This is a genomic window from Umezakia ovalisporum Ak1311 (assembly GCF_029891685.1).
Taxonomy (GTDB): Bacteria; Cyanobacteriota; Cyanobacteriia; order Cyanobacteriales; family Nostocaceae; genus Umezakia; species Umezakia ovalisporum.
This window is the reverse complement of sequence record NZ_JANQDJ010000033.1, coordinates 1-57,107: the sequence shown is the minus strand read 5'-3', so window position 1 is coordinate 57,107 and position 57,107 is coordinate 1. Positions and strand designations below refer to the sequence as shown.

General features: G+C 40.6%; 42 protein-coding genes, 1 tRNA gene, 3 pseudogenes and 1 CRISPR repeat array. Of the genes and pseudogenes, 11 read left to right on the top strand and 35 right to left on the bottom strand.

Features of this window, described 5'->3' with window-relative positions:
- Positions 1–354: 354 nt before the first annotated feature.
- A pseudogene (locus NWP25_RS04845) lies at positions 355–471 on the bottom strand (IS5/IS1182 family transposase); the annotation flags it as partial.
- Between the two features lie 483 nt (positions 472–954).
- Here NWP25_RS04845 and NWP25_RS04840 point away from each other — a divergent pair.
- Positions 955–1,830, top strand: a complete 876-nt coding sequence (locus NWP25_RS04840) for a hypothetical protein (protein WP_280698952.1) — start codon at positions 955–957, stop codon at positions 1,828–1,830.
- 879 nt (positions 1,831–2,709) lie between these two features.
- Here NWP25_RS04840 and aroF read toward each other — a convergent pair.
- The 22 genes from aroF to scyA form a co-directional block, all read right to left on the bottom strand.
- Positions 2,710–3,774, bottom strand: coding sequence for a 3-deoxy-7-phosphoheptulonate synthase (aroF, locus tag NWP25_RS04835; RefSeq protein WP_280649993.1), 1,065 nt, complete (start codon positions 3,772–3,774; stop codon positions 2,710–2,712).
- A gap of 78 nt (positions 3,775–3,852) precedes the next feature.
- Positions 3,853–4,944: an anthranilate phosphoribosyltransferase gene (gene trpD, locus NWP25_RS04830; RefSeq protein ID WP_280698951.1), complete on the bottom strand. Its 1,092-nt coding sequence runs from the start codon at positions 4,942–4,944 to the stop codon at positions 3,853–3,855.
- Between the two features lie 132 nt (positions 4,945–5,076).
- A complete protein-coding gene (gene trpB, locus NWP25_RS04825; protein WP_280649995.1) occupies positions 5,077–6,300 on the bottom strand; it encodes a tryptophan synthase subunit beta in 1,224 nt (407 codons plus the stop codon).
- 47 nt (positions 6,301–6,347) lie between these two features.
- On the bottom strand, positions 6,348–7,175 hold the full coding sequence (gene trpA, locus NWP25_RS04820) for a tryptophan synthase subunit alpha (protein ID WP_280657172.1): 828 nt from the start codon (positions 7,173–7,175) through the stop codon (positions 6,348–6,350).
- 59 nt (positions 7,176–7,234) lie between these two features.
- The gene (locus NWP25_RS04815) at positions 7,235–7,363 is read right to left on the bottom strand and encodes a hypothetical protein (protein WP_280649997.1); all 129 of its coding nucleotides are present in this window, start codon (positions 7,361–7,363) and stop codon (positions 7,235–7,237) included.
- A 47-nt stretch (positions 7,364–7,410) separates the two neighbouring features.
- Positions 7,411–8,229 carry an indole-3-glycerol phosphate synthase TrpC gene (trpC, locus tag NWP25_RS04810; RefSeq protein WP_280649998.1) on the bottom strand — a complete coding sequence of 273 codons (819 nt, stop codon included), beginning with the start codon at positions 8,227–8,229 and terminating at the stop codon, positions 7,411–7,413.
- 7 nt (positions 8,230–8,236) lie between these two features.
- On the bottom strand, positions 8,237–10,435 hold the full coding sequence (locus NWP25_RS04805; protein WP_280698950.1) for an anthranilate synthase: 2,199 nt from the start codon (positions 10,433–10,435) through the stop codon (positions 8,237–8,239).
- A 332-nt stretch (positions 10,436–10,767) separates the two neighbouring features.
- Positions 10,768–12,150, bottom strand: a complete 1,383-nt coding sequence (locus NWP25_RS04800) for an alkaline phosphatase family protein (protein ID WP_280650000.1) — start codon at positions 12,148–12,150, stop codon at positions 10,768–10,770.
- 105 nt (positions 12,151–12,255) lie between these two features.
- The gene (gene eboE / locus NWP25_RS04795; protein WP_280698949.1) at positions 12,256–13,473 is read right to left on the bottom strand and encodes a metabolite traffic protein EboE; all 1,218 of its coding nucleotides are present in this window, start codon (positions 13,471–13,473) and stop codon (positions 12,256–12,258) included.
- A 132-nt stretch (positions 13,474–13,605) separates the two neighbouring features.
- Positions 13,606–14,883, bottom strand: a complete 1,278-nt coding sequence (locus tag NWP25_RS04790) for a 3-dehydroquinate synthase (RefSeq protein WP_280650002.1) — start codon at positions 14,881–14,883, stop codon at positions 13,606–13,608.
- Entirely contained in the window at positions 14,877–15,524 is a 648-nt protein-coding gene (locus NWP25_RS04785; protein ID WP_280698948.1) for a DsbA family oxidoreductase, read from the bottom strand. The genes NWP25_RS04790 and NWP25_RS04785 overlap by 7 nt, the downstream gene beginning before the upstream one ends.
- A gap of 162 nt (positions 15,525–15,686) precedes the next feature.
- On the bottom strand, positions 15,687–16,583 hold the full coding sequence (gene tyrA, locus NWP25_RS04780; RefSeq protein ID WP_280698947.1) for a bifunctional chorismate mutase/prephenate dehydrogenase: 897 nt from the start codon (positions 16,581–16,583) through the stop codon (positions 15,687–15,689).
- A gap of 38 nt (positions 16,584–16,621) precedes the next feature.
- Positions 16,622–17,947, bottom strand: a complete 1,326-nt coding sequence (locus tag NWP25_RS04775) for a glycosyltransferase family 4 protein (protein ID WP_280650005.1) — start codon at positions 17,945–17,947, stop codon at positions 16,622–16,624.
- Between the two features lie 161 nt (positions 17,948–18,108).
- Positions 18,109–19,032: a UbiA-like protein EboC gene (gene eboC, locus NWP25_RS04770; RefSeq protein ID WP_280650006.1), complete on the bottom strand. Its 924-nt coding sequence runs from the start codon at positions 19,030–19,032 to the stop codon at positions 18,109–18,111.
- Positions 19,033–19,116: 84 nt separating this feature from the next.
- Positions 19,117–20,022, bottom strand: a complete 906-nt coding sequence (locus NWP25_RS04765) for a TatD family hydrolase (protein WP_280650007.1) — start codon at positions 20,020–20,022, stop codon at positions 19,117–19,119.
- A gap of 54 nt (positions 20,023–20,076) precedes the next feature.
- The gene (locus NWP25_RS04760; protein ID WP_280698946.1) at positions 20,077–20,826 is read right to left on the bottom strand and encodes an EboA family metabolite traffic protein; all 750 of its coding nucleotides are present in this window, start codon (positions 20,824–20,826) and stop codon (positions 20,077–20,079) included.
- A 44-nt stretch (positions 20,827–20,870) separates the two neighbouring features.
- Entirely contained in the window at positions 20,871–22,049 is a 1,179-nt protein-coding gene (gene scyF / locus NWP25_RS04755) for a scytonemin biosynthesis PEP-CTERM protein ScyF (protein WP_280657169.1), read from the bottom strand.
- A 64-nt stretch (positions 22,050–22,113) separates the two neighbouring features.
- Positions 22,114–23,445 carry a ScyD/ScyE family protein gene (locus NWP25_RS04750; RefSeq protein ID WP_280657168.1) on the bottom strand — a complete coding sequence of 444 codons (1,332 nt, stop codon included), beginning with the start codon at positions 23,443–23,445 and terminating at the stop codon, positions 22,114–22,116.
- 76 nt (positions 23,446–23,521) lie between these two features.
- Entirely contained in the window at positions 23,522–24,826 is a 1,305-nt protein-coding gene (locus NWP25_RS04745) for a ScyD/ScyE family protein (protein ID WP_280698945.1), read from the bottom strand.
- 202 nt (positions 24,827–25,028) lie between these two features.
- Positions 25,029–26,000 carry a scytonemin biosynthesis cyclase/decarboxylase ScyC gene (scyC, locus tag NWP25_RS04740; protein ID WP_280688030.1) on the bottom strand — a complete coding sequence of 324 codons (972 nt, stop codon included), beginning with the start codon at positions 25,998–26,000 and terminating at the stop codon, positions 25,029–25,031.
- A 29-nt stretch (positions 26,001–26,029) separates the two neighbouring features.
- Positions 26,030–27,091, bottom strand: a complete 1,062-nt coding sequence (gene scyB / locus NWP25_RS04735) for a tryptophan dehydrogenase ScyB (RefSeq protein ID WP_280650013.1) — start codon at positions 27,089–27,091, stop codon at positions 26,030–26,032.
- A 62-nt stretch (positions 27,092–27,153) separates the two neighbouring features.
- Positions 27,154–29,040 (bottom strand): scytonemin biosynthesis protein ScyA, encoded by a 1,887-nt coding sequence (gene scyA / locus NWP25_RS04730; protein WP_280698944.1) that lies wholly within the window; start codon positions 29,038–29,040, stop codon positions 27,154–27,156.
- Positions 29,041–30,372: 1,332 nt separating this feature from the next.
- Between scyA and NWP25_RS04725 the strand changes: the two genes are divergently transcribed.
- Positions 30,373–31,758, top strand: a complete 1,386-nt coding sequence (locus tag NWP25_RS04725) for a sensor histidine kinase (RefSeq protein WP_280698943.1) — start codon at positions 30,373–30,375, stop codon at positions 31,756–31,758.
- A gap of 65 nt (positions 31,759–31,823) precedes the next feature.
- Positions 31,824–32,657 (top strand): response regulator transcription factor, encoded by an 834-nt coding sequence (locus NWP25_RS04720; protein WP_280650267.1) that lies wholly within the window; start codon positions 31,824–31,826, stop codon positions 32,655–32,657.
- Positions 32,658–32,847: 190 nt separating this feature from the next.
- Here NWP25_RS04720 and ftsH3 read toward each other — a convergent pair whose 3' ends face one another.
- The 3 genes from ftsH3 to NWP25_RS04705 all read right to left on the bottom strand — a co-directional run bounded on the left by ftsH3 (position 32,848) and on the right by NWP25_RS04705 (position 36,163).
- Positions 32,848–34,686 carry an ATP-dependent zinc metalloprotease FtsH3 gene (ftsH3, locus tag NWP25_RS04715; RefSeq protein WP_280650268.1) on the bottom strand — a complete coding sequence of 613 codons (1,839 nt, stop codon included), beginning with the start codon at positions 34,684–34,686 and terminating at the stop codon, positions 32,848–32,850.
- Between the two features lie 112 nt (positions 34,687–34,798).
- Positions 34,799–35,578 carry an aminotransferase class IV gene (locus NWP25_RS04710; protein WP_280650280.1) on the bottom strand — a complete coding sequence of 260 codons (780 nt, stop codon included), beginning with the start codon at positions 35,576–35,578 and terminating at the stop codon, positions 34,799–34,801.
- Positions 35,579–35,863: 285 nt separating this feature from the next.
- On the bottom strand, positions 35,864–36,163 hold the full coding sequence (locus NWP25_RS04705; RefSeq protein ID WP_280650269.1) for a 30S ribosomal protein PSRP-3: 300 nt from the start codon (positions 36,161–36,163) through the stop codon (positions 35,864–35,866).
- A gap of 189 nt (positions 36,164–36,352) precedes the next feature.
- On the opposite strand from NWP25_RS04705, the gene NWP25_RS04700 reads away from it, so the two are divergent.
- The 3 genes from NWP25_RS04700 (at position 36,353) to NWP25_RS04690 (ending at position 39,069) form a co-directional block, all read left to right on the top strand.
- On the top strand, positions 36,353–37,168 hold the full coding sequence (locus NWP25_RS04700) for a TIGR01548 family HAD-type hydrolase (protein ID WP_280650270.1): 816 nt from the start codon (positions 36,353–36,355) through the stop codon (positions 37,166–37,168).
- 104 nt (positions 37,169–37,272) lie between these two features.
- Entirely contained in the window at positions 37,273–38,655 is a 1,383-nt protein-coding gene (locus NWP25_RS04695; protein WP_280650271.1) for a cytochrome P450, read from the top strand.
- 273 nt (positions 38,656–38,928) lie between these two features.
- Entirely contained in the window at positions 38,929–39,069 is a 141-nt protein-coding gene (locus NWP25_RS04690; RefSeq protein ID WP_280650272.1) for a hypothetical protein, read from the top strand.
- A gap of 124 nt (positions 39,070–39,193) precedes the next feature.
- On the opposite strand, the gene NWP25_RS04685 is transcribed toward NWP25_RS04690, so the two are convergent.
- From NWP25_RS04685 to ruvB, 3 genes are all read right to left on the bottom strand, one after another.
- A complete protein-coding gene (locus NWP25_RS04685; RefSeq protein ID WP_280698942.1) occupies positions 39,194–40,465 on the bottom strand; it encodes a glycosyltransferase in 1,272 nt (423 codons plus the stop codon).
- 113 nt (positions 40,466–40,578) lie between these two features.
- The gene (locus NWP25_RS04680; RefSeq protein ID WP_280650274.1) at positions 40,579–41,385 is read right to left on the bottom strand and encodes a tetratricopeptide repeat protein; all 807 of its coding nucleotides are present in this window, start codon (positions 41,383–41,385) and stop codon (positions 40,579–40,581) included.
- Between the two features lie 68 nt (positions 41,386–41,453).
- Positions 41,454–42,554: a Holliday junction branch migration DNA helicase RuvB gene (gene ruvB / locus NWP25_RS04675; protein ID WP_280650275.1), complete on the bottom strand. Its 1,101-nt coding sequence runs from the start codon at positions 42,552–42,554 to the stop codon at positions 41,454–41,456.
- A gap of 154 nt (positions 42,555–42,708) precedes the next feature.
- On the opposite strand from ruvB, the gene hisF reads away from it, so the two are divergent.
- The 3 genes from hisF to NWP25_RS04660 all read left to right on the top strand — a co-directional run bounded on the left by hisF (position 42,709) and on the right by NWP25_RS04660 (position 43,948).
- Positions 42,709–43,476 (top strand): imidazole glycerol phosphate synthase subunit HisF, encoded by a 768-nt coding sequence (gene hisF / locus NWP25_RS04670; RefSeq protein WP_280698941.1) that lies wholly within the window; start codon positions 42,709–42,711, stop codon positions 43,474–43,476.
- Positions 43,477–43,590: 114 nt separating this feature from the next.
- Positions 43,591–43,782, top strand: coding sequence for a hypothetical protein (locus tag NWP25_RS04665; protein ID WP_280650277.1), 192 nt, complete (start codon positions 43,591–43,593; stop codon positions 43,780–43,782).
- A 93-nt stretch (positions 43,783–43,875) separates the two neighbouring features.
- A tRNA-Ala gene (locus NWP25_RS04660) sits at positions 43,876–43,948 on the top strand.
- 90 nt (positions 43,949–44,038) lie between these two features.
- Here the strand turns inward: NWP25_RS04660 and NWP25_RS04655 are convergent.
- The 4 genes and pseudogenes from NWP25_RS04655 to NWP25_RS04645 form a co-directional block, all read right to left on the bottom strand.
- The gene (locus tag NWP25_RS04655) at positions 44,039–47,185 is read right to left on the bottom strand and encodes an Hsp70 family protein (protein WP_280650278.1); all 3,147 of its coding nucleotides are present in this window, start codon (positions 47,183–47,185) and stop codon (positions 44,039–44,041) included.
- Between the two features lie 33 nt (positions 47,186–47,218).
- Positions 47,219–48,427 carry a nucleotide exchange factor GrpE gene (gene grpE, locus NWP25_RS04650; RefSeq protein WP_280698940.1) on the bottom strand — a complete coding sequence of 403 codons (1,209 nt, stop codon included), beginning with the start codon at positions 48,425–48,427 and terminating at the stop codon, positions 47,219–47,221.
- A 1,023-nt stretch (positions 48,428–49,450) separates the two neighbouring features.
- Positions 49,451–51,674: a CRISPR direct-repeat array (repeat unit 36 nt; unit sequence GTCCCCACTCGCTGGGGACATTAATTGAATGGAAAC).
- A 47-nt stretch (positions 51,675–51,721) separates the two neighbouring features.
- Positions 51,722–51,796 (bottom strand): annotated as a pseudogene (locus NWP25_RS18635) (hypothetical protein); the annotation flags it as partial.
- Between the two features lie 3 nt (positions 51,797–51,799).
- Positions 51,800–54,118: a fimbria/pilus outer membrane usher protein gene (locus NWP25_RS04645; RefSeq protein WP_280698939.1), complete on the bottom strand. Its 2,319-nt coding sequence runs from the start codon at positions 54,116–54,118 to the stop codon at positions 51,800–51,802.
- A gap of 30 nt (positions 54,119–54,148) precedes the next feature.
- On the opposite strand from NWP25_RS04645, the gene NWP25_RS04640 reads away from it, so the two are divergent.
- Positions 54,149–54,661: a Csu type fimbrial protein gene (locus NWP25_RS04640; protein ID WP_280698938.1), complete on the top strand. Its 513-nt coding sequence runs from the start codon at positions 54,149–54,151 to the stop codon at positions 54,659–54,661.
- Positions 54,662–54,848: 187 nt separating this feature from the next.
- Here NWP25_RS04640 and NWP25_RS04635 read toward each other — a convergent pair whose 3' ends face one another.
- Positions 54,849–55,631: a fimbrial biogenesis chaperone gene (locus NWP25_RS04635; protein ID WP_280698937.1), complete on the bottom strand. Its 783-nt coding sequence runs from the start codon at positions 55,629–55,631 to the stop codon at positions 54,849–54,851.
- Between the two features lie 126 nt (positions 55,632–55,757).
- A complete protein-coding gene (locus NWP25_RS04630) occupies positions 55,758–56,270 on the bottom strand; it encodes a Csu type fimbrial protein (protein ID WP_280698936.1) in 513 nt (170 codons plus the stop codon).
- 471 nt (positions 56,271–56,741) lie between these two features.
- On the opposite strand from NWP25_RS04630, the pseudogene NWP25_RS18795 reads away from it, so the two are divergent.
- Positions 56,742–57,107, top strand: a pseudogene (locus NWP25_RS18795) (DUF4351 domain-containing protein); the annotation flags it as partial.

Here is a 57,107-nt window from a genome sequence, read left to right as displayed (position 1 = left end):
GGCAACGGTCTGAGGATGTCTTTGACAATCTTGGGAAATGAATTTATAATCATTATCAATTATTTTTTTTAATCCTTCGCCCAGAATTTACCATATTTTGGGCTATTTTTATCACCTCTTTCTTAACATTCAACACTTGTGATTACATTGTTTCAGGTATCAATTTTTAAGAATTAAACAGACTAAACAGTAATAAACACTTTAGTCTACGAAAAGATTAAAGTGTTTACCCTGAAAGCATTTGTCGCTTATTCCAAGTGCTTTATATCTCACTAAAACAAGCTTGTTTGTGCTGATGATATTTTACTCTTGATTTTCTTTATACGCCACTTTTCGCCTTTTTCTTAGCTTTCACACTTCACGCATATCAGTTGTGGGAGGATGACCTCCAGATTTAGCTGGTGGAATTGAGGAAGGGAGAATTTCCCATTCTGAGTCCCTAAGGTCCGTAGAATAAGCTTTCCGAGCCATTTCTTAATGAGTAGTTATACTGCTTTAAACCTATCCTATCTTTGCAATTTCTCAAAGCAAACCATTTTTAGATTTACTTTATAAATAGCCTCTTACTGCACCTCATTTACTCACGATATGCTGTATACAGGGGATAACAGAAAAAATACAGTGTTAAGCTATTTATATTTAGTTATTAAAGTTGAAATATTAAAAATATTAACATATCTAAATTTTTACAATTTCAAGAAAATATTTTTCATTGTGGTTCATTTCAAAACCAACTAAATTAATAGTGAGAGCGGGCTAATTAAAGCTTATATGTGTTGTCAATCTTGGAATTTTGTTTAATGGAAAAACCATTAATATCAAGATGATAATAGCTAATAAAAAGCCGTAACAGAATCTTAACACAAACATAAATTCAGGAAGCTGGGTAACTTTTATAGTCAATATTCCAGCCGTAATGAAATTTTTATGGGCAAAATTGGAGCTTTTTTTCTAATGGAAGATACCACAGTTATCACGGAAGATTCAATTGATAATAGTGTCGAAAATACCGACTCTAATAGTAGAGATGACATGACTGATTTGCTACTGCAATCACCCTTTGCACCATTATTACAAATTGATGGTGTAACTCCAGAAAGCTTAATAAACTCCTTTGCTAGCGCTTTTGGAGACTCGGATACGAGTATTGATGATAGTTTGTTTGCTGACGGTAGCGTCCTGGGTACTGACCCTTTTGCTGGGTTTGGCGACCCCACGGCCGAAGGTAGTCCATTAACTGGTGGTGTCAACCCTTGGACTCAAATTCCCTCCTCCACTGGTGGCGAGATGAGCAATTCCACTGTTGACGAAGTACCTACTTCCGGTGAGGATAACTCCACTGCTAGGATGGAAGACTCAATTGATAATGGTGGCGAAAACAATGCTACTGATATTGATGATAATAGTGGGCTGACTGAGGGTAGTACCCCAACTGGTGATCTTTTTTCTAGCTTTGGCGACCGGACGGCGGAAGGTAGTCCATTGACTGGTGGTGTCAACCCTTGGACTCAAATTCCCTCCTCTACTGGTGGCGACTCCTTAACTGGCGAAATAAGTAATTCTACTGGTATTGCTGACTCCTTAACTGGCAGTAGTGATTCCAGTGGCGGCGGTATGCCTAGCTTTGGTAGGGGTATGCCTAGCTTCGGTGACAGTAGCAGTGATTCCAGTGGCGGCGGTATGCCTAGCTTCAGTCTCGGTAGCAATGATTCCAGTGGCGGCGATATGTTTAGCTTTGGTAGGGATATGCCCAGCTTCGGTGACAGTAGCAATGATTCCAGTGGCGGCGGTATGTTTAGCTTCGGTGGCGGCGGTATGGCTGGCCGTTAGTAATCATTTTTTAACTGATGGCGGTAACTCGTTTGTTGATCACGTCGCCAACCTGTTTATTGTTTAAATTTTTGTCAAATACCCCAACTTTGTAGATAAGGTTGGGGTTATTCGTTTGAAAAATTTCGTCAGTGTAATTGGGTTTCCATTGGAAGTTTGAGAAAATTAAATTGAATCTCCGACCTTAGATAACATTGTGCTATGGCATCCAGGTGATTGTGGTTTTCTGCCTGAGGGAAAATGTCTGCGAGGGGATGAACTTTGTTATGTAAAACCTACTCAAATCTGCTTTGAGTTTTGTTTACTTCTTGCTTCATCTTGAAAGTGTCGTAACTACCCAATCCACAGGCTAATACTGCCTAACTTACAGCTTTTGAATTCGTAATACCTCTTTCAGAGGACAGCTTCTCGCTAACGTAATTCGTAATTCGTAATTTAGAGGTTTTTCAATGTAATTACTAATTGGTAATTAGGGTTTGCTGAATAAAGGTCAAACTTCCCAATTCCCCATTCCCTTTTCCCTGTCCTCACTAATAACTTTTTCAGCAAACCCTAAGATATTAATTGATTCTATGTGCCCCTAATAAGTATTGTGTAAAAAATCAGACTAGTATTTTTGCGAGGATGAGATAAATAAATTAATTATATTTTGATAATAAGTTCTTGTTTCATAAGATATGAAAATATTTAAATAGATATTTAACTTTAGTTAATAGCACTCAATATAAGTTAAATTGACAACTCAATATATACTCTAAATACTGGGGTTTGTGCCCTCACTAATAAGCAGATACCCGACTTATTTAAAAAAGTCGAGTATCTATATATATCTTCTATATCGTCTATATCTTCCTCATGGTTTTGTCAGTGGAATAGCTGTTAAACAGAAGTTAATACAGGAGGCATAGACCAGCGATTAACTACTTTGCCGAGGATAGACATTTCCTGAGTTAAGCGGTTAAATTTCTCAGGGGTAAGGGACTGAGGCCCATCAGATAAGGCTCTAGCAGGATTGGGGTGAACTTCAATCATTAAAGCATCTGCACCGGCTGCGATGGCGGCTAAAGCCATAGGGGGGACATAATCAGAATTACCAGTGCCATGACTGGGGTCAATCATGATGGGCAGATGCGTAAGATGTCGCAATACAGGAATTACCGATAAATCTAAGGTGTTCCGGGCATATTTGGTATCAAAGGTTCTAATGCCTCGCTCACACAAGATGACGTTGGGATTTCCTGATGCGAGAATGTATTCTGCTGCCATTAACCATTCGTCAATGGTGGCAGACATGCCGCGTTTGAGTAGCACTGGTTTATCTTGAGCGCCGACTTTTTTCAACAACGAGAAGTTGTGCATATTCCGCGCTCCGATTTGGATGATGTCCGCAACTTTGGCTACGGCTGGTAAATCTGCTGCATCCATGAGCTCAGTGATAATGCCTAAACCAGTGGCTTCACGGGCTACTGCTAATAAATCTAATGCGCTTTCACCATAGCCTTGAAAAGCATAAGGTGAAGTACGGGGTTTGTAGGCTCCTCCCCGGAGAAACTGAGCTCCTGCCCTCTTGACACCCTTGGCGGTTTCCACAATCATGGCTTCATTTTCAACGGAACAAGGGCCAGCTACCACGACAATGGGATGACATTCTCCGAAAGGTACACAACCGTTAGGAGTGGAAACAATCACCTCGCTGGCTTCTCCATGTCGAAATTCTCGACTAGCTCGCTTGAAAGGTTGTTGTACTCGTAATACTTGTTGAATCCAAGGACTTAACTCCTGCACTTGCAATGTATCGATGATAGATGTATCACCAATGATTCCCAAAATAGCTTTTTGTTTGCCGAAGCTTTTTTCAACAGTAACTTGCCAATTTTCTGTTAATTCTTGGCAAATTCGGTTAATTTCGCTATCAGGTGTACTGTTTTTAAGTACTACAATCATTTTCGTTACCTATACTGAAATTGACAAAAGCACGGAGAATAACATCAAGGTTGTTAACTCCCCGTTGTGTAGAAATTGTTATTGCAAAAACGCAGCTAATTGTGTTAACTTTGCCCAAGCCGCACCACTTTCAAGAACTTCTTGAGCTAAGGCCAGACAGTTAGCGCAACCTGCCATCACATCTGTTACTGGATTACTAACTTCACCCGCTTGCAGTGCTAAGGCTGTATTCAAAGCCACTACATCTTTTTGAGCTTGAGTGCCACGACCTTGAAGAACCGCTTGTAAAATTTCTGCGTTTTTTTGCACATTTCCACCGCGTAACGCTGTAGTTGGTGCGTAACTCAAACCGAGTTCTTGAGGATTGAGAACGAGACGACGTACTTTATGGTCTTGAAGTACAGCCAGGTCTGTTACATCTGCTAATCCGGCTTCATCTAATTTTTCCCGTCCGTAAATTGAAATCCCCTGCCGACATCCCAATTTTGATAAGGCTTGAGCGATGGTTTCTAATAAACCTGGGTTGTTGACACCAATAATTTGTCCTGTGGGTTCCATGGGATTAACCAACGGCCCGAGCAAGTTAAAAATAGTTCGGATTTTCAAGGTTTTGCGTATGGGTGCAACTGCTTTCAGTGCGGGATGCCAACCAGGAGCAAATAAAAAGGTGATACCCACCTCATCCACAGCAGCTTGTACTTTCTCCCAACTAGCATTGAGATTAATACCCAACGCTTCTAAGACATCAGCAGAACCAGTTTTGCTTGATGCAGAACGATTACCATGTTTGGCAACCTTTACACCGGCGGCGGCGGCGACAAATGCCACAGCAGTGGAAATATTGAAGGTTGCAGCGCCATCTCCACCAGTTCCACAGGTGTCAATAAGGGGAGTGGTGCGGGGGGTGTGGGAAGTGGCAAAAGCAGATTGTGATTGTAATACTCTAGCCATACCCACTAGCTCCTCTGCGGATACGCCTTGGGCTTGAATGGCGGCTAAAATTGCTCCTGAAAGCACAGGCGGAATGGCATCAATTAGCCAACCCTGCATCAACTCACTTGCTTGGACAACTGTTAAAGATTGTTTATCAAGTAACTGTTGTAATAAAGTTGACCAATGCTCAAAGTCAGAATTGATGATGTTTGGTGGAGTTTGGGTGATAACTGTCATGTTATTCCAAGTGAATATAGCGGGTATTGCCAAAATTGAGGACTGAGGCAATAACTCTGGGTAACTGACTTTACTTACTGTCCTGGGGTGTTATTTGCCTAGTCCTCAAAGCAACAAATTTTGCTTGATGTTTTATTTGAGGATTTTGGCTACAGTTTGTACATCTTTGTCGCCTCTGCCAGAACAATTAATTACCAAGCGGGGACTACCATGCAGTTGGGGACAAAGAATTTCTAAGTAAGCAATGGCATGAGCTGTTTCCAAAGCAGGAATAATGCCTTCAAGTTGAGATAATCTTTGGAAAGCAGCTAAAGCTTGTTGGTCAGTGACGCTGTAATATTCAGCACGACCAATGTCTTTTAAATAACTATGCTCAGGTCCCACACCGGGATAATCAAGTCCGGCGCTAATAGAATGTGCTTCTATGACTTGACCATCATGGTCTTGCAGTAAATAACTCATTGCGCCGTGGAGAACTCCCACTTTTCCTTGTGTTAAAGTTGCTGCGTGTTTGTCTGTATCTATGCCTTCACCGGCTGCTTCTACTCCCACGAGGCGCACGCTAAGTTCATCGACAAATTCATCAAATAATCCCATAGCATTAGAACCGCCGCCAACACAAGCCAAGAGAATATTTGGTAATCCCCCCCACTTTTCTTGACATTGCAAGCGAGTTTCTTTACCAATGACAGAGTGAAAATCACGCACCATCATTGGGTAGGGATGGGGGCCAGCAACGGAACCGAGGATGTAATGGGTGGTTTCTACGTTAGTTACCCAATCTCGGATTGCTTCGGAAGTGGCATCTTTAAGGGTTCCGGTTCCGGCTGCTACAGGACGGACTTCCGCTCCCATGAGTTTCATGCGAAACACATTCAAAGCTTGACGTTGCATGTCGTGAATACCCATGTAAATCACACATTGCAAACCAAAGCGGGCGCAAACAGTAGCGGTAGCCACTCCGTGTTGACCGGCACCAGTTTCGGCGATGATGCGTTGCTTACCCATGCGTTTGGCTAGTAAGGCTTGAGCTAAAGCATTATTAATTTTATGTGCCCCTGTATGATTTAAGTCTTCGCGCTTTAAATAAATTTGCGCTCCTGTGCCATGGAGTCGTGCATAATGTTCTGTGAGACGTTCCGCAAAATATAAGGGGCTGGGTCGTCCCACGTAATCCCGCAGTAAATTTTGCAGTTCGGTTTGAAACCTCAGATCATGGCGATATTGTTGAAATGCCGTTTCTAATTCACTTAATGCCGGCATTAAAGTTTCTGGGACGTACTTACCACCGAATTTGCCAAATCTGCCAGCAGCGTCAGGTCGTGTGGTGGTGTTGATGTTTTGTATATTGACCATAGGTTGAAATCCTGTAATTTTGATCAAATTGCCCGAAAAATTGTTTTCTAACCCACAGCAGCCGTTTTGGGCGCAGATGTAGGAGTAATTGCTGCTTTGAGTTGCTGAGAAAGTTGTTCTATGGCTTGCAGTCCTTCAGATGGGGTACCTTCGGCTAATCGTTGCACAAAGGCACTGCCGACAATGACTGCATCTGCACCCCATTGTTTGACTTGTAGTGCTTGTGCTGTTGTCGAGATGCCAAAGCCTACGCCAATGGGTTTATCAGTTATGTTACGCATGTCTGTGAGTAAACCTTGCACACGCTGTTGCATTTGAGAGCGCATTCCTGTGACACCTGTGACACTAACAAGGTAAATAAAACCACGAGATTTTTGAGCAATGGCAGCTATTCTTTGTTTGGAACTAGTAGGAGCTACGAGCAAAATTACCTCGACTCCAAAGGCGGATGCTATTTTTATTAATTGTTCTGCTTCTTCTAGGGGTAAATCTGGTACTACCAAGCCGCGCACGCCAGCGGCGACAATGGCGCCGAAAAATGCTTGAATACCTCGATGAAGAATCGGATTGTAATAAGTAAATAAAATTAACGGTGCTTGCAGTTGAGGAGTTAAATCTCGCAACATTTCTAACACTTGGTCTAATTTAATTCCCGTTTGTAAAGCGCGAGTTGCGGCTGCTTGAATGACGGGACCATCGGCTAGGGGGTCAGAGTAGGGAACGCCTAACTCGATGAAGTCTGCACCGTTGCGGTCTAAAACTTGTAGGGCTTGAGCAGTGGTGGTTAAATCAGGGTCACCGGCTGTGATAAACGGAATTAAAGCACATTGTTGGCGATTCCGTAATGCTTGAAAGCAATGAGAAATAGTAACCATGGTGATATTTCACCTCAAAATGGGTAATTGATAATGGCTAATTGATGATTGTTTGGAGGTTATGGAACTTGAACCACAATTTTGCGGCCTACACCTTCCCCACCGGACTCTAGCCTTTGATGTGCTGCAATTTCATCCAAAAGCAAAATCATGCTGACAATGGGTTTAATTTGAAGGTGTTCTATCAAAGTTCTTAAAGCATCTAATTTGAGGCATTGCTTTGATCATGCAGTGGTTAAAAATTCAATAAACTACGTACAGCTTGTTCTGGGTCATTTTGTTTGACTAAAGATTCCCCGACTAAAACTGCACGCGCACCAGCATGAGCGACAAAAGATAAATCAGCAGGTTTATACAATCCAGATTCACTGACAACCGTAATATTTAACTTCTGGATTTGTTGCTGACATTGTGTTAGAAGTTGCTGAGTTATTTGTAAATCAACTCTAAAATCTTCTAAGTTGCGATTATTGATTCCCAGCAACCGTAAATTTTTGAGTTTCAGCACCCGATGTAATTCAGCTAAGGTATGAACTTCCATTAGGGCATTCATACCCAAAGCGTGAATAATGTCCATGAATTCTTGGATTTGGCTGTCTGTAAGAATGGCGGCGATTAATAAAATCGCATCTGCACCTGCTGTGCGTGCTAAGTAAATTTGGTAGGGGTCAATGATGAATTCTTTGCACAGTAAGGGTAAGGTGACAGCAGCGCGCACAGTCCGCAAATTCTCAAAACTGCCTTGAAAAAACTTTTCATCGGTGAGGACGGATAAACAAGCTGCACCGCCTCGTTCATAACCTTGGGCAATGGCTACTGGGTCAAAGTCAGTCCGGATAATACCCCTACTGGGGGAGGCTTTTTTCACTTCTGCAATTAAACTCGGTGCGGGATGCTGATGTAAAGCAGTGAGGAAATTTCGCACAGTCACAGCAGCAGGTAATTGTTGTTGCAATGCGGTGAACGTCAGTTTTTGTTGCATTTGGGCAACTTCTTGTTGTTTATGCCTGACAATTTCTGCAAGAATGTGACGCTCAGTAGCGGAAATATTCATGAATTGCTCAATGGCTAACGACTATCGTCTTTTGGGTGTATGCCAGGATGACGTTTTTGATAATTGCCAAACCCACTTCTTGGGATAAAGTCATGATTGACTCTGGATGAAATTGCACCGCAGCAATGGGTAGGGTTTGATGTTCAATACCCATAATTACGTTATCGTCGGCAATTGCTGTGACCTTGAGTTCTGGGGGTAAATTTGGTTGTAAGGCAAACAATGAATGATATCTACCGACGGTAAAGGATGTGGGTAAATTTTTGAAGGTGACACAGTTGCTATCAGTGACAAAAATCCGGGAAGATTTACCATGTTGGGGATAGTTTAGCACTCCTAGTTTGCCGCCAAAGGCTTCGATAATGCCTTGTAATCCCAGACAAACTCCAAAAATCGGCAGTTGACGACGAATACAGGCTAAGACTGTTTCAGGAACGTGAAAATCACTTGGTCTACCAGGTCCGGGAGATAAGACTACTAAATCTGGGCGTTGTGTATCAAATAGTGACTCGGAAAAACCGTGGCGCAGTGTGGTGACCCTGGCACCGCTTTGGCGGATGTAGTTGGCTAATGTGTGAACAAATGAATCTTCGTAGTCAATTAATAAGATACGTTTGCCTGGTTCGACATCAGGGATAGATTTGCTTAAATTCATAGCACTGCATTCGTCGGTTTTTGGTTGTGTTTGTCTAGCGAGACGGATGGTTTCAAATAAAGCCGCGGCTTTGGTGATTGTTTCTTGTTCTTCCGCCGGGGGAATTGAATCATAAAGAACAGTGGCACCAACTCGCACTTCGGCGATGCAGTCTTGTAAGCGAATTGTTCGCAGAATTAATCCCGTGTTTAAGTTGCCATTGAAGTTTAAATAACCAACTGCTCCGCCATACCAACGTCGGGGACTACGTTCATGCTGTTCAATAAATTGAATTGCGGCTCTTTTGGGTGCGCCTGTGACTGTGACTGCCCATGTGTGCGTTAAAAAGGCATCTAAGGCATCAAATTCTGGTCTGAGTATGCCTTCGACGTGATCTACGGTATGAATTAAATGGCTGTATAGTTCGATTTGACGACGACCGATGACTTGTACTGAGCCTGGTTCGCAAATTCGCGATTTGTCGTTACGGTCTACGTCTGTACACATTGTCAACTCAGCTTCATCTTTGTGTGAGTTGAGTAATTGACGAATTTGAGCTGCATCGTCAAGAGCATCTTGTCCACGGGTGATAGTACCACTAATGGGGCAGGTTTCTATACGTCTGCCTTCTACACGGACAAACATTTCTGGAGATGCACCAATTATATATTCTCCACCAAGATTAAAAATGAATCCATAAGGACTGGGATTGATTTGTTTTAAGATGGAGAATAATGTGCTAGGAAGAGCTTCGCAGGGTTCAAAAAAGTTTTGACCGGGAACGACTTCAAATAAGTCACCGCGGCGAAAGTAGTCGAGTGCAAGTTCAACTTGTTTGGCGTATTCGCCTTTTTGATGGTCGGCACTTTGGGTGGGGGTGAGATGTTGACCTCGATAATCTATAGATTCTCCTGTGCGGGGAAGATGATGGGTGAGACCGTGGGGTGTTTCAAATTCATATTGCAAGCGAAAGGCGCGTTGTTGATAATAATCAACAATGATTAGTTCATCCGGTAGGTAAAGGACTAAATCCCGTTGGTCTGGGGGACGTTTTATAGTTTGGGGTATTGGCTCGAATTGGAAAACTAAGTCGTAACCAAATGCGCCATATAGTCCTAAATGTTCATCTTCTTGGCTGGAAAAGGTGTGGAGTATTTCGCGGATAACTGTAAATGCGGAAGGTTGTTTGCTACGCTCTTCTTCAGCAAAAAATTCCTGTGCTGGTTTAATTAAACCGGAGATGTGGTTATTTGTTTGTTTTAATTCTCGAAATTTTTCTGCTTGGCAAAGTCGTTCTAAAAGTAACGGTAATAGTATTTGACCGCGCTCATTCAAGGCTGTCAAATTAAAAGCATTTTTCCGTGTTGTTAATTCTATTGGTGGATTAACAAATCCGATTGCCCATCTTTTGTATCTGCCAGGGTATTCATAGCTGCTAGCAAGCAAGCCTCCACGTTGAGAATTGAGGTAGAACAAAATTTCTTCTAGGGCAGTTTCGATATTCACTTCTGAAGAAGATCTAGAAACAATTACACCACCAATAGTTCTGTAGGATTGGGAGTCAAAAATCATGGATATTTTCTCTGGAATACTTATTAATCAAAAGCTGTTCATGATAGTAGGTTGATTTGGCATCAGGTAAATTTTTGACAGTTTATTTATTCTCTTGAAAATTGGCTGATTTCAACCTAGGCGTTTGGTTTCTCTGGTTCTATTTAACTTTTGTGATGGCTCTTAATTTAGCTTAATAGACATTAACTATTTGTTGCATGTATATTTTTTAGATTGAAATATTAATTTATTTGCTTTTAGGTCTTTTTGTATAAATTTGCATTCAATATCTTGGCTTTTAACTGTTCGCAAATCCTATGTAAGCAAGAGAAGTGTGTTAAAAAGGGCGATGTTTAATTATTGTTATTTTTGAGATGTTTGAGGATTAATTGGCAAACATCAATGGCTTTGATTGATGAAGCGTCAAGTAGGTGAGTTTGTTTAGTAATTAATAATGGCCCTTGGTCTGGGGAAGGGGGAATACAACCATGAGATCCACCTACTAGGTCGGCATTTAAGGGAATAATATCCATTAAGTGGCGAAAACCAAGTTGTTTTTTTAAGAGTTTTAGTGAAATTCTTAATGGTAGTAGTTTAATTTGCGGATCAAAGAACAGTTCTACAGGGTCGTAACCTGGTTTGCGGTGAATATCCACAGTTCTGGCAAAGTCCGGGGCGCGGTGATCATCGAGCCAGTAATAATAAGTAAACCAGGTTTCTGGTTGTGCTACTGCTATTAATTCTCCTGATCTGGAATGATTGAGATACTCAGATGGCTTAGTGGTATGGTCTAAAACGTAGGCGATACCTTCAGTTTCTTGTAGTAGCGATCGCACTTTGGGAATATCAAAGAAATCGTTAACATAAATATGAGCAATCTGATGGTCAGCTACTGCGAAGGCTTTACTTGCACCGGGGTCAAGAATTTCTCTTCCTAGTTCTTCACGCACGGTCAACAAACCTTTTTGTCGTAGGATGCGATTTAAATGAATGGGTTTTGTAACTGATGTTATTCCATATTCTGACAAAACTATGACTTGAGTGCCACGATTTTGATAAAATTGAATCAAATCGCCACAAACTGCATCAATTTCTTGTAAATCTTGTGCCACTTTGTTCAGGTGGGGACCATATTTTTGTAGGCAGTAATCCAGATGTGGTAGATAGACGAGTGTTAGTGTGGGGTTGCAGTTTGTTTCTATCCACTTTGCTGATTCTGCAATCCATTGAGTTGCACGAATGGATGTGTTAGGCCCCCAAAAGTTAAATAAAGGAAACTGACCTAAGTCTTTTTGTAGTGGCCATCGCAACTTTGCGGGTTGTGTGTAAATATCAGGGATTTTTCTGCCATCGGCGGTATACATCGGTCGGGGGGTGATGGCATAATCCACTGTAGAGTGCATATTGTACCACCAAAATAAGTTGGCGCAGGTAAAGTTCGGATCTACTTCTTTTGCTATTTGCCAAATTTTTGGGGCTTCAATGAGTCGGTTGGACTGTCGCCAAAATTTCACTTCACACTCATCTCTGAAGTACCAACCATTACCAACAATTCCATGGTCATTAGGTAATTTTCCTGTGAGATAGGTTGCTTGCACTGTACAAGTAACGGCAGGTAATACAGGGGCGATGGGTACTATTTGTCCTTGTTCTGACCAATTGTAAAGAAAAGGGGTATGCTCACCTATAAGTTTAGATGTTAATCCTACTACGTTAAGAACTACAGTTTTCTGCATAAGAATTTATAAACCGTTAAGTCGTTAAGAGAAAAGATATAAAAAAAAGGATGTAATAGATTCAATTTTGATTGAATCTGTTACAAACTACGAATTACCAACTATTTAAAGTTTTGTTTGTACCCATTCGTACTCGCGTTCAATTGATGCGAGTAAATCTAATTTCATTTGTGCGGGAAGTATTTCCCAAGTGTAGGTTTCAATTTCTAGATGGGTGCAAGTGTAGCCATGGCGCAGTAATTCTAGTGTGGTAGCAATGTGATCTTGAGTGGACTGCAACAGATGATAATCACGGATAAAAATGGGTACATGGAAATGAATCCGCCACTGGTTAGCAGTGGTATTTTGTAGCTCTGGTAAAGCTGTTTCTAGGTCTAGATAGTGAAGAATTTTGTGATTCTTTTCACGTGCAATTACCTGGTGTAAGTATGTAGATTCAGCGAAGGGAAGTAATCTTTCTAAGATTAGACGACGTTGTTCTGTATTTTCGGATAAATTTACCTGCAAGGCGGCACTAATCTGAATTTTACCAATTTGAATCCCCGCAGCTTGAAATTGGTGAAAAACTGAAATGGGATTTTCATACTCAACTGCAAAATGGCAGGTGTCATAACAAATACGTACATGATCTAATAAGTATTTTTCGGCAAGGGTTTGTGAAATTCCTAGATGCTTGACTAAATAAGTACCACCAATGGGTAGTAAATGCTTGTGAAAATAATTAATAACTTCAGTAGCATTTTCAATTAATCCATCCGGTTCTGGTTCTAAATCTAGGTGCAGTAGTTTTCCGTGGTGATGACGGATATGTACCATTTGAACTACTACTTGAGCTATGTAGAGACTAGCAGTATCCATTACTGATGCTTGGATCAGCTGATTTGCCTCATACCAAGGCTTGTAAGATAATGGTAGTGTGGAAATGCTACCCTCTGTATCAGTGGGTAATAATTCTGCTAAGATGTTCGTGAGTTGTAATGTATATTCCAAGCGTTGCCGCTGAGTCCAATTCGGTGCATAAACTTGGTCTTTTACTACTTCCCCATGGAATTTCCCATAAGGAAAGCCATTTAAGGTAAACACATATAGTCCTTGTTCGGTTAACCAAGACTGAAACTCAGTTAAGGCTTTTCCTTGCAGTATTTCTTTGGCTGCTACTGCTCCTAAACGTAAGCCAATACCAAAGGGTTTGTTTGGTGCTAATCTGGCTTTGAGAGGTGGAATATATTTGTGTAAGTTAGCAAAAACCTTGTCCCACTCTTCCCCAGGGTGAATGTTAGTGCAATAAGTTAAATGAAGGTTTTGATGAGTTCCTATTTTCATTTTTTCATCCAAAGAACTAAGTAAAGAATTGAATTGAATCAACCTGATTCAGTGGGTTACTTTGGAGTTAATGGCGGGTTTATGGGCGGTTAATTGTTTATTGCTCACTTTTATACGTATTTTTGTGGGATCCTAAATTACGCCGCTAGCTTGTCTAGGTTGATTTATGTCCATGATTTCTGGCAAATCTGATACTTGCATTTGTTGATTTTCTGCAAACTCCTGTAAATGCAAAATTGCTTGTTTGTATAAAGATAAATCTACCTGATGAACTTCTATACCCTTGCCAATAGCTCGGAGCAGCGTCAAAGTCAATTTACCACCCAAATGTTCCCGGAACTCGGCTAAACCACGGAATAAACAACGGGGATGTTCTTGATGTGATGATTGTTCGGCTAGTTCTGGGACATACAATGTGAAACCGAGTGCGTTGAGTGTATTGAGTATTTTTTTCCACTCTGATAAACAGAGCATTCCTAAGAGATGGGAATAAGTGCTATCTAAGGCAATACCAATGGCTACAGCTTCGCCATGACGTAAACTATAGTTGGTCAATTGCTCTAGTTTATGAGCTGCCCAATGTCCAAAATCTAAGGGGCGTGATGAACCCATTTCAAAAGGATCACCACTGTTAGCAATATGGTCTAGATGTAACTGAGCGCAGTTATAGATTAGCTGTTCCATACTGTCCATTTCTCGATGGAGGAGTGCAGTGCTGTGGATGTGAATATAATCAAAGAAATCAGCATCTTTAATAAGTGCTACCTTCAGAGCTTCTGCAATTCCAGAACGCCAATCGCGATCGCTTAAACTTGTTAAGAAAGCAGAATCATTGATGACTGCATAAGGTGGGGCAAATGTACCGAGAAAGTTCTTTTTACCAAAGGCATTAATACCATTTTTGACACCGACACCTGAATCGTTTTGTGCTAAGACTGTGGTGGGAATGCGAATTAAGCGAATTCCCCGATGGGCGGTTGCAGCTGCATACCCTACTAAATCCAACACAGCACCACCGCCCATGGCCAATAAGTACGAGTGACGACATAGGCCCACCACATCCACCATCTGATGAATTTGTTCTACCAAACCGCGATTATTCTTAGCAGTTTCGCCACCAGGAACTATAATGGGTTCTACAGCAAGGTTTAATGTTTCTGCATAAAACTTTGTGTACGTTTCTAACTCCTGAAGTAATGCAGGTTGAAATTTTAATAATCCTTCATCCACAACTGCTATTAATTTCTTTGGATTTGTCTCTCCATGGGCGCTAACCACTTGGGCTAATATGGGATTTTTTAAATCAAATAAATTTTTGGTGAAGTAAACCTGATAGGTGAAGCTAACGGCAATATGTTGATTAATTGATTGCGGAGAAAATCCTGTTTTTTCGTAAAAATTGATTACCATTGTTTTGCTAATACCTCTATAAATGCAGCGCGATTTAAAGCCCGCAGCAATACATTAACTGATTGAGAACCATCTACTTTAACTTTGTTATTGAAGATGAAAGATGGGACGCTATTAATGCCATTTAACCGAGGAAATATTGATGCAGTCACAGCTGCATCAATGGCATTAATATCAGTCAATTGCAGCCGCAATGTGTTCTCATCCATTTGGTGATTTTTCCCGATAGCAACCAGTACTTCAATATCACCGATATTCAAACCGTCTTCAAAATAAGCTTGATAAATTTCTTCCACAATATTGTTTCTGATTTTTACTGGGGCGATGGCAATTAGTTGGTGAGAAAGCTGAGTATTAACAGCCAAACTGATTTTGTCGAAATTGAGCTTAACTCCAGCTAGCTCACCCACCTGTCGCACATGAGCGAACATTCGTTGCAGTTCTGCTATACTCAACCCTTTTCGTTTTTGCATGAAGCTGATATATTCATATCCCTCTGGAGGGACAGCGTGATAAAGTATAAAAGGATGCCAGCGAATATTAACTGTTTCTCCTTTCCATTGTGCTAGTGCATCAAAGAGGTGCTTTTTCCCAATTCTGCACCAGGGACAAACAGTATCGTGAAAGATGTCAATCAGCATAATTTTTGTTAATTAAAACTAGGTATTGCTAATTGAAAACATGAGTTTTGAGGATATAGAGGCACAGAGAGTCATATATTTTGTAGTTAAGAGCAACGCTGCTATTTTTTCTTTCTGTTCCTTGGGGTTCGTTTTAAAAAAGACAGTGAACCGTATGAAAGACTATAGACTTTGTGTAGCGGCTTGATGATCCTGGGAAGAAGAACTATGTAAAGACTTTACTAAATAGTTGTTTTTTACACCCATAAATTCTTGAGCATTTTCAAATTCTTGGATTAATGCAGTTCGGTCTTTTTTGGCTACGAGCATTGCCAAGCGGTTGTAGGTATTAGCTAAAGCCTGAATTGCCTGACATCGCTCTTCTGTGGCGAGGATGATATCAACGCATAAATTAGGATTTTGGGCGAACAAATGCTTAACAATTTGAATTTCTTGACGATAGCTAGGTGTTGACATAGATAAACTATGTTCTATATCAATGTTGGCTTGTGTCAAGAAAACACCAAGACTAAATCGACAAAAGTGCTGAGTTGCTTGAACAATGACCATCATTTGGTCATGTTCCTCAGCAGTGCAGGTGATGAGTTCTCCGCCCTGATTTTGAATTAAATCTAATAACCATTGAAATGAATTATCATTCCTACCTGGACATACCACCACTTTTTGTCCCCAGAATGATTTAATATTTGGCCCAAACATGGGATGTAGTCCCATTACTGGGCCTGAATGGTATTCGAGCATTGCTTGACTAGACTGAGTTTTGATGCTCGTTACATCACACAAGGCTGTAGTTGGAGAAAGGTATTCAGCCGCACGCTTAATAACCTCAACAGTTCGTTGAATGGGAACACTGACTAAGACTAATTCTGCCTGACTTAATAATTGGTCTGCATGTATCCAATCTTCTTGTTCGAGAATACTAACGTTGTGACCTACAGCCGAAAGTCGCTCTCTAAATAATCTTCCCATTCTGCCAAGTCCACCGATAATAGTAATATTTCGGGTTTTGGCATGGTTTACTGATGTTTGGTTGCCTTGTTTAAGCTGATCTGGGGTCATATGCCTAATCTTTGGTTGTACCAATGAAAATTTTCTGGTCAGTAATCATCTGATCTGGATATGAACTTCCAACTTTCCATTTGCAAAAGTGATTTTTTAGAATTCAATTTTGGTAGGATATCCAAAGTTGACTTTCGCTTTGATGTTACATCAAAAAATAAATTTTCATAGGAATATAGAGCTTGGTCAAAGGAGTAATTTTCTAGGGCAAACTTTCTGCCTTTTAATCCTAATTGCGCTGCTAAAGTTGGATTTTTGTATAACTTATGCACTGCATCTGCCAAAGCATCAGGTGATTCTGGGTCTACAACTAAGCCACCCCCACTGAGTTGAATTGCTTGAGCAGCAGTGCCATTTTTGGGGACTGAACCTACTATTGGGCGGCCACTGGCTAATAGCAATGGTATTTTTGAAGGCATATTAAATGAAGTTACATTGCGCTTTTGTACGATTAACCCGACATCTGCTGCTGCTAACATTTGCGGTAGTTGTTCTCGTGGTTGTAATGGTAGTAGCAAGACGTTATCCGCACCACAACTTAAACAATATTGTTGCAATCTTTGCAATGCTTTTGCTTCACCGACGATAACAAAGACAATTTCTGTGATTTGACCCAAGCGAACTGCTGTTTCTATTACTGTTTCTAGTCCTTGGGTCAGTGCAATGTTGCCTGAATAAAGCACAACAAATTTACCATCTAGTTGATGATCTGATTTCCAGTGGCTATTTTTCTTTTTTAAAGGACGAATAAAGTTTACGTTGACCCAATTGGGAATGCAAATTATTTTTTGATTCGGCACTCCTTTGTTAAGTAAATTTTCTCTGAAACCTTCACTAATGACGCTAATTGTGTGTGCATTGCCATAGGCAAATTTTTCTAGGGCTGCTAGCCCTTGGATGATGAACTTATTTTTTATCAACCCAATGCCTATGGCAGCTTCTGGAAGAATATCTTGTAAATTTAGCACTACCGGGCAATTATATAGCCAACCAAGGAAGCTTGCAGGTAAAGATATTAGGAGCGGTGGAACTGTTAAGAGAATTATATCTGGTCGCTTACCTTTGAGAGCTTGTGGCAAGCTCGTGAAGACAAAGCTTAACTCTAGCAGTAACCGATCTAAAACATTAGGTTTGGATTTAATTCGTAAATAACTGCGTTGAATGATAACACCATTTTTTTCTTCGCTTAAGTAAAATTTACCTTGATATCCATCGTAAATTTTACGCTGAGGATAATTGGGCATTCCTGTAATTACCCGGACTTCATGACCTTGCTTTACCAATCCTTCTGCTAGTTCAGTCATTAAGGGTGCAATTCCTATGGGCTCTGGATAATAGTTGTAGGAATAAATCAAAATGTGCATAACATGTTAATACCTTGTAGGTGATGTAATAATGTCATCTGTGTAAAAATAGCTAATATATACCAGTCAAAATTATTAATTTTTCAGGAAAGAATACTCTATGGTCTAAATGTAATTGGTGTTTCGGTCAAAGTTTAAATCTTTGTTGAGTTTTAACTTGTTTAAGTTACTGCAAAAATTTGTCCTAGTTTGATGGAAATTAGCAGCAGGCTCAGGACTAATAAGCCAAATGGCCAACCTGCAAAACCCGCAACCATACTAGTATCTAAAATAATGATTGAGAGGATGCCAGATTTAACAGCGAAGCGGATCTGTTCTGGGGTAGGTTTGCCTAGGGCTTTGATGAAAGGTAATAACACCTTAATTGTGAAAAATATCAGAAATGGTAATGCTGTCAAAAGTTGATAGTTTGTTAACAGTCCTAGCCCCAACAGTGCCGATATGACTATCACAATTAGTAATAGCGCTATTATTCCGGTACTCAGCTTGATTCCATGTACTTCGCCTCGACTGAGGAGAGTGATAGCAGTAATGTAAACTATGGGAATCAAAGCTAAAAACCAATATTCTCTTACCATTGCAGGTAAGACACTCACGCCCAACAATAAGTTACCTCCACGACAAATCCCCATATTTATAGGGCCGAAAATAGGATGGTGCTTTGCGAAAGCATCATAAAATAAGGCCGCCAGAGCAATACTAAGAGCTAGAATGGCGCTCAAGGAAGTTACTTGAGAAGCTGCTACTACACCTGTACTCAACAGCAAACTTCCTAGTAAGGTTCCTCCTCTACGAGATGCTCTACCACTGGGAATAGGCCGCTCTGGTCGTTCTTGAGCGTCTATTTCAGCATCAAACACATCATTAAATACAATACCACCGCCATATAAACCCGTGCTGGCCAGTAGCAACCATCCTAGGGGAATGAGATTAATTTCCCATGCTGTGGCTTGATCAGTGATAACAATATATCCTGAAGCCGCGAAGCCAGCTAGGATATCTGCCCAGGCGGTGACAATATTAGCCGGACGCATTAATTGGAGATATGCCCAAAAGGGATGAGAAGTTAAGATAACTGTGTTCATGTTGGTAATTCTTAATAGCAACGGGAGGCTAGGGCAAAGTAATTCGTAATTAAAAGGGTTTGATACTGGTGTAGACTTTAAGTTTTAGGAAATCAATACATATTCATGCCTGGATTCTACTACTGGTTCTTGTCCCCGCAGAACAGAATTGTCATTGAACATCTGTCGTTGATCTATGGGTGGGGGATTGAGCCAATCCGATTCTTTGATTTGTCCACTTTGGCTATAGGCTAAAAGGGCATTTTGATAACAGGCTGCTGTGACATCCGCCGGGGAAATTCCCCGTTCTAGCATTAATCGGGCAGTTTTAGGTACAGCTAGAGGATCACTAACTCCCCAATCAGCACTACTGTCTACGATGATGCGATCGCTACCATACCGACGGATAATTTCTACCATGCGAGCATTGCCCATTTTGGTGTGTGGATAAATTGTAAATGCTGCCCAAAAACCCCGTTCTAAAACTTCTTTTACTGTTTCTTCATTATTGTGATCAACAATCACCCGTGATGGATCTAAATTATGTTCAATACAAACATCCATACTGCGACTTGTACCCGCTTTTTTGTCGCGGTGGGGTGTATGAATCATGACTAACATATCAAGTTCTTTAGCTAGTTCAAGCTGGAGGCGAAAGTATTTGTCTTCAGCTGGAGTCATGTCATCGTAGCCAATTTCACCCATGGCAACTACACCTTCTTTACAAGCATACAGAGGCAATAGTTCCATTACTTGTTCTGCCAAGGATTCGTTATTGGCTTCCTTAGAGTTTAATCCCATTGTGCAGTAATGCTTGATGCCAAACTGAGAAGCTCGGAATCTTTCCCAACCGACTAAGCTGCTGAAATAATCCTGAAACGAACCAATGTTGGTGCGGGGTTGTCCCAACCAAAAAGCTGGTTCAATGACTGCAACTATACCTGACTCGCGCATTCTTTGATAATCGTCTGTTGTGCGCGAACTCATGTGAATGTGGGGGTCAATAAACATGATTTTATTAGTGTTAATACTGCTAAATATGGGTGAGCGCGTTGAACTTATTACTCAAGACTTAGTAATTAAATGATGGGACAATGGCTTGGGGTCTATGTCCTCAGCAAATTCCTCTACTAATTGCCAAAGTTCCGGGGGAACTGCACGGTTAGCGCTGTAGCGTTCGTGGGCGTAGTTAATTAGCATTTTGGCTAGGTCACGGTTAGCACGAACATCAAGACCGTGAATTAAATGTAGAGGTTTGCTGAGAAACAAAGCTTTCAATACCATTTGATTCCATGCCAAAGTATCAAAATACTGGGCGGGGTAGGGATTTCGTAAGGCGATGGCATCGAAAACTGCAATTATATTGCTGCGAACTCCTTGAGCTGCGCGTTTTTGCAGATGTTTTGGATAAGGGAGCAGAGGTAAAGCTTGATACAGTGTTACTAATTCTTCTCCGTCGGCAGTTGTGAATATTTGTTCTAGGGCCCGTAAATATTTTTCTGGATCATTTTGTGGGAGAGCTAACACTAATAATGTGCGAGCAGCTTGATCAACATGCCAATGAGCGGGAGACCAACCGTCTTCCATGATTGAGGCAGCTTTTAAGTCTTTTGGGGAAAGATCGAGATGCTGTTTACCTGTATAACGGGGTACGGTGCTGAAAGCTGTAAAAAACTCGCGACCAAGCTCACCAGATCTAATTTGCTCTCTTTTTTGATCTAGCCACGTCAGAGTTTTTTGATTAACTTTGAGTGAAACCCAGTAACGTAATAAGCTAGTAATACTGGTTTGCTTCAAATAAATTACAGCAGACATAATGACTATTTGAATGTTGCAAAGTTATGAAAGAGAAGTTATTTTTAGTTTCTCCCTAAACTGATGAGCATTTTTTCCTTTCTCTTTTTCTGCAACTTGACAACACCAGCCCCAATACCCAATATTCCCAGACTTAATATTGAAGTAGGCTCAGGTACTTTGGCAGATTGTTCTACTGATAAGACTTGAATCCTACCTTGGAAGAAATCCCCCACATAGACTGTGCCATTGTCATAGTGCAAGCCAGCAGCCCAGTTAAACTTGCCTGGTGTGAGGTCAATGGGGTCACCATAGGGAGTTGTTCCCCCTAAAGCAGCAGGTGTAGGTGGTGGTACAATTTGACCAGATGAATTGCGAGTGGGTTCACCAAAAGAAGTTAAGAAGTTACCGTTTTGATCGAACACTTGAACTCGGCTGTTTTGAGAATCTGCAACATAAATGTTTTCGTATTCGTCTACATCAATGCCGATTGGCTCTTTAAATTGTCCAGGTTCAGATCCCGTGATGCCAAAGGCGAATAGAAATTCACCATTGGGGTCAAGAACCTGAACTCGTCCGTTGTACTGGTCGTTGATGTAAATTTTGCCAGTGTTGTCGGAAATAATTAAACCGCCTGGGCCTAAAAATTCACCAGGTCCACTTCCAGGACTGCCAATAGTTTTAATTTGTTCACCTTCTGGATTGTATACTTTGATAATGTCAGCACTAAAGTCAGAGACATATAAATTACCAGCAGCATCGAAATCCATGCCTCCGGGGCCAAAGAATAATCTATTTTCTACAGGCCCACTAAAGGAAGCATAGGATGTCTTATAGTTACCTTCAGCATCGAATACGTTAATTCGGCTGTTGAAAACATCACCTACATGGAGATCACCTGTGAGCGGATTGAATCTGAGGTCTGCTGGCTCGTCGAATTGTCCAGGGCCCGAGCCAGTGCTGCCAATGCTTTTAATATAGTTGCCTTGGCTATCGAACACATCAACACTGTCGATACCCCGACCATTGCTAACAAAGATATTCTGAGTTGAGTCTTGTACTCCTATACCTTGGGGAACAGCAAGGGTTCCTGGAACACCTGGATAATCACCATCGGTAAAGGTGGCTGGTCTACCAATGCTGGTTTCGTATTTTAAACTTAAAGCTTTGGCTTCGTTAACTAATGCCAGTGTTATCAATCCAGCGCTAGCAAATGCGATTGAAAGTTTTTTAATTAATGCCATGTGAGATCAGCTCCTGGTAAATGGTTAGGGAAAGAATTAAAGGACAAGGGGAAATGACCGATGATTAATGACTAAATTTGCCTTTGCGCTTTGCTAGAGCAGTTTTGCTGAGTACTGCTGTGGCTATGAGAGCTAGGGTAGTTGTCGGTTCGGGAACTTTCTTGGCACTGGCACTGAGATCAATTTTGACTAGTTGTCCTGATCCTGAGAGTCTGGAATTGTTGGAAGCATATAAATTGCCATCAGGGCCAAAAGCTAAACCAGAAGCTAGTTCTAGTCCATCACCATTCCAGATAGTTGTGCGCGTGCCATCAGGAGCTAATTTGATCAAAGAACCACTGACATCACCGATGATGTTACCGCCCTGTTCAATAGCTTTCCATTCTGACTGATCAATGTGTTGCAATGCATACAAATTTCCTTCAGGATCGTATGCTACGCCAGTCAGTTGTGTAAAACCATCTGCAATGGTTTCTATTGATAAATCATGAGGGTTAACTTTATGGATGCGTGCTTCGCCTTCTGGATAGGGAAAATAAGTAAATTCGCTGACTGTTAAGCTACCATCAGGAGCAACTGTAATACCTGTGGGTACTGATTGGTTCGATACGGGAAGACCATTGGATGCAGTTGTAAAACCTGAGGGTAATGGTGCTCCTCCTGTTGGATCTACTATTCCTTCAGGAAGAGTTGGGAACTCAAGTTGATCTGGTGATGTGAATTGATCTGGAAATTTGGCTACGTCCTTAATACCACTGCCATCAAGTGCTACGGCATATATTGTGTTTCCGCCCCCATCAACAACGTAAGCTGTATCATTCTGAATTGTAAAGGCATAAGGGTTACTAATTACATCACTGCCATCCGGATTGTTTTGAAGTTCATACTCTGCAAAGTCGGCAATACTTGTGAGGGAATTACTTTCTAAATCTACTTTATATAAGTGTCCTAGTAATGGTGCCTTTAATGGATCTTCTCGGGTGTTTGGATTCCCTGCATAGCCATACAAAAGATAAGCGTTACCTTGGGAATCAAATTTAAAGTCGGCAGGACCTGCAGCTTGTTCTCCGTAAGGCGTTAGTGCTAAAGATGTGAGATTTGGGATTACAGTTTCTTTTGTCCCGTCTGGGTTAATTTTGAGAAGGGAAGCAGTCTCACCAGAACATAAAGGTATATATTGGGCGCTGGGTGATGGTACACATCTTCCGTCTTTTCCATCCCCCCCGGAACCACTCTCTGTTAAATAAATACTGCCGTCAGGAGCAAAGTCAAAATTCCGTGGATTATTAAGACCGTCGGCAACTACCGATAAACTTGCGGCTGATGCTGCTTTGGTACTAGCTGCACTAGCAATACAAACAGTCAAAACAGTGATAGCAAATGACTTGAGTTTCATACTTTTAGAGATTCAGAGTTGGTAATTGGTACAAATTTTGATGACAAGGAATCCATCACCCCAGAGGTCTTCAGGATCAACACTGAATATTGATTTGAAACTTTTTACCTGAGATGAAGGCTTTATCTATGGGGGATTTGGATCTGCGACTCTTTCGCAACCAAATCATGCCTAAAGCGCTAAAGCTCAATAGACCTAATGCAGAATTAGGTTCAGGAATAGACTGGGTGTTTTCAATGCGGATAATTTGTCCTTCTCCCGGGCGATCGCCTCGGTTGGCAATGTAAATAGCACCATCGGGGCCAATGGTTAAGCCAATGGGGGATTCTAATCCATTGCCACTGAGAATAGTTGTGCGAGTGCCATCAGGAGCTATTTTGATTAAAGAACCGTCTAGATTGTCTTTCCAGCCTGACTCATTAGCATACTGCAAGGCGTATAAATTACCTGCAACATCAAATTCCAAATCTATTAGTTGGGTAAAACCATCTGCATAGGTTGTTGGTATACCGTCATTACCGACTCGATAGATTTTTGCTCCATTTTGTGGAAAAGGAAAACCAGTATATTCACTGATATAGTAGGCTCCATCTAAACCTTTGGCAACACCTGTTGGTACTGATTGAATAGTAAGCTGTAATGGTGGCGCTTCAGTTTGAGATGGTACTTGTTCTGGTTCATTGGATGGGGTATTGGAGGGTGGGAAAACTGGGTCAGTTAATGTTTTTGGCGGAAATACTGCAATTGCTTGCAAATCAGATCCATCAGTATTTACACTTAATAAAGTGTTGGCGGCTGAATCAACTGTAATTATTTGATCACCATCTATTAACAATTTTAAGGGGTTGCTATTGAGATCATCGCCGTCAGAATTGTGAATTAGTTCATAGTTGGATATATCTGCAATACTCTTCCATGAATTGGTATCAGAATCAAAAGTGATGATTGTTCCTAGGCCAGTTTCACCCAAGCCATGGCGAAAACTGGGATTACCCCCATACCCCAGTAACACATAAGGCTGACCTGTGGCATCAAATTGAATATCCCGGGGTCCAGCGGCTCTTTTGCCACTTGGTAGTGCTAAGGAAGGTAGTTCTGTCAGCACGGGCTGAATTTGACCGTTGTGAATGACGCTAACTACTCCACTAGTGCCGTAGCACAAGGAATCGCCTTCGCCGCTTGGTGGTGGAACGCAAGCGCGATTTCCGCCTGTGCCACTTTCTGTGATGTAGAGTTTACCCTCATTGCTAAAGCTGAGATCACCTGGATTGTTTAGCTCGTCGGCAATTACTGTAAAAGAGGCGGCCTCTGCTGTTTTTATTCCCGAAAAAGCAGCAACATAAAAGCAGAGAAAGTTAATAGTAAGTTGCTTGATTTTCATCTATTGCAGGTGTTGATATTTCAAGACTTCTTGGTATAAAATCCTAATTTTTTTGGCAAAAGCATATTGAGTTTTACTAGATTTAATTACCTAATAATTCATCAATGTTACTGTTGGTTTTCAGAGAATCAGGTTAGATAATGCAAGAATTAATTAACCACAAATAAACACAGATGAACATTAGGAAACGCCATGATATTTTTTAGCGACTGGTAACTAGTGAATTTTGTTTTTTTGGTATATAGCTCATTCCCAAATCAAAGGATTTAAGATTTCCAGCTTTGGCTTCTAACATCCTTTTGATGTTCATGCCCTCAGCACCAAAGTCTTCAATTTGCAGTTTTCCGTGAGCGAGAAGTTGATCTGTTTTCCAAAATGTAATTTGATGCAAGATGAACCCCGAAGCTTCAGGATCAGCGAAGGCATAAGCTGTGGGTATAAGTAAGGCAACAGAACGTTGATAAAATCCGTAGTATGGGTAAAAATATTCTTGTTCCAGCAAGTGGTATTTGCTTAAATTATGTAATCGCAGAGAAATTTTTAGTTTTTGGTCATATTCATCTGTGAACTCACCTGACTGGGAATTAATTTCACCAGATGGTCTTACTAGGTGCGCCCACTCACCCATATTTTGCAGGTTTGACAAATAGTTTATTCCCACGTCAATTGGAGCATCAATATAGATGGTGTCAGTATCTATAAAATAGCGACCTTTAGCTGCTGTACTGCGACCTGCTCGGCGTTCTAAATTGGCTTTGAGAGAACGAGCTTCGGAAGTATGTACAGTGTGAATTCCCTGCATAATCATGGGAGTTTGCCGTTTGGGATCCACAAAGCTCAACCAATGGAAGTACACACCTTTTTCGTCGGTTTCTGGATCAATGTAGTTTGGTGGAAACAGTAAAACAGGATACACTTGGAAGTATTGATTGTGCTCAAATCCGCAGTGCCATTCGATGCCATAAAAAAGCTCATTTTCTAACTTTTTCACATGATAGTAGAGATTTTTTTGATAACCAGATGCGGTTCCCAGCCATGTATCTTCATCAATTTGTTCTATCATCCGGCTAAAAAGCGTCCAATGGTCTAAGTTTTTTAGACTGCAAAGATACTCAAAGGCACTTTCTGGTGAAGTAGCAATATAAGTTGATGTAGCAAATGAGTTTTTCTCCATAAATCACTCCTGAAATTAATAGTTATAAATTAGGCAGCAATTTCGTTAATCTTGGTTTTCTTGGCATTAATGATGCGGTTTTCTGCTAATTGCTTAGAAGCATCATTGGTGGTGATATTTTGCTGTTTAGCAATTTTAAAAATTTCTATGAGGGTGTCATAGATGTTATGCACTTGTTGGAAAGCTTTTGCTTCGTTATAGCCAATCATTTCGTTGTAAACGTTGATCAGACCTCCGGCATTAATCACATAATCAGGGCAATATGTAATGCCTTTTTGGGTGAGCATTTGGCCATGTATTTGCTCATCTGCTAATTGATTATTGGCAGCGCCAGCAATAATTTGTGCTTTGAGAAGAGGAATTGTCTCATGATTGAGGATTCCTCCTAAAGCACAAGGGGAAAAGATATCAACATCAAGAGAGTAAATTTCTTTAGGGTTGACAACTGTTGCACCAAAAAGTTGCTTAACTTCTTCTAATTTACCTGGGTCTACATCAGTGACATACAGTTTTATTCCATGCTCATGTAAGTGACGGCAGAGATTCTTCCCCACGTTTCCTAAGCCTTGCACCGCAACTTTTAGTCCCTGAAGTTCCTGGCTTTGCCAATGAGATTTTACAGCAGCCTTAATGCCTAAAAACACTCCTAGGGCTGTGATGGGAGCGGGACCGCCGGATTTTTCTGAGACTCCAACGACATATTTAGTTTCTTTACGGATTGAGCGCACATCTTCGGGAGTAAGATTGACATCTTGTCCTGTGATAAAACGTCCATTTAAGCCCTCAACAAAACCTCCATAAGCTCTGAAAAGTTCATCTGTTTTCTGGTCAGGATTAGCAATAATAACTGCTTTTCCTCCCCCAGCGGGAATGTTGGCACAGGCAGCTTTATAGGTCATGCCGCGACTGAGACGCAGGGCGTCTTTTACAGCAGCTTCTTCACTTGCATAAGGAAAGAGTCTTGTGGCTCCCATTGCTGGACCTAAGTTGGTATTATGGATGGCAATAATTGCCTTAATATCAGGATTTTTTCCATGACAGAAGAGAATTTGTTCATGACCCATTTCTCTGACAGTTTCAAATAGCAACATTTGGGTTTGTGAATGTGTGTGTGTTGTAGATGAGTTGAAGGACTGAAATGGCAAGGGAAAGCTTAAAGTGATGGAAATGATGCTGGTTTAGCTGCACCGTTAATGAGATGGGATTTAACTCCTTGTGCGGCCAAGCTTTTATTTCGTCCACCAGAGGGTGCTGGTTGATCAGCGTCAATGACAACATCAACGAGAAAAGGAACTTTTGAGGCGATGGCTTGCTCTAATGCTGCTTCAAGGTCTGACTCTCGCACGACTCCCATGGCTTCTGCTCCCATACCGCGAGCAATCATGGCAAAGTTGGTTTCGGGCATCTCTGCATCTCCACCCTGTAACCCCAACATTTTCATGCCTTGATGGCACATATTGTAACGGGCATCGTTGAGTACAATCCAAATGGCAGGAATGTTGTATTTGACGGCTGTGCTGATTTCATTATTCATCAACATTGCTCCGTCTCCAACAATGGCTACGGCTTTGCCATTTCGTGCTTGTGCAGCACCCAATACACCTGTAGCTGTGTGACCCATCGCCCCGACTCCGGTGCTGACTCGGTAACGATTGGTTTGAGCAAATCGGAGGAGATGAGTTGACCAAGTAAAGGAGTTACCGCACTCAGCCATTACCACGGCATCGCTGCCCTCAACAATGATTTTTTGAATTGCTACCATTAAAAATTCTGGCCGCACTGGATAGTCTTCATGGGAACGCGGTGCAATGACTGGACGCTCTGGATGAGGTAAGCAGATATTTCTGGATTGAGGAGGAAGATCAGGCCATTGTTGCAATAGTGACTGCATATAAGCTTTGGCATCAGACTGCACTGGAAATGTTTCTGCGTCTGAATAGGCTACTCCCGGAACTTCTGGGTCTATGTCTACATGGATAAAACCTCTTGGGGGAACCATTGTTTTATTCCAGAAAGATGTAGGTTCCCCTAAGCGGGTTCCTAACACCAGTGTGCGTGTTGGAGGTTGCTGTTCCATGTAGGTTAAAACTGAACCATGACCTCCCAAACCTGTGACACCAACGAACTGGGGATGATCTTCTGGAAATATACCTTTACCACGGGGTGAACACATGACTGCGGCTCCAGTTTTTTCGGCAAATTCGCGAATTTCGTCTGCGGCGTGACGAGCGCCAAAGCCGATCCAGATGGCAAAATTTCCTTCACAGAGTAATTCTACAGATTTGGCGATCGCTTCAGTTTGAGCGGTGATCGAAAAACTTGGCACGTCTAGTTGGGGTAGAGAAATATCATCAACTAAACTTGTTTGCACAGCAGTAGGAATACTTAAATGAGCTACGAATCCTCCTGGTTGTGCTAAACCCAAGGCAATTTTGCGAAAAATCTGTGGGAGTTGCTCCGCCGATTCTATAGTGATTGCATAGTTGAACAGCGCTCCTGGGGTAAAAATTCCGCCACTGGGTAGCGTGTAGCTGCTAGTTTCTTGAATTGCCCAGCGTCCCCGCTGTGGGGCTGAGGTGCATGCTGATAATAAAATTACCTTTGCACCTTCACCACGGGCTGCAAATAATCCGGTGAGGGCGTTGGTGATACCTGGGCCAGCTGTGGTAAAAACTACAGCAGGGCGATGGCTGGCAAAATAAGCTTCGGAAGCGGCAAAAGCAGCTCCAGCTTCATGGCGAAAGTTCAACACCTCTATGTTGCTATTGGAGAGGGCATTCCATACACTAGCCATTGCACCACCGGCTACCCCAAAAGCATAGTTGACTCCCAAATTTTCTAACATCTGAACCACTGCGTCAGCAACCGAGAGTTTGGGGGGCTGACTGAGTAAAAAAGGTTGAATTTCTGTTTTATGCTCTAATTTATCTAACTTATGAGAACTGTTAGAGGAAGATTCTACATAGTTGTTGGCTGACAATTCCTTGTATAACTCAGTGCTAATTTGAGGCGAGTTGGAATCAGTATAGTTTGGACTCATTGATTTCACGTAATTCCAGAAGCTTGCATATAGGCTTTTTGATGCACAGTCACAGTGCAGAGAATATCTAATACAAACGTCTATGTTTTTTACAGTTTTGATTAGATTTCATCAATGGTAAAGACTGTTGAATACTACTAATTGATCCTTGTCAGCGCAGTGACAAATTTGTTGGTATAGCGTACACACTTAGGGAAGTGCTTATGGAAATCATATTAGAGTCAATGAAAACATATTTACAATCAACATTATTTTGATAGGGTTGTCAAATTTTTCGTTTTGACAGCAATGGTTGCATTAAATTACAAACTACCTCAACAAGGCATATTTTTTAGTTTTCAAGAAAAAGTAAAAAATATCTTGCAATCATTTTTTTTTGCATAAATTTGTCAAAAGTTTCGTGATTATGTTAGCTTAATAGAGGAATTCATTTTTTATGATTCTCAAGTGAATCAAATAAGTTTCTCATTTGATAATCATAAGATACTCATCTAAATAAAAAACTATTTCTCTATTTTCATTAGACAATTTTCCGAGTAAATTTTATGACTTTGAATAAGATATATAATCTAAAAATTTTATCTTTCTTAAGAGAGAGGAACAACAAAATATCAAGTATTTTTTTTAAAAATTGTTTTTATTACGACAAATAATCAAGCAATAATTTATTTTTCTTTCTTGGAATTTATTTCTTACGGGAGATGACTCAGGAAACTATTATGTAGTTAAATCTTTAGCAATCCACAAAGATTAAGAAGTTTTACAAATCGAAAATCCTGACTAAAATTTTGTTAGTTTTTTTTTGGAAAATTTAGTCTTTATGGACTGTACAAATGAGATAATTTATGAATTAATATAATTATGAACTTTCACACTTATCTGTAAATTTTTAGATGAGGAACATCAAGAATTAAATACTTATTTTCAACAGGGATAACCTTGTAAAATTTAAATTATTTATCCCTGAAATAGGCGATAATTATGATGATGGTATTTAGTTAAAATTTCATTTGTAAATTATTTATTTGCACGGAAAGTTAAGATAATTTTAATATCTGCTTAAATTTAAGATGAGTAGAGTAAACATATTTATATCAGTAACTTCTCACTAACAGAGCCAAAGTGACTACAAAGAACGATAAAAACCCACGACTATAAGGAAGTCAAATTAAATTTAGAGGTAACTTATCTATTTTTTCTCTATTATTAACTGTTAGAAAAGAGAGTATATATATGTTTTAATTTTTCTTTCAAAAATAGCTTGCAACAAAATCAACTGTTTAGTTTATTTATGGCTCTAGTGCTGACTTATGATAAGGAGAGAGTAAAGTCATGAATTCCAGTGGATATAGGTTAGTTTTCTCCGATTATGAATGGAAGCTACAGCCAGAAATAGATTTAAAGTTTGCTTACTTCTTTATCAATCAATCTGTAGAGGCTGCTTTTTGTTTAGGAGAAAATGAACAGTTTATTTATATCAATGATGCCACTTGCAAAATAACTGAATATTCCCGTGAGGAACTGCTTTTGATGGCACTGCATGATATAGATATAGACTATTATCTACATAATTGGTCAGAAATCAAATCAGCAGGTTCTTTTACCTTTATATCTCGCTATCGTACTAAAGGAGGTCGTATATTTCTGGCAGAAATATCTATTATTTATGGAGAAAGTTCAGGTACAAAGTTTGGCTGTGCTGTTGTCAGAGAAAAAAGTGATGAAATAATAGACTTAAGTGTACAAACATGGATAGACCAATTAAGAAATGTCACAGTGCTCAAGAGTGAAGAATGCAAACAGGTAAAGAACCACAACCCACGAGGAAAATTTGAATACCAGGAGATGAATATTCTCACAAAAGATGGCACAGAACCCTGGCTAGCTTGCGCTGTTGCTCAACTTGGTGGAATGCTAGATTTCCAGGTGAAACAACTTGAACTGATTACAGGTATTGATATTACAGATTACAAAAATCTAGAATCAGATCTCAATAAAGCTTTAGAACAAGCAAAACAACTCAGCGATATGAGAGCGCGTTTTCTTTCTATGGTTTGTCATCAATTACGTACTCCACTGAATATTGTTTCATTCTCTAATAGCTTACTTAAGGAACAAGTAGACAAACATACGGAGAAGAAAATACAACCATTACTGGAGCATATTGAAAAAGCTATCGAGGAAATCAGCCAGATGTTAGATGATACTTTGAACTTTGCTAAAGCAGAAACAGCCAAAATACATTTTAAACCGCAATCGGTTGATTTAGTGGAATTCTGTAATCATTTAGTGGCACAAATGCATATGAGTATAAGCCACAAACCTATCATTTTTATCAGTGAATTTGATTTACTCACAGCCTGGGTTGATCCAAAAATACTAGAACCTATTTTGAAAAATTTGTTGGATAATGCAATTAAATATTCTCCTTGGCAGACCAGCATTGATTTTACGCTTGCTTGCGAAAATGGCCAGGTAATTTTCCAGGTCAAAGATCGGGGGATTGGCATTCCATCGGCAGATCAACAAAGATTATTTGAGCCATTTTTTCGAGGAAGTAACGTTGATAATATACCCGGTACTGGATTGGGTTTATCGATTATCAAAACCCTTGTAGACTTACATGGCGGTGAGGTTACTGCGGAAAGTGAGACTGGTGTCGGTACGAAGTTTACTGTAATCCTGCCATTAATTAAAAAATCATCTGTTTTTTCCTAATTATAAATTTGGGAAAGAAAAAATCAATTTTTTCTGTTTACGGCTACGATTTAGGGTGCTAGAAAATGAAGTACGAATCAGCGAAAAAAATTCTCGTAATTGAAGATGATGCTGTTACCCGCAATCTTTATGTCAAAGGTCTTCGGGCTAAAGGCTTTGATACTATCAGCGCGGAAAATGGTCTGACTGGTATTCAACAAGCACAAGAGCATATACCCGATTTAGTGGTTTGTGATATTACAATGCCTGATGTAGATGGTTATGGTGTTCTAACTATGCTACGCCAAGATCCTGTCACAGCAATTATTCCTTTTATTTTTATCACTGGTAGCTGCACTAGAGGAGCTGTTCGTAAAGGTATGGAGTTAGGCGCAGATGACTATATCACTAAACCCTTTACACTAGACGAATTGCTGAGAACAATCACTACCCAGTTACAAAGACAAGCTATTCTGCAAAGTTGGTGTGCTACTAAATTCCAGGAGGCTCAAAAATCGTCATCCCCGGATAAAACTTTAACTTTGAATGAACCTAAATCTATTTTTCCCTGTATTCCCCAATTAAAAAAAGTGTTTGACTTTATTGAAGCTCATTATCACGAAGGAATTACCCTGTGTGATGTAGCTGAAGCAGTTGGTTACTCACCCGCTTACTTAACTAATCAAGTAGGAAAACAGACAGGAGAGACTATAAACAGCTGGATTGTGAAACGCCGGATGCAAGGAGCGCGGTTTTTATTGCAAAATGATCATCAAACTGTGGAGCAAATTGCCAGAGCACTTGGTTATCAAGATGTTTCCCATTTCTCGCGTCAGTTTCGTCAACATCATGGTTTACCTCCCCATGCTTGGCGCAAGGAACATCAGGTTGGTTATTGCAAAGTTAAAGTTAATCATTAGTAGGAAGTTATTAATTAGCAATCTCCCAAATATTTTTTTGGGATTAGGGGGTTAGTGTGGGTACTAAAGTATTCATAGTAAGCGCAGTGGTATTGTGATTAAAATATCAATCAACTGCGATGTCCAAAAAAATTAGGGTAACTCTGGAATTTCCAGAGTTACCCTTTACTGAAATTGCAACTCAACTGAATTATGCAAAAGCAGCAGTTTTGACATCGTTATTTGCCAAAATTTCTTGCAATTCTTCAGCATCCACTGTTTCTTTCTCAACTAGCATTTTGGCAAGTTGATCGAGAATGTGGCGATTGTTAACTAATACTTCTTTAGCACGTGAATAAGCTAGATCCACAAGTTTGCGGACTTCTTCATCAATAACAGCAGCGGTTTCTTCTGAGAAATCACGCTCTGACATGATATCCCGACCAAGAAACATATTACCTTGCTGACGACCGAGAGCCACTGGGCCCAAGCGATCGCTCATACCAAAGCGGGTAATCATCTGACGGGCTACACGGGCTACTTGTTGCAAGTCGTTGGAAGCACCAGTGGTTACTTCCTCTTCACCAAAGACTAATTCTTCAGCTAGACGACCGCCTAAAGCTACAGCCATTTGATTTTCTAGATAAGCACGGCTATACAAGCCTGTATCCATACGGTCTTCACTGGGAGTAAACCAAGTTAGACCACCAGCACGACCGCGAGGAATAATGCTGATTTTTTGTACTGGGTCATAGTCTGGCATTAAAGCACCAATTAGGGCGTGACCGGCTTCGTGATATGCTACTAGGGTTTTGCGCTTCTCGCTCATCACTCGGTCCTTCTTTTCTGGGCCAGCCAGGACGCGATCAATGGCATCATTGATTTCATCCATTGAGATTTCAGTTAAATTGCGCCGTGCTGCCAAAATTGCAGCTTCGTTGAGCAAGTTAGATAAATCTGCACCTGTAAAACCAGGAGTGCGACGAGCGATTTTATCTAAGTCCACATCCTTAGCCAAGGTTTTACCACGGGCGTGAACTTTAAGAATTTCGCTACGTCCTGCATAGTCAGGACGATCTACAACTACTTGACGGTCAAAACGACCAGGACGCAACAAAGCTGCATCTAAGACATCAGGACGGTTGGTAGCGGCAATAATGATAATGCCAGTATTACCTTCAAAACCATCCATTTCGGTGAGTAACTGGTTGAGGGTTTGTTCTCGTTCGTCGTTACCACCGCCTAAACCTGCACCCCGTTGACGACCTACAGCATCAATTTCATCGATAAACACGATGCAAGGGGCACTGCTCTTAGCTTGCTCAAACAAATCGCGGACGCGGGAAGCACCCACACCTACGAACATTTCCACAAACTCAGAACCAGAGATGGAAAAGAAGGGTACACCTGCTTCCCCAGCTACAGCACGAGCGAGAAGGGTTTTACCTGTACCAGGAGGACCAACTAATAATACACCTTTAGGAATTTTTGCTCCCACTGCGGTGAAGCGGTCGGCATTTTTGAGAAAGTCTACTACTTCGTTTAATTCCAGTTTGGCTTGGTCAATCCCAGCCACATCTCCAAAGGTGACCTGAGTTTGGGGCTCCATTTGCACTCTTGCTTTGGATTTACCAAAGTTCATTGCTTGGTTACCGGGGCCGGTTTGAGCGCGGCGTAGCAAGAAGAATAAACCCACCAGAAGCAATACAGGGAAAAATAAACTGCTCAGTGCCTTAAACCAAAATCCTTCATCGGTTTGGGGCAGAATAGAAATATCAACACCCTTATTATTAAGGTTATTGATTAAATCAGGGTCCTTGACTAAATTTACTATCTTTTTGTCACCATCTCTGGAGGTAACAAGTGCTGTGGAGCCGTCTGCACTCAGACTGACTCTATCTACTCTGCCGTTGTCAACTTCTTGAATAAATTGACTGTATCGCCATGTTTCTCTAGTTTGAGGTTGTTTGTCAAAGAATGCTGTGCCTAGAGCAATGACAACTATAAAAAGCAGCGCATACAGCCCCGCATTTCTCCATCTTTTATTCACTGAGGTCTATCCTCCTGTATTTTTTGTGAGTTAGCGTAGCTTCTCGGATATGAGAGGGCATTATTAAAAATTATGTTAACTTATCTTAAGGTATAACATAACGGTGGGGCTGTCATGTTAGAAAAAACCTCCTCATTTGTGCAAAACTAGGATGGTAGGGATTATATTTGAGCGATCCTGTGGGCTGCTGAACCGTGTGAATGGGGATAATTTCTACCACACTATTAGTGTAGGCGATGGCTTCAAATCCGCGCACTAACTCTTGATTCCAAGGTGACTCACCTACTATTGGCAGCCATTTTATCAGTTGCGATCGCACTATTCCCGACAAAATTTCTTCTGTTAATGGTGGTGTCCACCAACTACCATTTTGCCATCCCCAGAGATTACCTGTGGTAGTTTCTAACCAATTACCTGCTTCATCAACTAAAATTGCTTCCTGAGAATTTAATTGTTGAGCTTGAGATTTGGCCAACCAAGCACTGAGGTAGTTGCCAGTTTTATGAGAAGGTAGAGAGCGATAAAGGTTAGACATTGCCAAATTTGTGCTAACGCCGTGTGTTTGTTTTGTAATTAAATCTGGTGGTAATAATCTCCCGGTTACCCACTCGCGTCCGTCTGCAAACAAAGTGATTCTCAGGATGGGGAAAATTTTCGCCAGAGTTTCTGCACCTTGACGCACCAGATTCCAGTTTGGTTCTAACCAAGCAAAAGATTGTACTGAGTAACGTAGGCGATGGCAGTGTGCTACCCAGTTAGTTAAATTACTATCGAGGGATTGCTGATAAACCCGCATTGTTGTAAACACCGTAGCGCCATAAAGTAACCCTGGGTCATGAATATCTAATTCTAGGGTTTGGGATTTTATGAGTTTGCCGTCGTACCAATAAATAATATGAACCTCGCTGTGGGTTGAAAAAATGTAAACACCAACAGGCTACCAACTGTATAATTTCAGTTTGACAACATAAAAATAACATATTGATTTTGTCTTTTTGGATACCGAATCTAAAATCCAAAATTACGTTAAGCTTTTCCCTCTGGTCACTCAGAAAAGGGGGTGGGGGTGGGATTTTATTTTTGAATCCGTATTCAGTGAAATTTGAGTAAAAACAGCGCCCAGGGCGCTGCTCACCTTAACATGTTTCAGTACCTAGCAGGGAGGATGTTGAATTTCTCAGGCGCTACCTGTAAAGGCAACTTCAGGGAATTTCAATTGAGCTTCTGCCATCGGTCGTCTTCTGCCTTCCTCTTGCCAGTAGTTAATTACTTCTGTGGCTTTATTGAGCAATTCGACGCGATCTACGTCATTAATCCAGTGTTTGGACTCTAATTCCTTTTTTAACTCTTCCCAGGCATCATTGCGAGGCCAGAAAAAATATTTAGTCAAAGGACTAGTACCTTTGCCTACAACTTGATCCACTGCTAGGGCAACGTTTTCGTCTAACCAAAGGATTTTGAGAATAAATTGGGTCAATCACACCTCCGGGGAATATGTGGGGATTAATAGTAAGTTGCTATCGCACGGGTGGAAATGATGCCCACTGTATGCGCTGTGTGATTGTCCATTTTAACTCAATGCTTCACCTGATGACCAAGTAGTGGTTGCAAATTACTTAAGCATGACCGATTAAAATTTAAAGGCTGCTTTAATCTAGCAAATCCTATGACTGGAAAATTTTCAGAAACAACTATTGTGGTTTTCGACATTGACGGTGTGGTGCGCGATGTCGGCAATTCCTACCGTCGAGCCTTGGCGGACACTGTAGAGCATTTTACGAACACAGCCTATCGTCCCACCCCAGGAGACATTGACCAGCTCAAATCTGAAGGATTGTGGAATAATGACTGGGAAGCTTCCCAAGAATTGATTTACCGCTACTTTGAATCACAAGGGAAATCTCGCCAACAGTTGCCACTGAATTACAAAGCCATAGTTACATTTTTTCAATCTCGTTATCGAGGCACTGACCCAGAAAATTGGACTGGATATATCTGTAATGAACCGTTATTATTACAAACTAGCTATTTAGAAAAACTGACAGAGTTAGGAATTTGTTGGGGATTTTTTAGTGGTGCTACCCGTGCTTCTGCCACTTATGTTTTACACAAACGTTTAGGTTTACAATCCCCTGTGTTAATTGCCATGGAAGATGCCCCAGGTAAACCGGATCCCACAGGACTTTTTGCCACTGTTGAACAGTTAGAAAATGAACCAAATAATATACCTACAATTATCTATGTGGGAGATACTGTAGCTGATATGTATACTGTCAGAAAAGCTCGAGAAATCAATCCTCACCGCAATTGGATTGGTGTGGGAATTTTACCTCCTCATGTACAAGAAACACCAGCCCATAGTGATGCTTATAGTCAAACATTACTAGCAGCAGGTGCAGCAATTGTTTTAAGTAATGTTCAACAACTAAATGCCATGAAAATAGCAGAATTGTTAGAGGAAATCAATAAAAATAAACAATAAAAATTACAAGGTAATATTAATAGTAATTACATTGGTGTTTGAAGAATCAAGAATCGGTGCATGAATTACTGGTTCATACCAATTGTTCTGGGAGAAAAATCAAAATGCTAGGAACTAAGCTACCTGACGGCCCCCAAGCTCATCCTTGGTTACAGACATATCACTGGCTAACTAGCCCTTTTGAATATCTGGAAGACTGTGCTCAAAGGTATGGTGATATTTTCACTCTCCGCATCGGCCCAGTTTTTAAGCCTCAAGTATTTGTGAGCAACCCTCAAGCTATTCAGCAGATTTTTAGCAGCGACCCTAAATATTTAGACTCCGGCGCACCAGCTGGGGTGAAAGCACCTTTGTTGGGAAATCAATCATTACTATCACTAGAAGGTAAGCAACATCAACGACAACGCAAGCTGTTAGCACCACCGTTTCATGGGGAACGAATGTTAGCTTATGGTCAGTTAATTCGTGATATCACCAAGGAAGTGACTGATAAATGGCAAGTTGGGGGAACTGTTTCTATTCTGTCATCTATGCAGGCTATTTCTTTTCAAGTGATTTTAAAAGCTGTATTTGGTCTAGCTGAAGGGCCACGTTACGAACAGCTAAAGCAACTTTTAATTAATATCCTGAACCCCAAAACACCTGCTTTAAGAGCCTTAGCGCTACTTTTTCCAGTATTGCAGCGGGATTTAGGTTCCTGGAGTCCTTGGGGACAGTTTCTGAGTTTACGCCAGGAAATTGACCAACTGATTTATGCTGAGATTCAAGAACGAAAGGTACAGCCTGATTCATCCCGGTGTGATATTTTATCTTTGATGATGGCTACTCGCGATGAAGCGGGTGAACCAATGACGGATTTGGAGTTACGTGATGAGTTGATGACTTTATTAGTAGCAGGTCACGAAACTACTGCCACATCACTGACTTGGGCGTTGTATTGGATTCACAATCAGCCACAAGTGCGGGAAAAATTATTGCAAGAGTTATCAACTCTGGGAGAACACCCCCAAGCCAATGCCATTTTTCGCTTACCTTATTTGAATGCAGTCTGCTCAGAAACATTACGTATTTACCCAGTAGCAGTAATAACATTAACTAGGTTGGTTAAATCATCGCTACAAATTGGGGAATATGAGTTTCCGCCTGGGACGTTATTAATTCCCTGTGTTTATTTAACCCATCATCGGGAAAATTTATATCCTGACGCTAAGACATTTAAACCAGAGCGTTTTTTAGAAAGACAGTTTTCAGCTTCTGAATATATACCTTTTGGTGGTGGTAATCGGCGCTGTCTGGGTATGGCTTTGGCCTTGTTTGAAATGAAATTGGTTTTGGCCTCAGTGGTTTCTAACTGGGAAATGGAATTAGCAAATAGTAAACCAATGCAGCCAGTACGTAAGGGCTTACTGTTTGCTCCAAAAGGAGGTATGGAGATGGTAATTAAGGGGCGGTGTAAGGAAAATCAGCTTGTATCTGAGTTGAGTTAAGTATGAACTAAACTAGGTGTGGTGCCATCACCCCACACCTGTTAGATATGTTTGATAGGGAAGAAATATTCTATTTAACTAGCAGTACTTAAAGAAAAATCAAGCGCAAATAAAGCCCAATAATATGATTATCTAAATGAATGCTGACTATTGTATGCCTAACCCTGGCTGGGATTATTCAGAGGTTTGGCATTATGGCGGCCTTTTTGCCATGGCTGTGCCGGTTCCGTAAGTCCTAACAATGATAGGAAATATAAAACGGATCAATTAGCAATGTGGTACTACCCTTTAAAGGATAGTATTCGTCTAGGGGACTTGAAGATTATGGATTTTGGTGTTGCCAAGTTAAGAAAAAAGTGGCGGCGAAAACTTGGTCATATCCCCCCTTTCCCTCCCGGTGGCATTTGGTGTTAATGTGTGAATCTCCTATGGTGGGGGTGTATGTCTTGCTCGGATGAGAGGCTTATTCCAACCTGGGATCACCGACTTATTGAAAAAGTGAGTTGTTTAAGATTATGCTAAAAACTTTGGGTACTTTCTATGGTAATACAGGTTTCTGTGTAGATACCGCCTGCTCGATAATATCTGCTGCTCTAGTCACTCCTCCAGAATTATTAATTGCTTGTTGTAATCTCAGGGCATTTTTTTGATAAGAATCTTCCGTTAGCACTTTTTGGATAGCAGTTCGTAACCTAGTTACATTTACCCGGTTCAGGGGTACAAATTCACCACATCCCGCCCAAGCTATACGGGCTGCTACACCAGGCTGGTCATTAGCAATGGGGATAGCAACCATTGGTACCCCATTGCTCAAAGATTCCAAGGTGGTATTCATCCCTGCATGGGTAATTGTCAGGGTGGTTTTTTGCAGTAATTCCAGTTGGGGTGCATAACCAACTACGAGGGGATTTCCTGGTAAACCTTGTAAAACTTCTGGACTAGCAGAACCACCAAGAGAAATTATTAATTGGGCATCTAGATTATTACAAGCTTCGGCAATATTGTTAAAAATTGGTAACAAGCGATTTTGTATGGTTCCCAGGGAAGCATAGATCAAGGGTTTGCCATTTAATTTTTCAAAGGGGAAAGGTATTGATGCGCGAGTTTTTGGGTCATGGTAAGGTCCGGTGAAGTGGAAACATGGGGGTAAATGCTTCCTAGGGAATTCCAACTCTTGGGGCTGTTGGCTAATCTGGGCTAGTTGAGAATAGTAATCGTTGGGATGAGAATATGGCGGTAACTTCCATTGCTGACGATGGTCATTGATTACTTTCCGCATTGGTCGCCCGATGCGGTTCAGTAATGCGTAACCTCCTTGGTTCCGGATCTGTGCCCATGAACTAGTACTGTAATTCCAAGAAGTATTAAAAGGTGGAACACTGACATCCCGATTAATCATCATGGCATTGCAGACGCTCACGAAAGGAATGTCTAAAAATTCGGCAATGCTTCCTCCTTCTGGTGAAACTTGGTCTACTAGTAGCGCCTCTACCCCAGCTTCTTTGATGAGTGCTGGAGCTTCCCGCAGTAAGATAGCCGCCATTTTCTGTATAAAAGTGATGGTATATTGCAATGCAGAGTATCCGCTCAGTTTTCCTAGCTGGGTAAATAATTCAACCATTGCCCCAGGAGGAAATTCAGACTTGCCAATAGCTATAAATTCTAATTCTGCTGCCAGTGTTTTGGGTTTAGCATCAAGTATACTGAATAGCGTGACCCGATGGCCGCGAGATTTTAGTTCATACCCCAATGTAGTCATAGGGTAAAGATGACCAGATGCAGCAGGACATATCAATCCAAAGTGGGTCATGGTCTCTATTTTCGGTAACTTAGAATGATATGTACCAGAAAACAGGGACATTTGGCTGAGGGTTTATGAAATAAATTTTTGATCATCAGCCTGGAATGTAAAATTAACAAGGCTTACTGAAGATGTAAAAATTTATCTAAAGCTGCTACCATACTGGGGGGCCAACGACGAATATTTTTGACCCAGTTGATGTCTTTGTAGCGGTTATCCAATCCATAAGCTGCTACCCAGTTACTTTCGGCTTCGCCTTTGTTGCCATTTACCCAGTAAGCGGCGGTGATGGCAGCGCGCATATCGGCAAATTTGGGATATTTGCGGACTATGTTCCTCATCTCACGGATGGCTGGGTCGGTTTGACCGATTTGATAAAGGGCGAGGGCATAGTTAGCACGGGCAAAGGCAAAATTAGGGGCAATTTCCAGGGATTTTTTATAGTCGCCTATGGCCTCTTGCCATTGTCCTAAACCTGATTTGGCATTACCTCGGTTGTTATATGCCATGGCATCATTGGGGTCAAGTTCTAAAACGTGATTGTAATCGGCGATGGCCTCTTGCCATTTGCCCAATCCTTCCCAAGCTGCACCCCGATTTAAGTAAGGGTCAGTGGCGTTGGGGGCTAGTTCTATGGCTTTGTTGTAATCTGTCAATGCTGCTGCTAATTTATTTTGACTCACCCGGGAATTTCCCCGATTGCTCCATGCACCTGCATTGGTGGGGAAATTCTCAACAATCTTTGTCCAGTAAATTTCCGCCGTGGAAAAATCACCTTTGTTGGTAGCAGCCAAAGCTTCATTAGCCCATTTATCTCCTTGTTCTAACTGTTCTTGAGTGATGGTCGGGATTTGGGCAGCAACCACGGCTGGTGTACTCCAGCACAAAAACACCAACAGACTGAAAACAAGAGCAATTAATTTCATCATTTACAATTTACCTTTAAAAGTGCTGAATTGAGCATTTCCACCTGCTTACTTTCCCTATTTTCGCTTAATTATAGTAACGATAACTGTTCATTAGGCGGCTTAAAACCCAAATGCTTGTATGCTGTGCTTGTGGCTATCCTGCCACGGGGAGTGCGGCTTAAATAACCGATTTGCATAAGGTAAGGTTCATAAACTTCTTCAATTGTTTGGGTATCTTCACCTGTGGCTGCGGCAATTGTTTCTAATCCCACGGGACCACCGTTAAATTGTTCAATGATTACAGTTAGCATACGCCGATCTGTCCAATCTAATCCACATGGATCTACTTGAAATAGTTGCAGTGCATCAGCAGCAACATTTTCGGTAATTGTACCTGCTAATTTAACTTCCGCGTAATCACGGACTCGTTTAAGTAACCTGTTGGCAATTCGAGGTGTACCTCTGGAACGACGAGCAATTTCTGTAGCACCATCCTCTGCTATGGGGGTGTTGAGAACTTCGGCGGTTCTGGATACAATTTGGCTGAGTTCTTCAACTTCGTAAAAGCGCAATTTTTGTACTAAGCCAAAGCGATCGCGTAATGGTGAGGTTAATGCACCTACACGAGTTGTTGCTCCCACTAAAGTAAATTTGTTCAGGGGTATACTTCTAATGCGGGCTCCAGAACCTTTGCCGATGGTGATGTCTAAACGATAATCTTCCATAGCCGGATAAAGAATTTCTTCTGTCATCCGGGAAAGACGATGAATTTCATCAACAAACAGGACATCTCCGGGTTTAAGGTTCACTAATAGCCCTACAATGTCTCTGGGACGTTCTAGGGCTGGCGCACTGGTAATTTTGTAGTTTACTCCCATTTCTGATGCTAAGATGATGGCCATTGTTGTTTTGCCCAATCCTGGAGGGCCATACAGCAGTAAGTGATCCAACACCTCACCCCTTGATTTCGCTGCTTTGATGGCAATATCTAGCACATCTTTTAAGTCTTTCTGTCCGACGTAATCAGCAAATCGCTGTGGCCTGATACTTTCTTCTTGCCTACCTTGTTCTTCAGTAGCAGCTTGAGGTTGCAAAATGTTTTCATTGGTAGGTGCGGGTTTTGACTCCCGTGGTGGCTTTGGTTGTCCGTTGGGTTCTTGAGGCTGTTTTTTTGAGGAGATTATCGCCATAATTCAGCTATCAACTTTAACTGGAGGACTGTTTGAATGCCATCTAGTAAGTAATGGCTGTGAGTAAACACAAGGAAAAATTTTTTGCTGAGAACTACACACGTCAATTTAGAATTTAAATTCCACAGGATTAGCCAGGAGTGAAAAATTTATTATGTTGTCTAAAAGAATTTTACCTTGCTTAGATGTGAAGGCGGGACGTGTTGTTAAGGGAGTTAACTTTGTAGACCTTAAAGATGCGGGTGATCCCGTAGAACTGGCAAAGGTTTACAACGAAGCCGGGGCTGATGAGTTAGTGTTTCTGGATATTACAGCTACTCATGAACACCGGGATACAATTATTGACGTGGTTTACCGTACTGCTGAACAGGTCTTTATTCCCTTGACTGTGGGGGGTGGAATTCAATCCTTAGAAAATGTTAAAGCTTTGTTACGAGCAGGGGCTGACAAGGTTAGTATTAATTCTGCGGCTGTACGCGATCCAGACTTGATTAATCGGGCTAGCGATCGCTTTGGTAATCAATGCATAGTTGTTGCTATTGATGCTAGACGCAGGGTTGATGCCAATAATCCAGGGTGGGATGTTTATGTGCGAGGTGGTAGGGATAATACTGGTTTAGATGCCTTACGTTGGGCACAGGAAGTAGAAAGACGAGGCGCAGGAGAATTACTGGTGACTAGTATGGATGCTGACGGTACTCAAGCTGGCTACGACTTGGATCTGACAAGGGCGATCGCTGAATCTGTACAAATTCCAGTTGTTGCCTCTGGGGGTGCAGGTAACTGTGAACATATTTACACGGCATTAACTCAGGGGAAAGCAGAAGCCGCATTACTAGCATCACTGCTGCATTATGGGCAATTAAGCGTGGCAGAAATAAAAAACTACTTACGCGATAATTCAGTACCAGTACGGTTGTGATCTTGATTGCTAAAATATCATGAAAATTTAACTACATCCATCACAAGTTAGATACAGTTCTCTAAAACGGTGTTAACATAAATTTAGAACTATGAATAAATATTAAGAAATATTATGCTGATTTTTATTTTACTATTTGACGTAGCCTTAGTGGCGTGGTCCCTGCACCTGATGGAAAAAGCTGTGGAGCATAAGGAGTTTTCTTTAATGTTGGCTGGTGCATTGGTTGCTGTGGCGGCTGCTGCTATGTTAGTAGTTTATTTTCTCATGGGACATTGTATGAGTTATTTGTTACAATTGTCATGAAAAAAATCCTCCCTAGAGGAAGATACAGATACGAATTTATTAATTAGACTTGACAAAATTGAAATACTAAGGGAATATTAATAAGCATCCCACGGGGCTATAGCGCAGTTGGTAGCGCATCTCAATGGCATTGAGGGGGTCAGCGGTTCGAATCCGCTTAGCTCCATATACTAGAGACCAGTGGCAAAAACTGGAACACTAAAGACTATATTAACTTTTGTGTATTCCTTGCCCGCCTTACTGGTGGCGGCGAGCTTCAACCCCTAACAATTTGCAAAAGCCACGTTTTTAGGTCTTTCACATCTTGATCACTAGCAGTATCCAAATTAAAAGCCAGTTCTATTAACTCTAACTTGCGGTCAAATTGATTGGAGATTCCTGGGAAGGAAATCATTCTAGGTTGACAAGGCAGATAAATGTCTGCTAGAGATAAAATTTCATTGACAATTCGTTCATGAAGTAGATTTCCTGTAATATGCCAACCAATACATTGGGCGAGACACCCTAAAGCATCTAAAGCAATTTGAGGCTCACTAACATGATGTTTCACTTGATTTAAAACAAAAGATGCTACTTTTTCTACATCAGTAACATTAGCTTGCCATTCTTGGGGTTGACCGGGGCTGATGATTCTGGCTAGGGCCCAGAAAGCTTTTTGGCGCACAGCCAGATGCTGATTACCATTGATAATAGAGATCAAACGAGTAATGTTAAGTTGAGAAGGATTTGCACAAATACCAAAAGAGTTGAGTAAATTAACGGAACGTGGTAAATTTGATATGATTGTAAACTCTTGGTAAATTAACTCCTCAAGGTCTGACCACAACATTTTACCGGGAGCGAGGGAAATAGCTGTGTGTAATTCATGTATATGACTGTACCTTGATAAACCAGCTTTAAACTGACGCATAATCCAGTTATGATACCTTTGTTCTAGTTCTCTGACCTCATCAGAACTGTCAGAAGGTAAGCACTGGATAATATTAGATAAAGACATTACTGCTACAATTTTTCTGGTTTGTTGCAAGTTAGGTCTGGTGTGACTTTCTGTTTCTAACCATTGCAATAAACTGTTAATGATAGATAAACGATTTTTAGCTTGACAAGTCTGGTTTTCTAGAGTTTTTCTCTGGTCTTGAACATGAGCATTTTGCCAATTTTGAGCCAGGCTAAATGTAATTCTTCCCCATTCAGTAAATTTAACCTGAATACTGGGGTTAATTTCTCTACCGCACCGGGAACGGGGAATTTGAGGAATTAACTCAATAGCTCTATTACTGGCTGCTTGCTGAATGTTGTTAGTTGTGGGTACTTTTCCTTGGGAAGAGACTTCTAACCGAAAACGAGCATCTGGGCGATCGCGATGTACCAATGTTAGCAATAATCGTTCATCAAAGGTATATTCTACCTCCAGGTTCAAATAGTCTCCTGGTTGAATATTAGCAGCACGAATTTCATCGGCGTGAAGGTAGCGAGTACGTTGTAAAGTTGTATTTTGATTAATTTCGGAACCCATACCCACCCAGGCGTTAAAACCAATCAAACCTTCGTTAAATACTGGTAAACGAAATCCAGCCAAAGTTGTGCGATAAGGATACTTTTGACCGTGAGCAACTAACAATTCTAATTTTGATTCTTCAGTTTGGGGATTTGTAACTTCTAGCCAAATATTTGTAGGGTTAATTCCTTCTAACTTACCCACGGTACCAGCTGCGTAAAATGCTGCACCACGAGCAACTGCTAAGTCTGGATCTCCCTCTGACAAAATTAATGTTCCCGGTAAAAGTTCTCTCAACCGTTCCCGAATTAAAGGGAAATATGTCATCCCACCATTGAGAAGAATTCCATTGATTTTAGGTATTTCTCCCAACTTATCTTTTGCTTTGAGCAGGACATCGAGGACAGGAACAACAAAGGTGTCACGGCGATCTATAAAGGGAGATTGATTAAAAGCCGTCTTGGGATCTAACTTTTCTAGTAGTTCAGGTGTAATATCTGGACACAGCAACTGTTTTAACGCTTCCTGCATTTGAAGATATCCTAAACTATATAAAATCGAAAAGTTAGAGCTAGAACTAACGTATTCAAACGGAATTATAAACTCTTCCTTGTTGGGATTATCTAAATATTTTGCACCCCAAACCTGCTTATACTTTTCTGTATATATTTTTAGTTCATCCCAGAGTTTTTCCTTTTCAGGTTCAGATAAACGATTGATTTTACTATAGTTTTTAAATAAATAATCAACTATTTTCTCATCAACTTTATCACCTCCAACTCTTGTACGGGAACCAATGGAAATATCCTCAATAAAGAACTGAGCAATATCATTATTCCATTCAACTTTGTGTAATGAAGTATCTAAAGTTCCACCCCCTAAATCGTAAACAAGAATATTTAAAGGAGCACTGGGATCTAAATCAGCGTAAATCTCTCTATTTTGCAGTTTATATAAAAAATCATATAAAGCAGCTTTTGGTTCTGGTAGCAAAACAATGTTATCTTCTTCCCAACCGGCTAACTTAGCAGCTTCACGGGTGGCTGCAATAGCATCAGGTTCATAAGAAGCAGGGTGAGTGATGACTACGCCCCCTGCATCTATTTGCTTTTCTCTTAATTGATGACGACAAAACTTTAACACTTCTCCAGCTGCTTGTTCTGGGGAAATATTACCAATACTAAGTTGATATTTAAAAGCTACACCATCTTGAAGAGTGCCAATATCATGTTTCCAAGCCAAAATAGTTTGATCTCTAAAAGCATAATATTGACTGCGAACATGCTTACCTATTTCTGCAATATCTAATTGAGAAAACCGCACGGCGGAAGGAATTAGTTGTGTATTTTGTAAACCTTCTTGCTCATTTTTCACAGGAATACTAATGACATTAGCTGTCCATTCTTTTCTTAAGGTTTGGCTAGCTATGGCCACTACTGTATTAGTAGTTCCTAAATCAATACCCAGATAGGTGGGGCGCAAAATATTTTGGATAAATTCAATATATGTGGCTTTTTCTCTCAGTTTATTTCCCAGTTGATTATTACCAATAGCTATTGTTTGCACGCCTTTACTGCTTAAATTAGAGAATAGCTGGCCATAATCATTATCATTACTCACAACAGCAATGATATTAATTTTTTGTTGAGAATTGTTAATTAGTTCCTCAGAGGTGCGGAAAATTAAATTATCAACTTCTTGTGCAACGGTTGTAAGTCCGGGGGTTAATTCAAACCGATATCCTAAATTACGTAGCTTACTACCATAAGCAGCTAATACTGCTGGTGTGTTGGAAAATGCACGATGTTCTACTACAGAACCATACCTTCTGCAAATATCTTCGATTTCCCCAAGTTCGGGTTTAATATTGTCCAGGTCTAGTAGTATTGCTATATTTTTTTCCATGGTTTACTCTCCTTTTTAATTTTATATAATTCTTTAATTACCTTCTGAACTAGGAATTAACTCTTTGACTTTAGCTGGTGTAATTACTTTGTCGTTAACTTTCCAGCCTTTCTGAATACACTTGACTTTTTTCTTCTCTTTTGTAAAAGGCGTTCCCACATAAGTGTATTTTGCTAACTCAAGTTCAGATATTGTGAAACTCTCTTGGAGAGACTGGGGGTAACTTTCTATTCCTAGTTTTTGCAAAATTGTCATGAAATTACGCAAGATAATAAATATCGTCTGAGCATCATCAGATGAAAGTTCAGCCTCTCCAGTTTCTTTGATTTGAGATTCCAGGGAACTGATGATTTTATCTATGTGATGTAAACCAGGTTGAGGAGAATTTTGAAGGTCTTGAGCAATTTCAATTAGAGCATTTTCACGTACTTGCTGACGACTTTGTTTTAGCTCATTGGTAAGTTCTAATTTTTCTGCTTCTAAAGTCGTAATTTGAGTTTTTAATTCCCTTTCAATCTCTCCCATACTTAAAATGAGGTTACCAGCTGTTTCATCTTTAATAGCGGTGTGAGTCACTCGAAAATGTTTCATCAAGGCCATACCAAAATCTGTGAGCCTTTGCTGAGATCCACCTTCAATGATGCTTTGAAAGACTGTGGATTCTGTAAATAGTGGTTTAGCATCCCCTGGAACATAAGCTTCTAGTTGACTAAGAATCAAATAAGTCTTAGAAGGGTTTTTGTGAAAGTAATTTATAGCATCACATAGCTGGATAATACGTCCGATATCTCTATTGTCGCTATATATAAATCCATATTCGGCATTATTAATTAGACCTTTAATAGCTGCTTGAGATTCTTGATAAACTTTTTGTGGAGTAAGTTTTTTACGGTTAGATATATGATAGTAGAACTTATCAGCTTCTTGGCAAGATGATTGAGGAATTTGATTGAGTATTTCTGCCCAAGATGCTTGATAGGTTTCATTAAGGTTTTTAATGGCAATTTTTAAAATTTCCCCAGGTTTATTTCCTTGATTTTCAATGGACCTGATAGATTTTTTATATACATATACATCTTCCACAAATAATAAAAATTGTCCCCAAGGATTTTTTTCTAGAAGTTGTGGGTCAAATTTATCTTTTAAACTCAACTTTTTATTGTTATCTTTTTTTGTTTTTGGACGAGTAAAAGCTAGATTTTGAGGTTGATTTGAGCGTTGTTTTGAAGTTTTATTATCCATAGGTTTTATCTCATTATCTAACTGCAAAATTAGTGACAATTTCCAAAATAAAATATCTACTCAGAAAAAACTACAACAATGACCATGTGTAGGTGTCCCTGGATACTTACCCTAAGTTGTGATTTCATAAGCTGCAACATTTTAAAGACTGCTGTCACCTATCTTTGGAGATATATTTACAAATACGTTGATTAACAACTGAGTTATTATATACCCCTATGGAAGAAGCATATTCCAATGACAAGGGAATTAAGTTCTGTCTTAATCAGTACATTAGACACAGTATCTATTAATATGGCTGATGATTAGCTCTTACTCAGGGTACTCTGGGCCTCTGTGGTTCGATGTTTCTAGATTATTTTTCTGGTATTTTCCTGGCTCAGGTGTTAACTCTAAGGATGTGGGGATTTCCTTGATACAACCGGGGTGGGAACTTGAGGAACAAGTGAAGCTGTTTTGATTGGTTTGACTCCAAGTGGGGGTAGCACTAGGGGTGAGTGTCAGTAAGTTTTACTTTTGATGGTTAGTTGAATATTTAACGGTATGCGTACTTATAAGAAGAAACAGCAAAAGTTTAAGTAGATGAAATTTATAATACCAAACTCAAATGGACACAACAAAATAAATGTGTCATTTATTTATTTGGTCTCATTTGTACTATTTAGGTAATGTTGTCATCTATCTTTGAGTAGATTTTTAAGAATATAAGAGTTTTACACCGGCATTGCGCTAAATATTTATGATGAGGTTTCACTCCACCCCCAAGCTATGCCGTTACAAAGGATGGAATATAGTGGGATGGCGCTTCCCCCTAAACACTGTTGTGATGCACCAGTTAACTATTACCGAAGTTCAATGAAAATAGCTGAAATAGTGATTCTCATGTTTTGAACTTCGGTTCCTTGCTGTATAAGGATTTCAGGTTTTTTATTACTATGGTAAACTCCATTTCAGCGGTTAAGTTTATTGAACCTCGGAAAGTGCCTCTAGACTTCTTACAGGGTATGTGTTTAGAATGCAAGAGTTCCCACTCGCTGGGGACATTAATTGAATGGAAACCGTAAAACCATTTTTTCCCTCCGGGAATTGGTCTTTCTTTGTGGTTCCCACTCGCTGGGGACATTAATTGAATGGAAACTGTCGTACTCCGCTTGGAGTACACTCTTTTTAGAAGTCCCCACTCGCTGGGGACATTAATTGAATGGAAACCAAACTTTCACCCAACAGCCGTCAGGAATTTCTAGGGTCCCCACTCGCTGGGGACATTAATTGAATGGAAACCCGTCATCTACGTAGAGAGAACCATTATCTATACAGTCCCCACTCGCTGGGGACATTAATTGAATGGAAACGGTTCAACCTAGTGAAAGCAGCTTTGGTCTTTAGAATAGCCTGTCCCCACTCGCTGGGGACATTAATTGAATGGAAACTGTGTGGGTACTGCTTTAGATTCAGAAACCTTTTTGTCCCCACTCGCTGGGGACATTAATTGAATGGAAACAATCCGAGAGAGTAGAGTAAGTGGGAATATTCGTGTCCCCACTCGCTGGGGACATTAATTGAATGGAAACGTTTCACTGTAGTTGATGGGCTCGCAGTTCATAGAGTCCCCACTCGCTGGGGACATTAATTGAATGGAAACTGAGAGGTGGGTCTACACCACAATTTATTATGATCTTGTCCCCACTCGCTGGGGACATTAATTGAATGGAAACTCGATGTGTGCGGACTCGCTGGGAATTGAAAAAAAGAGTCCCCACTCGCTGGGGACATTAATTGAATGGAAACATCAGGTAATGACTCATTAAACGATATAAATACCTGAGTCCCCACTCGCTGGGGACATTAATTGAATGGAAACGTTAATCATAATGTGCCTCCTAAAGGCTAAATCTCAGTCCCCACTCGCTGGGGACATTAATTGAATGGAAACGGCTGGTCTGGGACATCCACGTAACTATAGAGTTTCTCGTCCCCACTCGCTGGGGACATTAATTGAATGGAAACTGAAGAAGGAATAAAATTCCTCTCCACTCCGAAAAAGTCCCCACTCGCTGGGGACATTAATTGAATGGAAACGCAACCGTCTAGGGCGGCTAGGTTTGGGTAGTCATGTCCCCACTCGCTGGGGACATTAATTGAATGGAAACTAAGAAACATCTCGACTTTCTCTGTCGGGTTTTCGTGTCCCCACTCGCTGGGGACATTAATTGAATGGAAACCTCTAATGATAGAAACTCGCATTCAAGCTCCGTGAAGTAGTCCCCACTCGCTGGGGACATTAATTGAATGGAAACAGTCTCGAGCGAGTAAAACTCGCATTCGATCTCTGTAAGTCCCCACTCGCTGGGGACATTAATTGAATGGAAACTCAAATAGAATTCTATCAGCATAGAGAAGTGGCTCAGAGGTCCCCACTCGCTGGGGACATTAATTGAATGGAAACTTGGATTTGGATATCGAATCTGGTGCCTATGTCGTTGTCCCCACTCGCTGGGGACATTAATTGAATGGAAACTTCATTAGCTCTTAGAGCGTAACGAAGAATATCTAGAAGTCCCCACTCGCTGGGGACATTAATTGAATGGAAACTCAAAGAACCTATTGTCCATAGGAATAAAGTTTTTGTCCCCACTCGCTGGGGACATTAATTGAATGGAAACTCTAAACAACTCTGTTTATCTTCTCTGACTGTTGTAGTCCCCACTCGCTGGGGACATTAATTGAATGGAAACAACCGTCCGCATCTTCATGCCAGTATGCTTCAATCTGGTCCCCACTCCCTGGGGACATTAATTGAATGGAAACGCCAATTACATATGATAGCGATCGTCTTCCCGTCAGGAAGGTCCCCACTCGCTGGGGACATTAATTGAATGGAAACTCCTGTACCCATATCCCACAGCCTGACATCCCAACGTCCCCACTCGCTGGGGACATTAATTGAATGGAAACTGCTGCAGCAGCATTGATTTAAGAAAAAATGGAAGGAAGTCCCCACTCGCTGGGGACATTAATTGAATGGAAACAAAACACGTGTATATCCACGTTTTTCAATTTTTACTGTCCCCACTCGCTGGGGACATTAATTGAATGGAAACGACAATATGGAATTAACCCAAGCGATCGGGTGCATGGGAGTCCCCAATCGCTGGGGACATTAATTGAATGGAAACTAAAAGTGATTGAAGATGATTTATGGATTGAAAAAGTCCCCACTCCCTGGGGACATTAATTGAATGGAAACTCAAAAGCAGATCCTTCTTTTCTTAAATCTGCGGGAGTGAGGTTAATTACAATCTTTCGTAGGGAAAAAGCAAAACCCGCATTTTTCAAATGACTCTTGAATCGCCGAATCTGGTAAAACACCCTTTAAGGAAGGATACACTTTAAATTGCCTAAATTAATCATTTGTTCCTGAGACTGGGGAATAGTTAGCTCAAAATTACAAATACCACCTTCATAGTCCACATTAGCTGCATATTTTCCCGGAGCAATACTATCTAAATAAAAATCTCCTTCCTTACCAATAGGTGAGTTAATAATTTGATTATTCACAGTGATATTTAACTGACCATAGGAGGGAATTACAGTTTTTCCTGATGTTTCTACCGACAAAGTACCAACAATACTCTGAATTAGTTGCACAGGAAAACGCACAACCGCCCCACCTCGAAAAGGTGGAGTAATTACTTTTTCATTAGCATCAATTTTGTAGTTTAAAGGAATATCTTGATCTTGGATTTTTAAATTATTTCCATTATAAGGACGCAGATTAGTAATTATTAAATTACCGCGAGAATCAGTGCGTCCAACTTCCTGATTATTACTGTAACCACGGACACCCCGCACCCCTGGAACTTCTATGAGTGCAAAGCTTTGGGTGACAGAAGGGGCAAGAAAAACACTATTTCCTATGCCGATAATACTACCAGAGATATTAACAGAGCCACTATTTTTACCATTATTGCGGTTGAGGTTTAACTCATAAACACCAAAGGGAGCGCGATACTGGATACTACCATTGGCGGGAATTTTTTCCCCGTTGGGGTTAACCTGAAGACGGTAGCCCAAGCCATTACCTACCGGTGGAGATTTCTGTACAGATACGGTCGAGTTAATTGCAGTTTTACCATTGGTATTTTCCCGATTAATACTAGCCCTTGCATTACCTAAAGTATAATTGAAACCGATAAATAGTTCATTTGTAGTTGGTTGTGTAGGTTGGTTAGACTGGCTGAGATTTATAGATAAATCTGCACGGGAATTGAGACGCAAACTGCTGGTGAAAGCTAGGCGGTTACTATGTCCTTTGTCACGGAAATCTGAGGATGCATACTGCAAACCTAAGCTCAAATCACGGGTGGGAGAGACAGAAATAAAAGCATTATTTTCTAACTTGGCTCTGTCATCTAATGCTGTCAAACTTAAATTAGCATATCGGTCACTCAACAGCCGCACCGAACCACCAAAACCGATATTACGACCAGAATAACTATAAGTGAGGACAGCCGCAGCACCGGTAATTCCTGATTCACTACTGGCGGCTAGGGATAGTCCTAAAGCCCCAAAAGGTAGGGTAGTGGTTAGAGTAGAACCACCACTAATTAGGTTACTAGCAACTTCCAAACGCCCGCCCAGGGTCAGGGAGTTGGTGATACCCTGACGATAGCGACCGAGAAAAGCCGGAGAACCATAATTAAAATTATCAGAGTCTAGTTTAAATCGCTGTAAACCGAAATTAAAACTGTAGTCAGATAAACCGGGTTTTAGTAACCCCGGAGCAAAATAAAAAGGTGAAGTAATTACCTGTTCTCGACCCAAAGCATCACGAATTACAACTTTTGTAGAACCACTACCGGAGGGTAGGAGTAAATTATCAAATTGAAAGCGACCGGGGGGAACTTCTGTTTGATTTACTCTTTGTCCATTCACAAAAACCTCTACTTTGGAAGGTGTTAAGGCTACACCAGATAAACTAAAAGTTGGTTGTTGAATGACATTAGGATTTAGTCCAAAATCCCGTGACTTACTCACACCAACCATAAACATTCCTCCCCCTAAATCCCCCGCACTGACAAAGGAATCACCAATTACCCATTTAGTCATTTTTTGGGGATTGTCTAAGGTGAAATTTGTTAAGCCTCGCAGCCAAGAACCATCAGTTTTACGAGAAAAACTGCTATAAAGTAAACTATTATTAATACTTAATCCTGACTCTCCAAAAAATGTATAATTGTTGAGGTTGAATTTTTCAACGTCAACAGGTAAATTAAAAGCATAATTAAAGAAAACACTAGTGTCTTGACTATAGGTAATATTTTGGGGTGACTGGCGACCTAAATTAAATGAATTACTCTTTAATAATTCTGGTTGGGCTGTTATACTTAGAGTTAAGGCTTTTTCATCAAAAAAATAGCTTAACTGGGGAGCTAAGGAAGTCAGAGAAACATAAATTTCATTATTAATAGTTTCTCGACCACCAGCGAAACTTTCTAACCCGGCTTTTTCTAAATCAGGAAGACTAACAAAAATATCCTGGGGGCGTAAAATCACAAAAATTGCTTCTTTAGCCACCTGATTAACGGTAAGTTCCAAAATAGCATTTTGTTCTTGTGCAGCAACCTCAGAACACACTGCAAAACTCCAAGCAGAAACTAACAGCAACCACCATCCATTATTTACACGCATAAAACCACGCATAAAACCACACATAAAACTATGAAATTGCGCCCTTCTTTATTAACTGTTTTGCTACTTATGGCTAGTTCCACTGCTCCCACAATGGCAGGTAGCGCAAATGCTAATTTGAATGTTTCTGCTTCAGTAGTTCCTAGTATTATAATTACCCCACCTGCTGCTCCTGTGCCAATACCAGTTGAGAACATAACTAATCCCTCTACTCCGGCAACAGTAACATTACCAATCGCTATCACTTTACCGAGTAATACTCCTGGGAAAATTACCCTGGGACAAGGACAAAATCCCACTGATGTCTCCACAGACACTAACCCCGTGCGCCGCATGACTGATGGTGAGGGAAATTTCTTATTGTATGAATTATATCAAGATGAATCTAAGACAATAATTTGGGGGAATACTAATGACACTGGTTTGTCATTGACTGGTACGGGTTCAGCCAGTAATGTCAATGTTCATGTTAAGATTCCGGCAGGGCAAAATGTGCCGGCGGGAAATTACCAGGACGTTGTGCAACTGAGGACGACTTTGTAAGGATTTTGAAAAAAAATGACCGCAGATAAACGCAGATAAACGCAGATAGGAATAGGTGAATTCAGAAATTTCATGATTAGACATCTCTAAAAATTAAATGTGCGTTTACTAGAACCCCTGTAGAGACGTTTCATGGAATGTCTCTAGGTTGGAGGACAAGACTCCAGTTCCCCCTTGGTAAGGGGCACTAATGGGGGTAAGCAGCGGCACAAGCCCCCTGGGGAGTATCTAGGGTTTCTTTAAAGGTGGTTTTTGCGGTTTTGACTTCCACTACCAGTTTCTTGACCCCATTACATTTTTCCTTGGGTGGTAATTCTACACTGTAGGATTTAGTATTACCCGCTAAAATATACCAACTATTAACAGAAGTTTCAATAATTTTTTCCCCTGTGGCACTTACTCCTTGCACTGTTATCTGCTGTGGCCGAAAATTCACATTACCAGTATTATTAATCTCAAAAGATAAATTACCTTTTTTGATTGCTAGTTGTCCCATTTTTCCTGACTGGTTGATTTGGTTCGGTTGTAGAAAAATAGGAATACTTAAATTAGTTAAGATTTGGACTGCATTCTGAGTGGGTTGACTGGTTTTTGTGGGTAGTTCTTCCACAATTAGTCGGTAAGTTTTTTCGACAGTATTAATGGGAACCTTAGAACCGAGTCTAATTTGTCGCTCTCCCTGGGATTCTACGGTAAGTAGAGATGGAAACAGAATAATATCTTCAGTAGGAGTGAGTTTGTCTTCTCCTTGGGCATTTTGTTCCCATTTGAATACTTTGAATTGAAAACTGGCAGCACTGGTATCCTGATTACGTAATTTCAGCAGAGCAGTGGCAACTCTGGGAGAAAGAACAACATTAATGGGATTAACGCTATAATTACCTGCCCAAGCTGTTGAGGGTTTTAGGGATAGGCCAAATACCAGGCTGAGGAAAAAAAGCAGTTTTGGTTGGTACGTACGGTAAAACATTATGAGTTTGAAGATTGTTAAGAAAGATGTGGGTAATGGATAGCTTTTCAAACAACCTCTCAAGAAACAGATGGCCGACTTCTTGAATAAGTCCGCCATCTTTGAATAAGTCCGCCATCTAAGGTATTAGAAATCGACTGTAGCTACTACAGTATCACTGTATGAACCAACTGAAGTGAGTTGTCCTGGTGGGATTGCACCGTAAATCGTATTATTTTGTGCAGAACCAGTTCCCAGCACTTCTAAATCACTATTTGCGTCATTTCCCCAAACTAAACTACCACTTGCGTTCTGGGAAAGTCCATAAGAAAGAAAATTACCAGAACCATCACTAAGCCTACGCAATGGGGCATTATTAGTAGACGCTGGATCAGCATAAACACCCTGATCTAAAGTAATACGTGTTGATGAACCACTAGTGCAAGTTGTTATCACCGTTCCGGTTGCATATAGTGCATTAACACTATGGTTACCAATTGGGTCATAATCGCCAAAATTAATTGGATCCGTAGAAATAGTACAGCCAGCAATCACAGTAGCTTGGACAGTTAAATCAGTTGATGCTGTATTTGCCATTGCAGGAGCGGCAGAACCGGCAGCGATTAAGATGGCGGAAGCTAAGACAAAACGACGAATCATGGTGTAAGTTCCCCTGTTTACAAAAAATATTGGGTTGAGAAAAAAATATGTCTTTTGGTAGACGATTTTTTCTCGGTACATATTACCATTCACCCCCCCGCATACATCAATATAAATACTTATTTTATATTGTTAATTGAAAAATTTATTATACAAGCTACGTATATTCATGAAGATGCTGAAAATACTTTATTTAGCTGCATTGAATACAAATAAACATTTACACATATTCCGAAATGCCTCTTTTTTCAACGGGGTTTTCAGGCTCTATCCCTTATGAAACAAGCTGTTTAACCGCCTTGTCATCGGTTAAGCCTCTTTTACTCTCCTGCAACTGCGGTTAGATGATGTGATGCCCTGGTAATTGATACTTGGGACAATTTATTTTCTATCAAGTATAATTAAATCATTCATAACGATGAAGTTAAGGTATATGAATCATGGTTCAAGTTTTACAAAAATCAGTAACCTTATAACTTAAGAGTACATCCAGTTTTAATCAATATCCTCCCCCCAAGCAGTAAACAAACCATACCCCAACGTTACGAATCAGAGATATTAGGGATAAGAGCCTATCAAGATTACCAAGTAATTAACCTGTGGGAAGTGGATGTTAATCTGGTATTTGAGCAGAAGATATCAACCCTATTGCCATTTGTACCAATTTTGCAAGGTGGAAGCAGGGAAGATAAATTACGCCAAGCGGTGAGAGAGTTAAGACGGGATGAGCAACTACAAGATTTAGAACCTCTATTATCATTTTTTGCTAGTTTTGTATTAGATATTCCCTTAGTTCAACAAATCATGAGGTGGGACATGACGGTATTAAGAGAATCG

Excerpts from the sequence above, each read along its gene's own strand:
- NWP25_RS04840 (WP_280698952.1), top strand. The coding sequence starts at position 955 with ATGGAAGATACCACAGTTATCACGGAAGATTCAATTGATAATAGTGTC.
- aroF (WP_280649993.1), bottom strand. The coding sequence starts at position 3,774 with ATGATTGTAGTACTTAAAAACAGTACACCTGATAGCGAAATTAACCGA.
- trpD (WP_280698951.1), bottom strand. The coding sequence starts at position 4,944 with ATGACAGTTATCACCCAAACTCCACCAAACATCATCAATTCTGACTTT.
- trpB (WP_280649995.1), bottom strand. The coding sequence starts at position 6,300 with ATGGTCAATATACAAAACATCAACACCACCACACGACCTGACGCTGCT.
- trpA (WP_280657172.1), bottom strand. The coding sequence starts at position 7,175 with ATGGTTACTATTTCTCATTGCTTTCAAGCATTACGGAATCGCCAACAA.
- trpC (WP_280649998.1), bottom strand. The coding sequence starts at position 8,229 with ATGAATATTTCCGCTACTGAGCGTCACATTCTTGCAGAAATTGTCAGG.
- NWP25_RS04805 (WP_280698950.1), bottom strand. The coding sequence starts at position 10,435 with ATGATTTTTGACTCCCAATCCTACAGAACTATTGGTGGTGTAATTGTT.
- NWP25_RS04800 (WP_280650000.1), bottom strand. The coding sequence starts at position 12,150 with ATGCAGAAAACTGTAGTTCTTAACGTAGTAGGATTAACATCTAAACTT.
- eboE (WP_280698949.1), bottom strand. The coding sequence starts at position 13,473 with ATGAAAATAGGAACTCATCAAAACCTTCATTTAACTTATTGCACTAAC.
- NWP25_RS04790 (WP_280650002.1), bottom strand. The coding sequence starts at position 14,883 with ATGGTAATCAATTTTTACGAAAAAACAGGATTTTCTCCGCAATCAATT.
- NWP25_RS04785 (WP_280698948.1), bottom strand. The coding sequence starts at position 15,524 with ATGCTGATTGACATCTTTCACGATACTGTTTGTCCCTGGTGCAGAATT.
- tyrA (WP_280698947.1), bottom strand. The coding sequence starts at position 16,583 with ATGACCCCAGATCAGCTTAAACAAGGCAACCAAACATCAGTAAACCAT.
- NWP25_RS04775 (WP_280650005.1), bottom strand. The coding sequence starts at position 17,947 with ATGCACATTTTGATTTATTCCTACAACTATTATCCAGAGCCCATAGGA.
- eboC (WP_280650006.1), bottom strand. The coding sequence starts at position 19,032 with ATGAACACAGTTATCTTAACTTCTCATCCCTTTTGGGCATATCTCCAA.
- NWP25_RS04765 (WP_280650007.1), bottom strand. The coding sequence starts at position 20,022 with ATGTTTATTGACCCCCACATTCACATGAGTTCGCGCACAACAGACGAT.
- NWP25_RS04760 (WP_280698946.1), bottom strand. The coding sequence starts at position 20,826 with ATGTCTGCTGTAATTTATTTGAAGCAAACCAGTATTACTAGCTTATTA.
- scyF (WP_280657169.1), bottom strand. The coding sequence starts at position 22,049 with ATGGCATTAATTAAAAAACTTTCAATCGCATTTGCTAGCGCTGGATTG.
- NWP25_RS04750 (WP_280657168.1), bottom strand. The coding sequence starts at position 23,445 with ATGAAACTCAAGTCATTTGCTATCACTGTTTTGACTGTTTGTATTGCT.
- NWP25_RS04745 (WP_280698945.1), bottom strand. The coding sequence starts at position 24,826 with ATGAAAATCAAGCAACTTACTATTAACTTTCTCTGCTTTTATGTTGCT.
- scyC (WP_280688030.1), bottom strand. The coding sequence starts at position 26,000 with ATGGAGAAAAACTCATTTGCTACATCAACTTATATTGCTACTTCACCA.
- scyB (WP_280650013.1), bottom strand. The coding sequence starts at position 27,091 with ATGTTGCTATTTGAAACTGTCAGAGAAATGGGTCATGAACAAATTCTC.
- scyA (WP_280698944.1), bottom strand. The coding sequence starts at position 29,040 with ATGAGTCCAAACTATACTGATTCCAACTCGCCTCAAATTAGCACTGAG.
- NWP25_RS04725 (WP_280698943.1), top strand. The coding sequence starts at position 30,373 with ATGAATTCCAGTGGATATAGGTTAGTTTTCTCCGATTATGAATGGAAG.
- NWP25_RS04720 (WP_280650267.1), top strand. The coding sequence starts at position 31,824 with ATGAAGTACGAATCAGCGAAAAAAATTCTCGTAATTGAAGATGATGCT.
- NWP25_RS04700 (WP_280650270.1), top strand. The coding sequence starts at position 36,353 with ATGACTGGAAAATTTTCAGAAACAACTATTGTGGTTTTCGACATTGAC.
- NWP25_RS04695 (WP_280650271.1), top strand. The coding sequence starts at position 37,273 with ATGCTAGGAACTAAGCTACCTGACGGCCCCCAAGCTCATCCTTGGTTA.
- NWP25_RS04690 (WP_280650272.1), top strand. The coding sequence starts at position 38,929 with ATGTGGTACTACCCTTTAAAGGATAGTATTCGTCTAGGGGACTTGAAG.
- NWP25_RS04685 (WP_280698942.1), bottom strand. The coding sequence starts at position 40,465 with ATGACCCACTTTGGATTGATATGTCCTGCTGCATCTGGTCATCTTTAC.
- NWP25_RS04680 (WP_280650274.1), bottom strand. The coding sequence starts at position 41,385 with ATGATGAAATTAATTGCTCTTGTTTTCAGTCTGTTGGTGTTTTTGTGC.
- ruvB (WP_280650275.1), bottom strand. The coding sequence starts at position 42,554 with ATGGCGATAATCTCCTCAAAAAAACAGCCTCAAGAACCCAACGGACAA.
- hisF (WP_280698941.1), top strand. The coding sequence starts at position 42,709 with ATGTTGTCTAAAAGAATTTTACCTTGCTTAGATGTGAAGGCGGGACGT.
- NWP25_RS04665 (WP_280650277.1), top strand. The coding sequence starts at position 43,591 with ATGCTGATTTTTATTTTACTATTTGACGTAGCCTTAGTGGCGTGGTCC.
- NWP25_RS04655 (WP_280650278.1), bottom strand. The coding sequence starts at position 47,185 with ATGGAAAAAAATATAGCAATACTACTAGACCTGGACAATATTAAACCC.
- grpE (WP_280698940.1), bottom strand. The coding sequence starts at position 48,427 with ATGGATAATAAAACTTCAAAACAACGCTCAAATCAACCTCAAAATCTA.
- NWP25_RS04645 (WP_280698939.1), bottom strand. The coding sequence starts at position 54,118 with ATGCGTGTAAATAATGGATGGTGGTTGCTGTTAGTTTCTGCTTGGAGT.
- NWP25_RS04640 (WP_280698938.1), top strand. The coding sequence starts at position 54,149 with ATGAAATTGCGCCCTTCTTTATTAACTGTTTTGCTACTTATGGCTAGT.
- NWP25_RS04635 (WP_280698937.1), bottom strand. The coding sequence starts at position 55,631 with ATGTTTTACCGTACGTACCAACCAAAACTGCTTTTTTTCCTCAGCCTG.
- NWP25_RS04630 (WP_280698936.1), bottom strand. The coding sequence starts at position 56,270 with ATGATTCGTCGTTTTGTCTTAGCTTCCGCCATCTTAATCGCTGCCGGT.